Raw genomic sequence first — 57,671 nt, forward strand, 5'->3', positions numbered from 1 at the left:
CCAGGCACACCAGGACCATCGGCGGCTCCAGCGACACCGAGCAGAAGGAACTGGCGGTGAATCCGCGGGGGGTGCCGTCCTGGCACCGGGTGGTCACCACCACGACGCCGGAGGGAAAGCGGGCCATCGCGGTCCGGAACTCCTCGGGCACCACCAGCGCTTCGGCCAGGGCTACGTCGTCCGGTACGGCCATGTCAGCCGGTATGTCTACGTCAGCGGCTATGTCTACGTCAGCCGGTATGTCTACGTCCTGCTGTTCCGTCATGACGGCCGCACCACCTGTTGGCCTCGGCGTGTTTCAAGGTCGACTATGACGCCGCCGCCCCTGCCCAGCAACCGGACGACGTACGTCACACGGGCTTGGTCCGCCCCGCGCCGGACAGCGCCCAGGCGCCGTACGCCGCACCGGTGGACTCGAAGGAGAGCGCCACATGGGAGGCGGCGCTGTTCACGTCCCGCCAGAAGCGCTGCACCGGGTCGGTGGCGGACTGTCCGGACGTCCCGCTGGTGCGGAAGACCCGGCCGACCGCCGAGACCAGCAGCTCCACCGCCAGCGCGAGATCCCTGGCCCCACGGACCGCCGCCTCCCCCTCCGGCGGGGTCTCCGTGCCGTCGGCGACCGCCGCGGTACGCCGGACGAGGAGTTCCGCGGCGTCCACCTCGGCGGCCGAACGGGCCAGGGAGATCTGCGTCGAGGGCATCTCGCTCACGGCCCGGCCCCGCCGGTCGACCCGGGAGGCGGTCCGCTCGACCCAGGCCGTCATCGCGCCCCGCACGGCGCCGACCAGCGGGGCGGCGAACGGCAGCGAGTTCACGGCGTACATCGGCACGATGTGGCAGCGCGCGTCCGACGCGGGCGCCCGCCCGGCATGGACGGCGGACCGTGCCAGGGTGCGGTGCTCGGGCACGTGGACGTCGGAGAGGACCAGGGTGTCGCTGCCGGTCCCGCGCATGCCCACGGAGAACCAGCTGTCGGTGATGGTGAAGTCGGCCTTGGGCACCGCGAAGTACCGCACTTCGGGCCGCCCGTCGACGGACTGCCCGTCGACGGACTGCCCGTCCGGTACGGCCGCGCAGGCCAGCGCCCAGTCGGCGAAGTGCACCCCGCTGATGTACTTCCACTCGCCGCTCAGCCGCCAGCCGCCTGCCACCCGCTCCGCCCTGCCGGACGGCATGAGCGCGGCGGCCACCATGGTGTCCGGGCCGTCCGCCCAGATCTCCGCCTGCCCCTCGGCGGGCAGGAACGCCGCGTAGCGTCCCGCGTAGGCGGACAGCGACGCCGCCCAGGCCGCCGACGTACATCCCTGTCCGACCACGAAGACCGCCGAGGTCAGCTCGGAGAAGCCGCCGGCCGTGCCGCCGTGCGCCACCGGCACGAAGTGCCGCGCGAAACCGGCGTCGCGCACCGCGTGGACCACCTGCGGCGAAAGGCGCCGGGCGGCCTCCGCCTCCTCCGTGTGCCGGGCCGCGATGCCGGCGACCTGGGACGCCCGAGCCACGATCGTCGACATGTTGTCGTACGACATCTTGTCCAACCACCTCCGCCGATATGGCGGCAGTGTTCCGAACGCGGTTCGACGCCGACGGCACCCCGGGCCGTGCCCGGCCCGGCCGTCACCCGACCGGCGTCATATGTGAAGACCGCGGCGAATCCGGGACCGGGCCGGCTCAGACACGGACCGCGGCGGCTCAGATCCGGACCGCGATGGCTCAGATACGGACCGCGATGGCTCAGATACGGACCTCGACCGTGCGTGCCAGCCGGTCGTGCAGTCCGCGTCCGTCGCGGTCCCAGATCAGGGCCGGGACCGCGACACAGAGCAGGGCCGAGCGCAGCAGGGGGCGGAGCGGGCTGGCGGCGCCGGTGTCCAGGTGGACGACGCGCAGGCCGAAGAGGCGCTTGCCGGGCGTGAAGCCGATCGTGCCGACGGTCAGGGCGCTCATGACGAAGAAGACGAGCAGGGCCCAGTTGCTGGTCGCCTGGTCGTAGCCGTCCGTGATGAGACCGTATGCGATCAAGAGGCACAGCGCCCAGTCCACGGCGAGGGCGCCGAGGCGGCGGCCGGGGCGGGCGATCGAACCGGGCCCGTCCTCCGGGAGACCGAGCTGCTCTCCGCGGTATCCAAAGTCGGCCCCGGCGTCTTCCATGGCCGCGCGGGGGCCGGAAAGCCACGATCCGATTGCTTGCCTCTTGTCCACCCGTACACGGTACTGCGCGCCTGTCCGACCAGGGCACGGCGGGGTGTTTCCGGGCTACCGTGGAACCCGAGCCGGTTAACTTGTGCGAAACAAATGGGTCACGCCAGAGAAATCACGCGTCCCTAGGGTCGAGGTCAGCGTGTGCCACCGCACTGGCCGCACGAACGAACTACCACCCCGGCGGGACGGTCGGGAGTAGGAGGAGCTGGATGTTCCAGAACGCCGACGAGGCCAAGAAGTTCATCGCGGACGAGGACGTCAAGTTCATCGACGTCCGCTTCTGCGACCTCCCGGGCGTCATGCAGCACTTCACGGTGCCTGTCGATGCGTTCGACCCGGATGACGAGCTGGCGTTCGACGGCTCCTCGATCCGCGGCTTCCAGGCCATCCACGAGTCCGACATGGCGCTGCGCGCGGACCTGTCGACCGCCCGCGTCGACCCGTTCCGCCGCGACAAGACGCTGAACATCAACTTCTTCATCCACGACCCGATCACCGGCGAGCAGTACAGCCGTGACCCGCGCAACGTGGCGAAGAAGGCCGAGGCGTACCTCGCGTCCACGGGTATCGCCGACACCGCGTACTTCGGCCCCGAGGCCGAGTTCTACGTCTTCGACAGCGTCCGCTTCGCGACCAGCGCGAACGAGTCCTTCTACCACATCGACTCCGAGGCCGGCGCCTGGAACACCGGCGCCATCGAGGACAACCGCGGTTACAAGGTCCGCTACAAGGGCGGCTACTTCCCGGTCCCGCCGGTCGACCACTTCGCCGACCTGCGCGCCGAGATCACCCTGGAGCTGGAGAAGGCCGGCCTGAAGGTCGAGCGCCAGCACCACGAGGTGGGCACCGCCGGCCAGGCGGAGATCAACTACAAGTTCAACACGCTGCTCCACGCCGCCGACGACCTCCAGCTCTTCAAGTACATCGTGAAGAACGTCGCCTGGCGCAACGGCAAGACCGCGACCTTCATGCCGAAGCCGATCTTCGGCGACAACGGCTCGGGCATGCACGTCCACCAGTCCCTGTGGGCCGGCGGCTCCCCGCTCTTCTACGACGAGGCCGGTTACGCGGGCCTGTCGGACACCGCCCGCTACTACATCGGCGGCATCCTCAAGCACGCCCCGTCGCTGCTGGCCTTCACCAACCCGACGGTGAACTCGTACCACCGCCTGGTCCCGGGCTTCGAGGCGCCGGTCAACCTGGTGTACTCGCAGCGCAACCGCTCCGCGGCCATGCGTATCCCGATCACGGGCTCCAACCCGAAGGCCAAGCGCGTCGAGTTCCGCGCGCCCGACTCCTCCGGCAACCCGTACCTGGCCTTCTCGGCCCTGCTCCTCGCGGGCCTGGACGGCATCAAGAACAAGATCGAGCCGGCCGAGCCGATCGACAAGGACCTGTACGAGCTGGCTCCCGAGGAGCACGCGGGCGTCCCGCAGGTCCCGACCTCCCTCCCGGCCGTCCTCGACTCCCTTGAGCGCGACCACGAGTTCCTCCTCCAGGGCGACGTGTTCACCGCCGACCTGATCGAGACGTGGATCGACTTCAAGCGCACGAACGAGATCGCGCCGCTGCAGCTGCGTCCGCACCCGCACGAGTTCGAGCTGTACTTCGACGTGTGATCGGCGTGTGATCGGCGTCTGTGCCTCCGGCGGCGCCCCCGTTCCTGGTTCTCAGGGCGGGGGCGCCGTCGTATCTTGGGGGTACGACTGTTCGAGGAAGGTAACGGGGATGGCCGAACAGCACGACGGGGAGCGGGAGTACGACCTGAGGTGGGCGGACTCGGCCGAGCACAAGGAGCCCTCCGCGCGGGCCCGGATGCTGGCCGCGCGCTGGAAGGAGAATCCCCCCGGTCCCGTGCCGTTCCGTGGTGACGCCGATCCGGTGCGCAGGCGTCGGCGTGGGCGCTCGCCGTGGATATCGACGGCGGTGGTGCTCGGCTGCGTGGCCGCGGTGATCGTCCTCCTGGGCTACGCCGACTTCCGGGCTCCCTGGTAAGGATCTTCGCGGCTCCTGATTCTGCGGGCTTTGCGGCTCCTAGAACTGATCGCGACCGCGTCATGGCGTGGCCGGGTGCACACTGGCAGTGGGGCGAGTGCCTGACTGCCGAGGTGATGCAGATGCAGAGCCGATTCCAGAGCGACCGGCGCCTGACCGTGCGGATGACGGCCACGCTTTTTCTGCTCGGATTGCTGTACGTGGCCTTTGTCGCCGCGCTGATCGCGCTGCTGAAGTCCTGGGTCCTGGTCGTGGTGGTCGCGGCGGCCATTCTGGGGGCTCAGTACTGGTTCTCCGACCGGATCGCGCTGTTCGCGATGCGCGGGCGGGTGGTGGAGCGCGAGGAATACCCGGAGCTGCACGCGGTGATCGACCGGCTGTGCACGCTTGCGGACCTGCCCAAGCCGACGGTCGCCGTATCCGATATGGACATGCCGAACGCGTTCGCCACCGGGCGCAACGCCGACAAGTCCGTGATCTGCGTGACCACCGGTCTGCTACGACGTCTGGAGCCGGCCGAGCTGGAAGGCGTACTGGCGCACGAGCTGTCGCATGTGGCGCACAAGGACGTCGCCGTGATCACGATCGCGTCGTTCCTCGGTGTGATCGCGGGGCTGATCGTGCGGTTCGCGTTCTACTCGCAGCTCTTCGGCGGCGGGCGCCGGGACCAGAACACCGCGGTGGTCTTCATGGCGGTGATGGGTGTCTCCGCGGCCGTCTACGCGATCAGCTTCGTGCTGATCCGGTCCCTGTCCCGGTACCGGGAGCTGGCGGCGGACCGGGCGGCGGCGCTGCTGACCGGCCGCCCCTCGACACTGGCGTCCGCGCTGACCAAGGTGTCGGGCGACATCGCCCGGATCCCGACCAAGGACCTGCGGACGGCGCAGGCCTTCAACGCCTTCTACTTCACCCCGGCCCTGGGCAAGGAGCCCGGCATCGCCCGCTACTTCTCCACCCACCCCAGCCTGGAGCAGCGGATCGACCAACTGGCACGGATCTCCGCCGAGTTGGGTGAGGCGGCGGCTCCCGGAAAGGGGTGAGCATGGGATTGCTGGACATCCTCCTCGGTCGTACGAAGCCGGTCGCGCCCGACCTCGACCAGCTCTTCGCACTGCCGTCGGCGGCGGTGACGCTCCAGGCTGCGGCCTCCTTCACACCGACCGGGCGGGGGGCGGTGTGCTTCGCCACGGTCGAGGGGGCGGCCTTCGAGCAGACGCACCGCGAGGTCCAGGCGCTGCTGGACGCGGACGCCGGCCGCGACGGACTGCCGGTGGAGTTGCGACGCGACAGGTACGGCTACTCCTGGCTGATCTCGCACCGCGCCCCCGACGAGCTGCCGCTCCTGGTCAACGACCTGCATGCGGTGAACACCTCGATGGAGGTCAACGGCTTCGGGCCGCAGCTGCTGTGCTCCCTGGCCAGCTTCCGCCACACGGCCGACGACCGGCCGCTGGCGCTGGTCTACCTCTACAAGCGTGGCACCTTCTACCCACTGTGTATGCTCCCTGGCCAGCACAGACGCGACAACGCACTGGAACTGCAGGTAGCCCCACTGCTGAAGAACGACTTGCGCATCGAGGAGGACAAGGCGCGCTGGTTCCCGCTCTGGGACGCACCGGGGCTGATCGACTGAACCTTCACCCGAGGGTGTCTACAGATACAAAGAGGAGCTTCCCCCTTGTCCCTCGCGCCTTTCGTCGACGAGTACGACGGTGAACTTCTCAGAGGGATCTACGGCGGTGACGGCGACGGTGGCCCGGACGAGCGGGCCACCGTCGTTCTGCTGCACGGCGCGGGCGTACTCGGCAGCAAGGAGCGACTGCTCCCGCTGCTGGGCGAGTTCGTCGCCCGGGGCTGCCACGGCATCGCCTTCGACTTCTCGGGGCACGGCGAAAGCACGGGCGAGCTGCGGGAGTTGAGCCTGCGCCGGCGCTTCGAGCAGGCCGTGTCCGTGATCGACACGCGCGCGGGCGGCCCGCTGGTGCTGGTCGGGTTCAGCATGAGCGGCCAGACGGTGGCCGACCTCGCCCGGCACTACGGCGACCGGGTCGTGACCCTCGGCCTGTGCGCACCCGCCGTATACGCGGCCGCGGCATGGGACGTTCCGTTCGGAGTCGGCGACGGCCCCTTCAGCACGATCATCCGTACGCCCGACAGCTGGTGTGCCTCCCCCGCGCTGGATGCCCTTCGTGCGTACGAGGGCCGGGCGGTGCTGGCGGTTCCTGGCACGGACGCGGTCATCCCGCCCGCCGTGACGGAGGCGGTCCAGGATGCGCTGGCCACGCGCGCGCAGTTCACACGCTTCGACCTGCCCGACGCGGACCACATGCTGGGCCAGTGGTTCCGCGAACACGCCGACGACCGGGGGAGGTTCGTGGACGCGGTGCTGACGCCGCCCCCGATTGTCAGTGGCGTCCGCGATGATGCGTTCACGGACGTGAGGTGACGGGTGGAGGCCGGATGGGTGAGGGGCGGCGGTACGTCGATGCGGTGCAGCGGCGAGCGCGGGTGGGGCTGCGGCATCGGCTGGCGGGTGCGGCGCGGGCGGTGACGCCGGAGGAGATCGCCCGGTCGCTGGTCGCGCTGCACGGCACCGACCCGGCGACGGTGTATCTGGCGGTGGGCGCACGGCTCCGGGAGCCGGCGATGACGGTGCCCGAGACCGAGCGGGCCCTCTACACGGACCGCGCACTGGTCCGGATGCACGGCATGCGGCACACCGTCTTCGTGTTCCCGTCCGACCTGACCGCGATCGTGCACGCCTCCACGGGCATCGCCGTCGCCGCCCGTGAGCGCGCCAACCTGCTCAAGCAGATGGCGGCGGGCGGGGCGCCGGACGCGGCCTGGCTCAAGGAGGTCGAGGAGTCCACGCTGGCCGTGCTGGCGCGTCGCGGGCAGGCGACGGCGGCCGAACTGGCGCAGGAGGAGCCGCGGTTGAGAGAGCGGTTCCTGTACGGCGCCGGGAAGAGCTACGAGGGGGTGCACACCGTCTCGACCCGGCTGCTGCGGCTGCTGGGTCAGGAGGGGAGGGTCGTACGCGGGCGGCCGCTCGGGTCCTGGACGTCGTCCCAGTTCCGCTGGGCTCCGGCGCCCACGCATCCCGAACTGGACGTCGCCGAGGCCCAGGCCGCCCTGCTCGGCCGCTGGCTGACAGCGTGCGGCCCGGCCACCGAGGCCGACCTCAAGTGGTGGACCGGCTGGAAGGTGACCGAGGTACGCCGCGCCCTCAAGGCGATCGGCGCGGAGGAGGTGCGGCTCGACGAGGGCACGGGCCACGTCGCCGCCGGTGACACCGACCCCGTGGCCGGGCCCGCCGAACCGTGGGCCGCGCTGCTGCCCGCCCTCGACCCGACGGCGATGGGCTGGCAGCACCGCGACTGGTACCTCTCCCCCGCCCTGCGCCCCAGCCTCTTCGACCGCAGCGGCAACATAGGGCCGACGGTGTGGTGGAACGGGCGGGTGATCGGGGGCTGGGCCCAGCGGGCCGACGGCGAGGTCGTGTGGCGCGTGCTGGACGGGGAGGGCGTCGGCAGCGAGGCGGAGGCGGCGATCGCGGCGGAGGCGGAGCGGGTGCGGGGGTGGGTGGGGACGACTCGGGTCACGCCGCGGTTCCGGACGCCGCTGGAGAGGGAGTTGGCGGCGTAGCAAGGAGAACGCAGAGAGACGGCATGTCAGTGCCGGGCGCCGCGCGAACACACGGCACCCGGCCCCGACCTCACCGGTTGTAACGCATGAACGCCCGGACCATGTGGCACGTCGTGTCCGACGGCGGGTGGACGCCGATGAGTGCCGCGGTGCTCCGTATCGTCTCGTTGCGGGCCTGGTTGGGCAGGTACACGCCCGAGTCGAGCAGGGCGATGGCGAGGCGCATGGCCTTGAGGCGGCGGTTGTGGGTGACGTACCACTCGCGAGGGCGGCCCGGCGGCAAGGGGCGCTTCTCCACGGGTTCGTACGGCAGATCGAGCAGGACGGGGCGCTTCGCGGTGGACTGGGTCGGCTTCGGCTTCAGTGCGGCAGCGGGCACAGGCATCCTCCTGTCGCGGTCAGGGCCTCGCCCGGGGACTTCGGCGGCCCCGGGCGGCACCCTCGAACACCGTTCTATTCTACCGCCCGCCACTGACAAAAGGCCCTGGCCACAAGGCTGTTCGGGGGTGCAACACACAGGCGGCACAGCAGTGGCCGGGCGCACCAAACCCTGTGACGCACGCCACTTCAGGTGACTCCTGTAACCGCTGAGTAACATCGTTCGGTATCTCGTACATAACGGCGTACGCTCCCCGACCTCTTCAGGAGGCGCGCATGTCGCGCAGGAGATCCCTCAGTACCAGGAAGAAGCTCGCCCTGCTGGTGAGCGCGGCGGCCGTGGCGGGTGGCGGGGCCTTCGTCATGGCGAGCACCTCGAACGCCGCGCAGACCGCCGCCGAGTCGAGTGTCTGCCAGGGCCTCGCCACCGCCCTCGGCAACAACGAACGGTTCATCGCGGGGCAGCAGGCCGCCCCGGACGCGCAGTCCGAGGCCCGGATCGCCAACCGCGAGGCGGTCGTCGCACAGATCAAGGTGCAGCAGGAGGCGTCCGGTTGCGTCGTCGGGGAGTCGGCTCAGGGCTCCCAGGCGACGCAGCCGGCGCAGAACGGCCAGCAGGCCGCACAGCCCGCACAGACGGCGACCGCCCCCGCATCCGGTGAGCAGGTGTGCAACGGCTCCACCGTCACCCTCTCCGGCGAGGCCGGCGCCCCGGCCGCGTCCAGCAACCAGTTCCCGGCGGGAACGAAGCTGAAGGTCACCAACCTGGACAACAACAAGTCCACGACGGTGGAGGTCACTTCGGCCTCCGGCAGCTGCGTGCTGCTGAACGACGCGGCGTTCGAGCAGGTCCGTGAGCCCGGCAAGTTCCTGATCCGCCGGGCCGTGATCGAGAGGGTGGGGTGATGCTCAGGAGCGCAGGAATTCAGTGAGGCGGCGGATCAGTTCGACGGGTGCCGCCTGCGGCAGCGCAGATGCGGCAGCAGCGCAACCGCCCGCTCCGCCACCTCGTACGTGTCATGGGTCCTGCTGCTCCCGGCCAGGAGCAGCAGGACCGGCATGTTCGGGCCGCCCGTCGTGGCACCCGTCGTGGCGCCGCTCAACCCCATCGCATACGAGCCCGGCCCGCCGTCCCCTTCCGCGCCGCGGGCGCCCTCACACCGTGAGTCGCACCACAGTGCGACCAGGTAACACGGGGTTCACATTCGAGCAATGATCGGGAAATCGCCTGTTGACAGGCTCGCGGGCAACAGGAGCGGCGCCCCAGTGCCGCAGCGCCGCAGCACCCGCAAGTGCGCCTAGAGACCCACCCCGAAGGATGTGGCCCGTGAGCTTCAAGGCTGAGTACATCTGGATCGACGGCACCGAGCCGACGGCCAAGCTGCGTTCGAAGACCAAGATCATGGCCGACGACGCCAAGGGTGCCGAGCTGCCGATCTGGGGCTTCGACGGGTCCTCCACGAACCAGGCCGAGGGCCACGCCTCGGACTGTGTGCTCAAGCCGGTCTTCTCCTGCCCGGACCCGATCCGCGGCGGCGACGACATCCTGGTCATGTGCGAGGTCCTGAACATCGACTTCACCCCGCACGCCTCCAACACCCGTGCCGCGCTGGTCGAGGTCGCCGAGAAGTTCGCCGCTCAGGAGCCGATCTTCGGCATCGAGCAGGAGTACACCTTCTTCAAGGACGGCTACCCGCTCGGCTTCCCGAAGGGCGGCTTCCCGGCCCCGCAGGGCGGCTACTACTGCGGTGTCGGCGCGGACGAGATCTTCGGCCGCGACGTCGTCGAGGCGCACCTGGAGAACTGCCTGAAGGCCGGTCTCGCGATCTCCGGCATCAACGCCGAGGTCATGCCCGGCCAGTGGGAGTTCCAGGTCGGCCCGGTCTCCCCGCTGGAGGTCTCCGACCACCTGTGGGTGGCCCGCTGGCTGCTCTACCGCACCGCCGAGGACTTCGGCGTCGCCGCCACCCTCGACCCGAAGCCGGTCAAGGGCGACTGGAACGGCGCCGGCGCGCACACCAACTTCTCCACCAAGGCGATGCGCGAGGGTTACGACGCGATCATCACCGCGTGCGAGTCGCTCGGTGAGGGCTCCAAGCCGCTCGACCACGTCAAGAACTACGGCGCCGGCATCGACGACCGTCTGACCGGCCTGCACGAGACCGCCCCGTGGGACAAGTACTCCTACGGCGTCTCCAACCGCGGCGCCTCGGTCCGTATCCCGTGGCAGGTCGAGAAGGACGGCAAGGGCTACATCGAGGACCGCCGCCCGAACGCCAACGTCGACCCGTACGTGGTGACCCGCCTGCTCGTCGACACGTGCTGCTCCGCGCTGGAGAAGGCCGGCCAGGTCTGATCCGCCCAGCAGTTCCCGAGGGGGCGCCCACCGTCAGGCACGGTGGGCGCCCCCTCGCGTTGCGAAGACCCTCGGCGGCCCGCAGCCACGCAGGTGTACCTGGCACCACCTCCTGGTCCGGGCCTTTACCCCAGTGACCGGCCCATCCCGCTCGGCCAGACTGACAGGCATGGACATGGACACGAGCACGAAGAACGGTGCCGTGCGCTCTCGGGCGCGGGGCATGGGACTGGCCGCGATACGGGGGCTCGGGCTCTGCCTGGTGGTGCTACCGGGAGCGGTCCTCTGCTTCGTACTCGCCGCGGTGTCCATCGCGCTCATCCCGATCGGCGTCGGCATCGTCACCACGCCCTGGGCGCTCACCGCGGTGCGGGCCTTCGCGGACTGGCGGCGCGTCCTCGCGGCCAAGTGGTGCGGGGTGCGGATTCCGTCGGCGTACCGGCCGATCCCGAAGGACGCCAATCCGTGGGCGCGCACCTTCGGGATGCTGCGGGACCCGGCGACCTGGCGGGATCTGCGGTGGCTGCCGGTGGACATGACGGCCGGGTTCGTCACGGCGCTGCTGCCCGCGGTGCTCGTGCTGTATCCGCTGGAGGGGTTCGCGCTGGCGGCGGGGCTGTGGCGGGTTTTCCCCGACGGGTACTGGTACGGGTTCGTGCCGGTCACCGGGCAGGCCTCGGCGCTCGGTGCCGCCGTCCTGGCCGCCGTGTTCCTGCTGCTCGCGCACCTCTACAGCACTCGGCTGCTGCACGCCCACTTCACGCTCACCCGGGCCGTCCTCGCCTCCAACCAGGACGAACTCGCCGAACGGGTCCGGGTCCTGACCGAGACCCGCCGGAACGCCGTCGACACCTCCGCCGCCGAGCTGCGCCGCATCGAACGCGACCTGCACGACGGGGCGCAGGCCCGGCTGGTCGCCATGGGCATGGACCTGGGCACGATCGAGATGCTGCTCGACAAGGACCCCGAGCACGCCAGGCAGCTTCTCGCGCAGACCCGCAAGTCCTCCGTCGAGGCCCTCGCCGAACTGCGCGACCTGGTCCGCGGCATCCATCCGCCGGTGCTGGCCGAGCGTGGCCTGGGCGACGCCGTACGGGCGCTGGCGCTGCGGCTGCCCGTGCCGGCCGAGGTGACGGTGGAGCTGCCCGGGCGGGCGGACGAACCCGTCGAGTCGGCGGCCTACTTCGCGATCAGCGAGGTGCTCACCAACGCGGTCAAGCACGCCGGCGCCGACCGGATCCAGGTCGACCTCCACCACGCCGACGGCATGCTGCGGATCTCGGTCACCGACGACGGCAAGGGCGGCGCGGCGATCGGCGCCGGTTCCGGTCTGGCCGGAGTGGAGCGCCGACTGGGTACATTCGACGGCGTCCTGGCCGTCAGCAGCCCCGCGGGCGGTCCCACCATGGTCACCATGGAGATCCCTTGCGTGTTGTCCTAGCCGAAGACCTGTTCCTGCTGCGCGACGGACTGGTCCGGCTGTTGCAGGCCTACGACTTCGAGATCGCCGCGGCCGTCGAGACGGGCCCCGAGCTGGCCCGCGCGCTGGCCGAACTGGAACCGGACGTCGCCGTCGTCGACGTACGCCTGCCCCCGACGCACACCGACGAGGGCCTGCAGTGCGCCCTGAAGGCCCGGCGGGACAGACCCGGGCTGCCGGTACTGGTGCTCTCCCAGCACGTGGAGCAGCTGTACGCGCGTGAACTGCTCGCCGACGGCACCGGCGGAGTGGGCTATCTGCTGAAGGACCGGGTGTTCGACGCGGGGCAGTTCGTGGACGCCGTACGCCGGGTCGCGGCGGGCGGTACGGCGATGGACCCGCAGGTGATCCAGCAGCTGCTGGCACGGCGGGAGGCCGACGACCGGCCACTGGGGCGGCTCACCGCCCGGGAGCGGGAGGTGCTGGAGCTGATGGCGCAGGGCCGCTCGAACGCGGCGATCGCGGCACAGCTCGTGGTGACGGAGCGGGCGATCGCCAAACACACCTCAAATATCTTCGCGAAGCTGGGACTTGAGGTTTCGGACGACGACAACCGCCGTGTCCTGGCGGTTCTCGCCTATCTGGACCACGGCAACTGATCCTGGGTGATCACAACTCCCATGCATTGTGGGGGAGTTGAGGACGAATTGTCTCACCAGGCTCTCATCAATTTCTGAGACGGCTGAACACTCCTGGGACCTCCTGCGTATGGAAAGGCGCCGCTTCACTCCTGTCGGGCGTCTCGCTGCCCCGCAAGGAAGTCAGAGGAGTTCCATGGGACGCAACACACGAAAACGCCGTACGCCGCTGGCCACCAAGGCCATAGCCGCATCGGCGGCCCTAGCGCTCGGTGGGGGCGGGCTGATCTGGGCAAACTTCTACGCATCCGCGGATGAGGAGAGCTCATACGGAAACCAGACCAGGTCAGCCGGCGCCGCCCAGGTCGCGACGATCAACTGTCCTGACGTCGGTCAGCAGCTGACGAACGTGCCGAGGAGCGCCCGCCGAGGTGTCGCCAGAGAGCTGGCGCTGCTCGACCGGCAGATCACGGATGCCTACACGCGTCTCGCCTCGACGCGCCAGGCCCAGGCGGGGGACGCGAGCTACGTCAACAACGCGATCCTCGGCCCGCTGAAGTCCAAGCGGACGGCCACCCTCGACCGGATCGGCATCAACATCAACCGCGCGGGCGGTAAGGCTCCGCAGATGGGCGATCTCGCCGAGTGCGAGGGTGTCCCCGCCGAGCAGCCGGACACCAATGTCGGCGAGGGCGATGACCAGAACAACGACGGTCAGGACCAGGGCCAGGACGGCGGTCAGGACCAGGGTGACGGTCAGGACCAGGGCCAGGACGGCGGTCAGGACCAGGGCAACGGCGGTCAGGCCGGCAACGGCCCGGTGGCCGACGACTTCGTCAACATCGAAAACGTCCAGCCCAACTCCCGCAACCTGCCGAACGGCCTCGCCGCCAACGGCGACACCGGCTCCACCGGCAGCTTCACCACCAACTGCGGCACCAACGAGAACGAGAACCGCAACTCGGACAACGTGATCGTCGCTCCGGGTGTCAGCAACGGTGCGCAGCACCAGCACGACTACGTCGGCAACCAGAACAACAACGCCTTCGCCAGCGACCAGGACCTGGCCAACGGCCAGACCACCTGCCAGAACCAGGGTGACAGGTCGTCCTACTTCTGGCCGGTTCTGCGCGTGCAGGACGGCCAGAACGACATCGACGCGAACGCGCCCGGTGGCGGTCAGGACAGCAACGTCGGCACGATCCAGCAGGCCAGCGAGGCTCAGCTGACGTTCGTCGGCAACCGGACGAGCGAGGTCGTCGCGATGCCGTCGGCCCTGCGCATCATCACCGGTGACGCCAAGGCCTTCACCAACGGTCTGGCGAACGCCAACACGTCCTGGAGCTGCACCGGCTTCGAGGACCGGCAGGTGACGGACAAGTACCCGATCTGCCCCCAGGGCAGCTCCGTGGTGCGTACGTCCAACTTCCAGAGCTGCTGGGACGGCCAGAACACCGACAGCGCCAACCACCGTACGCACGTGGCCTTCGTCCAGGCCGACGGTAGCTGTGCCAACGGTTTCCAGGCCATCCCCCAGCTGCAGGTCCGTCTCGTCTACGACGTCCAGGCTCCGCAGATCGAGAACGGGCAGGTGACCAACGCGTTCGCGGTGGACTCCTTCCCGGAGCAGCTGCACAAGCCGATCACCGACCACAACGACTTCATCAACTTCTTCGACGAGAACACGATGAACCAGATGGTCGACTGCATCAACACCGGCCAGGACTGCCAGTAGTCCGGACCCGGCAACAGTAGAAAGCCGGCGGTGGGATTTCCCACCGCCGGCTTTCGCTTGCCCGCGTATTCTGCCGCGCGGTCAGCCGTCGTGACCGGAGGAGTGGGTGGAGGAGTGGGTGGAGGAGTCGGTGGACTCGCTGCCCCCGCCGTGGTTGTTCATGTGCGCGGATCCCTCCTCCATGGTCCCGCCGAGCGTGGTCTGCAGCGCGGTGACCGTCTGCTGCTCGCCGACGGCGACCCACTTGCGGCCGACGAGGTAGTAGCCGCCGTAGTCCTTCGCCCCGTTGATCCACTCGCGCTGGCCGCGGTCGGTGGCGAACGTGGCGAGGACGTACTGCTCCTTGCCGTTCTTGCAGAGGGCCTGGCGGATTTCGTCCGCGTCGGTCTGCATGTCCGGCTTGCACTTCGCCTCGGCGGCCAGGTGCTCCAGGCTCCCGGTCGCCGTCTCCGGTACGGCCGCCTGGTCGTCACCGGAGCCGCAGCCCGCCAGCGCCAGTGCCGCCGCCGCGCCGACGAGCGCGAGCATCGGTCGGGTCAACCTCATCTGTTCCTCCGGTCCGGGCATAGGTAGGGCACATGCCGAAGTCGGATACGGCTCCCGCGCGCGAAGCACTCAAAAATACCGGTGTCGCACCGGACACACCCGTGCGAAGGTATGCCGGTGAACGAGGACTGGGAAGAACGTGTGGCCGCCGCGTGGGCCGGCTTCGACGACCACACCGAAGACCGGGCCGCCGATTTCCGGTCCCTGATCGACGCGCTCGTCGCCGAGCTGCCCCCCGGCAGTCCGCTGGGCCCCTTCGAGCGGGCCTGCGCCTGGGACTCAACCGGCCACCCGGACCGGGCGGTGCCGCTGTACCGGGAGGCGCTGGCCCTCGGGCTCAGCGGCTACAAGAGCCGTCGCGCGAAGATCCAGCTGTCCAGTTCGCTGCGGAACACCGGACAGGCGGAGGAGGGCGTCAAGCTGCTGACGCCGGAACTGGACGCCGAATCGGACGAGTTGGACGACGCCGTACGAGCGACCCTGGCACTGTGCCTGTCCAGTCTCGGCCGGGACCGGGAGGGGCTGTCCCTCGTCCTCGGCGCCCTGGCACCGCACCTGCCGCGGTACCAACGGTCGATGGCGAACTATGCGGCGGCACTCCGCTAGGGGTGCGGTGACGCACCTGCGGGACGGAGTCCACCACGATTCGGCAGCGCCCTTCAGGGGCGCCGGGAACTGCGCGACCGGCCCCCACGGCGCCGCACCGGAACGACAACCGATCGCGGCACCCCCGGCGGAGCGCTGCGCTCCGTGGTAACCAGGCGCCGATTCGCTCGTTTTGCTGAACGTGCAGTCACAGGATGTCGCCCCGCGCCCCACCCCCTCCGGCTCGTCCGACGGGCCCGTCGTCGATGTCGAGCAGGCCGAGGCCGCGCTCGTCGAGCACTATCCGCGGCTGGTCCGCCTCGCCTACCTGGTGCTGCCGCCGAGCCTCGGCCGCAACCGGCGCGTCCTGACCGCCCACGCCCTCACCCAGCGGGCCCTGCCCCGGGGCCGCGCCTCGGCGTCCGTGATCCCGGCCCAGTCGACCGGACGGGACGGCGACCCCGGCTATGCCTACGTCCGCCTCCAGGTGCTGCGCACGGCGCTGGAGGCGGGCCTGCCGCTCACCTTCAAGGCGTGGCCCAAGCGCTCCCAGCTGCCCCCGCTGCTCCCCCAGGTGTGGGGCCTGCGCCTGTTCCCCCGCTCGGGCGGCGCCGATGAACTCGCCCTGGACCAGCGGCTGTCCGCCCTGTCCGCCCCGGCCCGTGCCGCGTACGTACTGCGCGGCCTGGAACGGCTCGCGGACGGCGACGTACACCAGGTGCTGACCGCGTCGGGTGTCACCGATCCGGACGCCGCGCTGAGCGAGGCCGACGAGGTGCGGGCGCAGAACGCGCTGCTGGACTCCCCCGAGTTCGACCCCTGCTCGCTCCAGGCCCGGCCCACCGATCTGATGCGGCGCAGACAGCACACCAAGGCCGCGCTCGTCGCCGCGGCGGCGTTCGCGGTGTGCGGGGCGCTGCTCGGGCTGCCCGGCGACGGCTGGGCCCCCGACGGCGCCGCCGCACCCGTGTACGCGCAGAACCCGTCCGCGCAGGCCGCACTCGACCCGGCCAAGCTGACGAAGGCCGATCCGGTCGCCTGGCAGTCCTCGGCACGCACCGACTTCTCCGTCTGGCCCGCACGCGGCGACCGCACCGACGACAGCGCGCTGCTGCGCCGTGCCCTCGCCGTCTGGGCCCGCCCCGGCGAGCGGGTCCGCGTCTCGGCCACCCCCGCCACCCCGACCGGCGGCCCCGCCGGGCCGCCCCAGCTGCTCTACGCCGGAACCGTCGACGGTGCGCACGTGGTGCTCCTCTACGACGGTCTGCGCGTCGTCCGGTACGCCGAGCCGAAGGACGGCACGAGCGGCGCCGTCCTCGACTTCGGGCGGGCCGACGGCGCGACCCGCGCGGAGGCGGGCGCGGTGGTGCTCGCGCGGACCGACGGCAACATCCGCTATCTGACGGCTCCCTGGGTGACCGAGGCAGCCGAGCGGGACCTGATGCAGCCGCGCTCGGGGGTGATGGACCTCGGTCTGACCGACGGTGTGACCGCGCCGCTGGCGAGCCCGGGCGGGCAGAACGGCGCGTGCACCTCGTGGAACGTGCTGCAGGTGACGGACGGTTCGGGCACCCGGCTGATGACCGACCTCGGCGAGCTGGTCCCGGCCCGTCTGACCACCGGGAAGCCCGGGTACACGAAGGAGGCGTCCACCGCGCAGGCACTGCGCGCCTGGTCGCCGATGGCCTGCTCGCTGCAGGCGGTGCGGTCGCAGGGCGTGCGGTCGGTGAACGCCTGGGAGTACGCGCGGCAGTCGCTGCCGGATGCGAGCGGATCCGCCGCGTGGGTGTGCACGCGGGCCGAGACCTGGCGGGGCGGCGGGGCCAGGGTGCTCGCGCAGTTCCACACCCCGGGCGGGAGGTACGGGGCGGTGGCGGCGAAGGCCGAGAACTCTCCGGCGTGCGGCCCGCGTGACCCTCATGTGCTGGCCGGGGTGTTGTGGCGGTCGCAGGCGGGAGCCTGGTACCTGCTGGCCGCGGGGAGCAGGGACACCGCTTCCATCGAGGTGACCGGCGGGGTGAGCGGGTCCGCGAAGGGCTATCTGCTGGCGACGGAGGCGAAACAGGGGGCACAGGCCAGGCTGAAGGGGACGCTGCACGACGGAAGGACGGTCGACGGCCTGCACTGAGCGCTCCGCCGGACACGGCCGGCCGGTGTTTGACATGTGACGGGTGGTTCTTGTGAACTCCGCGGTCGATCCGGTCCGTTCCGGGCCGGATCCGATCGGTAGGGTGTTCGCATGAGTACCGGGGTGCGCCGAAGAATGGGCGTCGAGGAGCGACGGCAGCAGCTGATCGGGGTCGCTCTCGAACTCTTCAGCAGCCGCTCGCCCGACGAGGTGTCCATCGACGACATAGCGTCGGCCGCGGGCATCTCACGACCGCTGGTCTACCACTACTTTCCCGGCAAACTCAGCCTGTACGAAGCCGCGTTGAGGCGGGCGGCGGACGACCTGTCGGCCCGTTTCATCGAACCGCACGAGGGTCCGCTGGGGAACCGGCTGCTGCGGGTGATGCGCCGGTTCTTCGACTTCGTGGAGGACCACGGGCCCGGTTTCTCGGCGTTGATGCGGGGCGGCCCGGCGGTCGGCTCATCGACGACGAACGCGCTCATCGACTCCGTACGGCAGGCCGCGTACGTCCAGATCCTTTCGCATCTGCGCGTCGAGGATCCGCCCGCGCGGCTGGAACTGGTCGTCCGCTCCTGGATCTCGCTCGCCGAGTCGACGGCCCTGATCTGGCTGGACGGCCGGCGCATTGCGCGGGCCGAGCTGGAGGCGCAGCTCGTGCACGACTTCGCCGCGCTGGCCGCCGTGAGCGCCGCCTACGACGAGGAGATGGGCACACTGCTGCGCCGCATGCTCAAGGACGAGCCGACCGACGGCCCCTTCAGCGACCTGGTCGCCCGGCTCATCGCCCTGGCGTCCTAACTCTCGAACTTCCGGTAGGACGGGTCGAGGTCACGCACCTCCGCGGAGGCGTGCAGCGCCAGACCCTCCGCGGGCTTCACATACTGCTTCAGCAACTCCAGGACCGCTTCGGTGAGTTGGGCCTTCGTGACCTCCGTGCGCCCGGCGAGCAGACCGAGGGTGACATGGACGACGGCGTGCCCGTCGCTGTCGGGACCGACCACGGTGTCCTCGGTGCGGCGGAACTGCGTCTTGCACGCCGGCGGCTTCGCGGCCGCGATCTCGACCACGGCGGTGTGCAGCGCCTGAGCGAAACCGGGGCGGTCGAAGCCGTCCGCCAGCTGCTCCGAGTAGTCGACGGTGATCTGCGGCATGGGCACTCCTGTTCTGGATCGGCAGGGCTCAGCCTAGCCGCAGCGCCAGCATCGCGATGTCGTCCTCGCGATCGTGGCCGAAGCAGGCCAGGAGGGTGTCGCACAGGGCGTCCAGGCCGGGCGGGGCCCCCGCGGCGGCCGCGCGGAGCTGTTCCATCGAGGCCTCCAGGTCGATTCCCCGGGTCTCGATCAGGCCGTCGGTGACCATGAGCAGCCGGTCGTCGGGGTCGAGGATCAGCTCGGTCGGCGGCGGGTGGTGCAGCCCTACGCCGAGCAGCGGCCCGGACGCCTTCGCGTAGTCGGCGCTGTCGTTGTCCCGGATGAGCAGCGGCGGGATGTGGCCGGCGTTGGCGATCCGGGTGCGCCCGGTGCCCGGGTCGATCAGGACCAGGCAGACGGTGGCCGTGACCTCGGGGTGGTAGTGCTGGAGCATCCGGTCGAGGCGCTGGGCGAGCACGGCCGGGTCGCTCTCCTCGACGCAGTGGGCGCGCAGCGCGTGCCGGATCTCGACCATGACGGTGGCGGCTTCCAGCGAGTGACCGACGACATCTCCGACGGCGGCGAGCACGCCCTCCTGGGTGCGCAGCGCGGCGTAGAAGTCGCCGCCGATCTCGGTCTGCCGGGACGCGGGCACGTAGCGGACCTCGACGTCGATGCCGGGCAGCTCGGGCAGCCGGTGCGGCTGGGGCAGGAAGCTGTGCTGGAGGGTGAGGGCGACATGCCGCTCGACCTGGTACATGAGCAGCGGTTCGGCGGCCAGCGCGGTGGCCTGGGCGAGCCGCGCCACCAGGGTCTCGTCTGCCGGGTTCACCCTTTTCATCCCGCGGGTGGGCATGGCCAGGCACACCGCGGCCTTGCCGTCCTGGGTGCGGATCAGCGCCAGCCGGGCGTCGTGCTGCACACCGGGCCGGAAGAACCCGGCGGGCCACAGCGGCGCGGGCACGGTGGTGATCCGTACCCCGTCCTGCCCCCGGGTGAGCCGCCGCAGCAGGGTGCCCACGGTCCGGTGGGCGCTTTCGTCCGGCAGCGCGAGGGAGGTGCGGTCCCGGGAGGTGGCGCGGTACAGCTCGTCGTCCGGGCCGAGGACGAAGACGGCGGCCGGCGAGCCGGTGAACCGCGCGGTGCCGTCGGCGGCGGCGTCGGCGAGTTCCTGCAGGGAGCGGGCCGCCTGGATGGTGACGATCGTCTCCGACAGCATCATCAGCCGCCGGGCCTGTGCCTGGTCGCCGGCCCGCAGCCGGGCCGCGTGCACCGCGGCCCGGAGCACCGCGTCGATCTCCTCGGGCGCGGCGGGCACCGTCAGATACGCCTCCCCGCCCACTTCGAGACCCCGGCGGCGGTCCTCCATGGCGGCGGCGGCCGAGAAGTGCACCACGGGCAGGCCCGCCATGTGCGCCCGGGCCTTGATCCGGCGGCACAGCTCGAAGCCGCTCATGTCCGGCAGGTCCACGTCGATCAGGGCCACATCGGGCAGCATCCCCTTGCGCAGCCGTACGTCCAGTTCGACGAGCGCCGCGTGGCCGGTGGCGACCGGGACGACCTGGTGACCGGCGCGGCGCAGCATGGCGCCCAGGGCGTACCGGCTGGCCGCCACGTCGTCGACGACCAGCACGGTGGTGTCGCTTCGCTTGCCCATGACGTCCATGTGGTCAGCCCTTGGGACAGCACCGGTGGGGCAGACCAGCATGCACGGTCTGCCCCACCAAGGTAATGCTCTTGTCAGGAAGTCCGGGTAAATACCGCCACGGTCCGCCCCGGAACGGCGAAGCTGCCCGATGCCCGTTCGAAGGAAGCCGACTTGACGACAGGGTCAGCTCCCGACGCCTGCACCGGATGCAGCCGGTAGCCGGTCCCGGCCGAGGACTCGATCCGCTGCGTCTGCTCCTCGGGCGTCGCGTTGAACACGACGACAAGGTCACCGAGCGCCATGGTGATCACTCCGGGCGTCTCGTCCTTGCCGGACAGCGGGAAGGAGAGCGCCGACTGCACCTGCCCGGCGGTGTCGAGGGAGAAGACCTGCTCGGTGGTACGGATCTTCAGCAGGTCCTGGTACGCCGCCGAGGCGCCCTCGATCTGCTCGCAGCCGACCTGCACCGTCCCCAGCAGAGGCTGGGCGTAAGGCCACTTGGACGCGTTGTCGGCCGCCATCGGCAGCCCGCGCCCGAAGCCGTTGCCGTCCGCGCAGTTCCAGTGGACGGCGTTGAACCAGTCGCCGCTGTCGTAGGAGTTGCGGTCCAGGGACTTGGAGCGCAGCAGGTCGGTGCCCGCCTGGGAGAGCGCCGGGCCCTGCGAGAGGGTGGCCGTGGCCATGCCGAGGACCTGCATCCGGGCGCGGTCGGCCGCGCTGGTCGTGGCGGGCAGCTTGTAGGCCAGCGCGTCGAACAGGGACTCGTTGTCGTGCGCGTCGGCGTAGGCGAGGGCGTCGCCGGGCGCGGCAGCGTAGCCCGCCGGTGAGCCGTTGTAGTCGACGTCGGCGCCCGTCACCGTACGCCCTGCCGTGTCGACGAAGCGGTACGACGCCAGGTTGCCGGACAGCCCCACCTTGATCAGGTCCTGGTAGTGCAGCAGACGTGCCTTCTGCTCCTCCGTACTCCCGTTGCTCGTCGACGAGTTGGGGTCGGTGTACAGCCCGGACGCGAAGCCCTGGACGCCCGGGTCCTCGTCGAAGGGCCCGCCGCCGCGTACGGCGTCCCGCGCCCGGTCGGAGAAGGTGGCGACGCCGGTGCCCGCCATGTTCGCCTGCGTGGCCTGCACGAAGCGGGCGTCGTCGGCGACCTCGCCGAAGTTCCAGCCCTCGCCGTAGAGGATGATCTTCTTGCCGTCGACGCCGTCCTTCTCCAGGGTCAGCTCGTCGAGGGCCTTGCGGACCGCCAGGATGTTCTCCTTCGGGTGGTGGCCCATGAGGTCGAAGCGGAAGCCGTCGACCTTGTACTCCTTGGCCCAGGTGACGACCGAGTCGACGACGAGCTTGCCCATCATGGCGTTCTCGGTGGCCGTGTTGGCACAGCAGGTGCTGTTGGCCACCGAACCGTCTTCGAGCAGCCGCTGGTAGTAGCCGGGCACGATCCGGTCGAGGACGCTCGTCTCCGCCTGACCGCTCGCGGCCGTGTGGTTGTAGACGACGTCCATGACGACCCGCAGGCCGTCCTCGTTCAGCGCCTTGACCATCTGCCGGAACTCGACGGTACGGCCGGTGCCGTCCGGGTCGGTGGCGTACGAGCCCTCGGGGACCGTGTAGTGGTAGGGGTCGTAGCCCCAGTTGTAGGCGTCGTTCGCGGCGATCTGCCCGACGCACTCCTGCTGCCGGCCGGAGTCGGCCGGGTAGGAGGCGAGGTCGCAGTCGGTGGTCGCCTGGTCGGACCGCTTCTCCGGGATGGTGGCGATGTCGAAGGCGGGCAGCAGGTGGACGTACGACGTGCCCGCCTCGGCCAGCTGTCGCAGGTGCCGGGAGCCGTCGCTCGCCCGGTCGGTGAAGGCGAGGTAGGTGCCGGGGTGCTCGGCCGTCCTGTCCTCCACCGAGAAGTCGCGGATGTGCAGCTCCTGGATCTGGGCGTCCTTGAGCGGCACGGCCTCCGGCTTCTTCAGTGACGTCCAGCCGCTGGGGGCGAGGGCCTTGTCGGCGAGGTCGACGACGAGGCTGCGCTCGGAGTCGGCGGTGAGGGCGAGCGAGTAGGGGTCGGTGACCCTGTTGGTGACGATCTGCCCGACGCTGGGCGCCCAGACCTTCACGACGTACCGATAGGGCTTGTTCTTCCAGGACTTGGGGCCGGTGACGGACCAGACGCCGGTGGTGTCGTCGCGGCGCATCGGCTTGAGCGCGCCGTCCAGTTCGAGGGCGACCGACTGGGCCGTCGGCGCCCAGACGGCCAGCGTGGGACGGCCCCGGTCGAAGGTCGGGCCGAGGTCGGCCGTCGTGGCGGCGGAGTAGAGGTCGTCGAGCGCTCCGGCGATCTGGACACCGGTCGCCGTGAGCACGGCACCGTTCGCCGCCCGCTGGGAGGCGACGACCTGGCCGCGCAGCGCCTCGCGCACCCGGTCGCGGTCGCGGGGGTCGACGGACCAGGCGGTGTAGTCCTTGAGGTGCGGGAACTCGGCCTTCTGGGCGTCGGTGAGGGTGGTCCTGGAGAGGCGGAGCCACTTCTGGTCGTCGCCGGTCAGGGTGCCGTCCTCGACGGTGATCGAGCCGGTGCGGGAGTACAGCAGCTGGGTGGAGGCGGCCGCGTCGGAGCCGTGCCAGGCGACCGTGTCCCGGTCGATCCAGACCGCGTTGGAGGCGGTCAGGTCGAGTGCGGCGGCAGAGCCGGCGGGCTGCGGGAGCAGGTACTTCTCCTGGCCGTTCAACAGCCACACCTCATGGCCGTTCGCCGTGAGGTCCAGCGACTGGTCGGCGGCGAGGTCCTTCTCGTCGCCCTTGTGGATGATGTAGCTGAGGCTGGTGGCACCCTCGGTGAGCGGTACCTCGAAGACCGCGCCATAGGAATCAGTCTTCACCGGCTTCAGGGGGTTCGACCACTCGGTGGGGTTCGCGGCACCCGTCCAGGTGTGCAGGCCCCAGCCGTCGTAGTTCCCGTCGGCGCGCTGGTAGTGCAGGACGGCCTTGGTCTCGTCCTGCGCCGGATACTCGGGCCGCTCGGTCTGTACGGCCTCCTTGCCCTGCTCGATCCAGACCTCGCCGGTCCGGGTGACGTCGATGGTGCGGTCGGCGGAGACGTCCTTGTCGCCGTCCTCGTCGATCACCAGGAAGCCGACGTCGGAGGCGCCCGGCTTCAGCTTGACGTAGGCGAAGGCGCCGTATGCGTCCCGGCCGGTGAAGGGGTGGCTGTCCGGCCAGGTCGTCGCCTCACCGTCGGCGAGGTCGCCCCAGGCGTACAGGCCCCAGTTGTCGTAGTCGCCGTCGGTGCGCTTGTAGTGGACGATCGCGTAGTCGCGGGAGGACGCGGTCGGGGTCTCGGGGGCGGGCGGGGTGCCGGTGGTGGAGGCCGCTGTCGCGCCGGCCGTACGGCCCGCCGAGTCGACCACAACCGCCTTGTAGCGCACGGCGGTTCCGGCTGGTACGTCCTTGCCGATGGTCTGGGTGACCTGGTACGGCGCGTGGTCGGCGGAGCCGAGCGTCTGCCACTTCCCGCCGCCGACCTGCGCGGCGAAGACGACGCGGTTGAGCTGTCCGCCGTCGACATCGGCGCCGATCTCGACCGTGCCGGTGGCGCCGGCGGCCGGGGCGTCGAGGGTGATGACCGGCTTCGAGGCGGGCTCGGCGAGAGGGCCGGCTGCCTTGAGGACGACGGTGGAACCGGCCGGGACGGTGACGGTGAGCTTCTTGTCGGCGTCGCTGGTCGCGGAGCCGTCGCTGCCGTAGATCCCCTGGAACGCCATGCCGGCCGAACCGGTCGCGAAGGTCGCGGTCTTCGTCGTGTCGGCGTTGTTGAAGGCGACGACGTACTCGGTGCCGGTCTTGCCGTCCGTACGGGAGAAGGCGTAGACGCCGGCGCCCTCAGCCGCGTACCGCTCGGTCTGGACGCCGTCCGTGAGGGCGGGGTTGGCCTTGCGGAGCTCGGCGAGCGTGCTGATCTGCCGGTAGAGCGGGGCGCTGGTGTCGTAGGCGTCGCTCGCGTGGGTGCGGTCGGTGCCGAGCTGGTCGTCGTCGAGGTAGTCGGCCGTGGCGGACGCGAACATCGTCTGGCGGGCGTCCTTGTCGCCGCCGGAGCCGGTGAAGCCCTGCTCGTCGCCGTAGTAGACGACCGGGTTGCCGCGGCTGAGGAACATCAGCTCGTTGGCGAGTCTGTCCTTGGCGAGCAGTTCGGCCTCGGTGGCGTTCGGGTTGTCCTGGTTCACGAAGTACCCGATGCGGCCCATGTCGTGGTTGCCGAGGAAGGTGACCTGCTCGTACGCGTTGGCCTTGTCGGTCGTGTACTTGTAGTCGTCGCCGAAGACCCTGGAGAGGGTCTGCGCGCTGCCGCCCTGGGAGGCGTACTGGCGGGCGGCCTCCTGGAAGGGGAAGTCGAGCGTGGAGTCTAGACGGCCCTCGGTGACGTACGGCGATGTGATGTCCGTGTCCGCCGAGTAGACCTCGCCGAACATGAAGAAGTCGTCGCGGCCCTGCTTGGCGGCGTAGGAGTCGAGGGCCGTGGCCCACTGGGTCCAGAACTCCGTGTTGACGTGCTTCACGGTGTCGATGCGGAAGCCGTCGATGTCGAAGTCCCTGACCCAGCGCTGGTAGATCTTCTCCATGCCGCTGACCACCTCGGGACGCTCGGTCCACAGGTCGTCGAGGCCGGAGAAGTCACCCTCGGTCGAGCTCTCGCCGGCGAAGGTCGAGTCGCCGCGGTTGTGGTACATCGTCGGGTCGTTGAGCCAGGAGGGGACCTTGGTGTTCTCCGCGACCTCCGGGGTGCGCGGGAAGGAGTCCCGGTCGACGGCCGGGAAGTCCTGGGTGCCGTCCGCGTAGTCGGCGTCGTCGAAGGGTTCGCCGTCCTTCGTCAGGTACGGGAAGGCGCCCTTGGAGAGGTAGTCGTAGGACTCCTCCTCGTAGTCGACGACGTCCGCCGTGTGGTTGGTGATGACGTCGAAGAAGACCTTCATGCCCTTGGCGTGGGCCTTGGAGATGAGGGTTTCCAGGTCCTTGTTGGTGCCGAAGTGCGGGTCGACCTGGGTGAAGTCGGTGATCCAGTAACCGTGGTAGCCGGCCGAGGCGTTGCTGCCGGTGCCCTGTACGGGCTGGTTCTTGAAGATCGGGGCCATCCAGATGGCGGTGGTGCCCAGGCCCTTGATGTAGTCGAGCTGCTTCGTCAGGCCCTTGAGGTCGCCGCCCTGGTAGAAGCCCTTGTCGGTGGGGTCGTAGCCGGTGGAGAGCCGGGAACCGGTCAGCCCGCCCTTGTCGTTGCCGGTGTCGCCGTTGGCGAAGCGGTCCGGGAGGACGAAGTAGAACTGCTCGCGGGTGAGGTCGTGGCGGGCCGGGGTTTTCGCCAGCGCCGCGTCCGACGGCGGCGGAGGCGGGGTGTCGGCACGGGCGGCGAGGGGCTGGACGAGCGCTGCGGCCAGCGCGGCAACAGTGACCGCAGCGGCCCGTCGGGTGTGCGCGGTGCGGCGCCTGAACGGCACCGGCCATCTTGGTATCAAGACGTGGACTCCTTGCGATGACGGCTCTCATGGGTCCGACCCCGCGCGACCGTATCGCCGCCGTAAGGTTTGCAGCAAGAGTCCTGAAACTACTGGAAAGAACTTTCAGCAGTCGGAGTTGGTCTGGGTCAGCAGACCGAGCCTCCAGGGCAGGGTGTTGTACGGGCCCCCGGAGGCGGCCGGGTCCAGGCCCTGGTACAGGTACTGCATGCGGCACGGGTTGACGGTGAGGGTCTGGTCGACGCCGGCCCGGACCATCTCGCCGTGGCTGATGTCCTGGGTCCAGGCGGTGCCGTCGAAGGTGACATTGGTGGACCGCGCGAAGGGGTTGGCCTCGGTGTCGGCGAGCGGGGTCCAGGTGCCGGTGATGCTGTTCGACGTCCAGGACCGGAAGTACCGCTTGCCGTTGCCGCCGATCGCCTCGACGAGCATGAGGTAGGTGTTGGAGCCGCTGAGCTTGTAGACGTTGGCGGCTTCCCACAGGCGGTACTTGTTGGAGTCCTGCATCACCATGACCGTGTTGGTGAAGCCGTTGGGGAAGTTCGCGAGGCTGGTCTGCGAGCGGTAGAGGTGACCGTTGTCGTCGGAGGAGAACAGATAGCAGTTGGCCGCGTCACAGACGTTCCAGAAGTCGACCCAGTAGCCGCTGCCGATGTTGTCCCTGATGATCTGCGGCATGCCGTTCGCGTAGAACCTCCTCGGGGCGCTCCACGACGAGGGGTTGGAGATGTCCGTGGTCGTCGAGTACGCCGCGTTGTCCCCGGTCTGGTACACGAGGTACCACAGGCCCTGCGGCGCGAAGTAGAACACCTGCGGCGCCGCCTTGTACCCGGTGCCGATCGCCGTCCGGTCCAGGTAGTGGTGCTGGGCGCTCGCGGCCTGCGACCAGTCGGTGAAGTTCATGTACACCATGCTGTACGCGCCGCTGGTGCTCGCGGTGGACCCGAACACATGCCAACGCCCGTTGTGGTACACGACCGACGGGTCCTTGACCGCGGCGATGCTGTGGGTGGCGTCCGACTTCGGGGAGATCAGCACCCCGCTCGACCTCCACTGGAAGCTGCCGGGTAAGGCGGCCGACGGCGAGGCCATCACGCCGATCAAGAGGCCGAGCCCGGCGGCCAGAACACCGAGCATTCTTGTCACGCGCATCATGACTCCTGTCGCTTGGCGGTGTGGGTGACGAGGGAGTGGGCCGGCCCGGGCGGGCCGTGATCCGCCCGTCATGGGAGCGCTCCCACCCCCGAAGCGGAACGTAAAGCCATGTCCGGAACACGTCAACCCCCCCTCCGCGATCCGACCTCACATCACAATCCGGATAGGACCACCAGGCAGCAGCCGCAAAGCAGAATCTGAACAGCGCGATTTCCATTGCGCCGAACAGGTTGATGGTTCAAGGGCGGCACTGCAATACTCCGGTTCCCCGCGACCCACGGTCCGTGACCGAAACGTCCCCCAGGGTTATCCCCGCGGCATATTTCCGCAGCTCAGGGCGGTCGAGCAGGCGCCCGACACAACGCAGCGAAGAAGGTGCGTCATGTCACCACAACTACCGCCGAACCAAGGTTTTTACCCGTCCCATCCAGCAGGAGTTGAACCCATAGGTCCGGAGTCGATACACCTCTCCCCTGAATTCCGTTCAATGCGCAGCGCGTACCGCTCCTTCAGCACTATGGCGACGCTTGTCTCGGTGGGCGGATTCCTCACGTACGTCCTGTTGTCGAGTTTCGCCGCCGGTCTGATGAACCAGGCGCTGATCGGCCGGCTGACGATCGGGCTGGCTCTGGGTCTTGGCCAGTTCGTCCTCATGGGCGTGACGATCTGGCTCTACGTCCGGCACATGCGTCGGCGCGTCGACCCGGTCACTCACCGTCTGCGGGCCCAACTGCGCGAGAACAGGACAAGGGCACAGGCGCAGGTACAGGCACAGGCGCGGGCACAGGCTGGGCCGCGCCACGCCCCCTCCGGAAGGCGGCCCCGCACGTGGTGACGCATACAGCCGGTCAACTGGTGAATCACGCAGCGGGCGTCACCGACGAGGCCACTCAGCAGCTGACGCTCGTCCTGTTCATGTCTGTCGCCGTGATCACCCTTTTCACGGTGCTGCTCACGGCCCCGCAGCGGGACGAGATCGGCGAGTTCTACCTCGGCAACCGTGACATGTCGCCGCTGCGCAACGGGCTCGCCATGTGTGGTGACTACCTGTCGGCCGCGACACTGCTGGGCAGTACGGGAGTCGTCGCGCTGACCGGCTACGACGGTCTGCTCTATCTGGGCGGCACGGTGGTCGCCTGGATGATGGCACTGCTGATGATCGCGGAACCCCTGCGCAACTCCGGCAAGTTCACGCTGGGCGACAACCTGGCGCTGCGGCTGTCGCAGGGACAGCGGTCGGTCCGCCTGGCGCTCGTTTTGTGCACACTGGCCGTTTGCCTTCTGTACCTGGTAGCCCAACTCGTCGGCAGCATAGCCCTGTTGGCGCAGTTCACCGGCGCCCCCAGCGGGACGGTCCGGACGATGTGCGTGGTGGTCATCGGTTCCATGGTGGTGGTGTACGCGGCGATCGGCGGTATGCCGGGTGCCACGGTCATCCAGGTGGTCAAGGCCGTGATGCTGGTCGCCGGGGTGGGGGGCACCGCCATCCTGGTCCTGCACCACTTCAGCTGGAACATCGACAACCTGCTGTCGTCCGCCGCCGGCAACAGCGCCCTGGGCGACCGCTTCCTCGGCCCCGGGCTGCGATACGGCGGGACCACCACCAACAAGCTGGACTTCTTCAGCCTGCAACTGGCCATCGTGCTCGGTCTCGCCGCGCTGCCGCACATCATGATGCGGCTGCTCGCCCCGCGCAAAACGCGTGTCCTGCGCAGCTCGGTGGTATGGGCCGTGGGACTGATCGGCTTCGTCTGTCTGATGGCGGGCGTGCTGGGCCTGGGCGCCACGGCGGTCGTGGGCCGGGGGGAGATCGTGGACGTCGACCCCAAGGGCGACGCGGCGGTGCTGCTGCTCGGGTACGAACTCGGCGGCCCCGTACTCGCGGCACTCCTGTCCAGCCTGGCCTTCGTCACGCTGCTCGGAGTGGCCGGCGGACTCACACTCGCCGGGGCCTCCTCCATCGCCCACGACCTCTACGGCGCGGTGATCCGCAAGGGGAAGGCGACGGAGCGGGAGGAGGTGACCGTTGCCCGGCTCGCAGCGGCCGCCATCGGCATCATGGGCATGATGCTGGCCCTGCTGTCCTGGGGCACGAGCACCGCCACGCTGGCGTTCCTGGCCTTCGCGATCGCGGCGTCCGCCATCCTGCCGACGATCGTCTACAGCCTGTTCTGGAAGGGCTTCACCGCACGCGGCGCGCTGCTGAGCCTGTATGGCGGATTGAGCTGCTCGGTGCTCCTCGTGGTGTTCTCGCCGGTCATCTCCTCCACCCCCAGCTCGGTCTACCCGGATTCCGACTTCGCCTGGTTCCCGCTGCAGAACCCCGGCATCGTGTCGATCCCGGCGGGCTTCCTGCTGGGCTGGCTCGGGTCCGTGCTGAGCAGACCCCAGGAACCGCAGGTGTACCAGGAGTTCGAGGTCCGTGCGCTGGTCGGCGCCGACGAGCGGTGATTCGGTCCGGAGGCCCCTGACGGCCTCCGGACCCGCACCCTGTCCTGCGGTGGTCAGCAGCTCGACTTGCCCGCGTAGATCGCCAGGGCGGTGTTGGAGCCCAGGGTGGCGGTGAACTGGCCGCTGGAGTTCACGGTCACCGTCGTGTCGCTCTGCACATCGCAGTACGTCCCGGCCGGCAGCGACGTCTGGTACGTCCGGCTCAGGCTGCCCGACTCGTGGTTGATGGCGACGTACCCCTTGGCGCCCCGCCCGAAGGCGATCGCGTCGGCGCCGTTGTCCCACCAGCCGGTGACGGCCTCGCCGCGGGTGGCGTTGCGGAAGGCGACCATGCTCATGATCTCCGGCCAGGCGTGCTGGCACTTCCAGCCGTCCTGCCAGCAGGCGTTCACGGAACCGCCGTTGGGCGGGCCCGCGTCGGTGTCCGACCACTCGTAGCCGGAGTTGATGTCCGGGGCGCCGTAGGGGTAGGCGAGCATGAATACGTTGGCCAGCGTGTAGTTCGCGTTGTCCTTGTAGCTGAGGGTGGAGCCGTTGCGCTCGGTGTCGTGGTTGTCGACGAAGACACCGGAGACACCGCTGCTCATGTAGCCCCAGCCCTCGCCGTAGTTCTTCAGGTAGGCGAGGTTCTCGTTGTTGAAGACGCGCTTGAGGTCGTAGGCGTAGCGGAACTCCTGGACGTCGCCGTTGCCCGTGTACTCGGTGGGCTGGACGGCCTCCCCGCTGCCGTAGATGGCCTCCTGCTTCCAGTACACCGACGGATCGCTCAGCCGTGACTTGATGTTGGCGAGGTCGGCGGCGTCGATGTGCTTGGCCGCGTCGATGCGGAAGCCGTCGACGCCGAGCGAGAGCAGGTCGTTCATGTAGCCGGCGATGGCGCCGCGGACGTAGTCCTCACTCGTGTCGAGGTCGGCGAGGCCCACCAGCTCGCAGTGCTGGACGTTCCAGCGGTCCTGGTAGTTGGAGACCTGGGAGGTGCAGTCGTCGAAGTCGGGTGAGGAGTACAGGCCCGGGTAGTCGTACTTCGTGTACGACGAGCCGCCGGTGCCCGTGCCGCTCCCCGCCGACATGTGGTTGATCACCGTGTCGACGACGACGTTCACTCCCGCCGCGTGGCAGGTGTCGACCATGTTCTGGAAGGCGGCGCGGTCACCCAGCCGTCCCGCGATCCGGTAGCTCACCGGCTGGTACGACGTCCACCACTGCGAACCCTGTATGTGCTCGGCGGGCGGGGAGACCTGGACGTAGCCGTAACCGGCGGGGCCGAGGGTGTTGGTGCACTCCCGGGCCACCGAGGCGAAGTTCCACTCGAACATCACCGCGGTGACGTCCTTGGTGCCGGGCGGGGAGGCGTACGCGGTGCCGGGGGTCGCCATGACGGCGGCTGCGGCGGCGAGCGCGAGCGCGCCTGAAAGTGTTCTGCTCTTTGCCATGTGGGGGTCCTTCTCCGTTGAAGGAAGTTGCTGAATCTTTCAGCAACTTGCGGGTGACGGAGATGTTAAAGGCCCGCTGCCTGAAATGGCAGCGGGCCGTGTGAAGTTGATGCAAGAACTTTCAGCGCAGTCGGACGGCAGCCGTCAGGCGGTGGTCCACCAGACGGTCGTGTCCCCCGGCACCTTCGCCTCGCCGTCCGTCTCCGTCACCTCACCGCTGGCGAGCAGCACGCGACCGTGCGCGGGCACCGTCACCGACTCACCGCCGGTGTTGGCCACGCACACGAACTCCCCGCGCCGGAAGGCCAGGACGCCCTCGGGCGCGCGCAGCCACTCCACCGCGTCGCCCGCGCCCAGGTCGGGCTGTTCGCGGCGGGCGGCGAGGGCGGCGCGGTACAGCTCCAGGGTCGAGCCGGCGACGCCCGTCTGGGCCTCGATGCTCAACTCCCCCCATCCGTCGGGCTGGGGCAGCCAGCTGCCGCCCGCGCCGAAGCCGTACGACGGTCCCGTACGCGTCCACGGGATCGGCACCCGGCAGCCGTCACGGAAGCCGTCCTGGCCGGCGCCGCGGAAGTAGGCGGGATCCTGGCGGACCTCGTCGGGCAGGTCGACGACGTCCGGGAGTCCCAGCTCCTCGCCCTGGTAGACGTACGCCGAACCGGGCAGCGCCAGCATGAGCAGGGTGGCGGCGCGGGCGCGGCGAAGACCCAGTTCGCGGTCGCCCGCCGAGCGGATCTGGGTGCCGAGACCCGGGGGGTTGGCGAAGCGGGTCGCATGGCGGGTGACGTCGTGGTTGGACAGGACCCAGGTGGCGGGGGCGCCCACCGGACGCATGGCCTGAAGGGTGCGGTCGATGACCGTGCGCAGTTCCTCCGCGTCCCAACCCGTGCTCAGGTACTGGAAGTTGAAGGCCTGGTGCAGCTCGTCCGGGCGGACGTAGTTCGCCGTGCGCTCGACGGTCGGCGTCCAGGCTTCGGCGACGAAGATCCTGTCCCCCGCGTACTCGTCCAGGATCGTCCGCCACTGGCGGTAGATCACATGCACGCCGTCCTGGTCGAAGAACGGCATGACATCGTTGCCCAGCAGCTTCACTTGGTCGTGGGCACCAAGGTCCGGCAGTCCGTCCGCCTTCACCAGCCCGTGCGCCACGTCGACACGGAAGCCGTCGACGCCCATGTCCAGCCAGAAGCGCAGGATCGAGCGGAACTCGTCCCCGACGGCCGGGTGTTCCCAGTTGAAGTCGGGCTGCTCCGGCGCGAAGAGATGCAGGTACCACTCACCGTCGGGCACCCGGGTCCACGCGGGCCCGCCGAAGATCGACTCCCAGTCGTTGGGCGGGAGTTCTCCGTTCTCCCCCTTGCCCGGGCGGAAGTGGTACCGGTCCCGCAGCGGGGAACCCGGCCCCTCCGCGACCGCCCGCCTGAACCACTCGTACTGGTCGGAGGAGTGGTTGGGCACCAGGTCGACGATGATCCTGACTCCCAGCTCATGGGCGTCGCGGATCAGGGCGTCGGCGTCGAGGAGATTGCCGAACATCGGGTCCACGGCCCGGTAGTCGGCGACGTCGTAACCGGCGTCGGCCTGCGGGGAGGCGTAGAAGGGGCTCAACCACACGGCGTCGATGCCGAGATCGCGCAGATACGGCAGCCGGGATCGTACGCCCTCCAGGTCCCCCATGCCGTCGCCGTTGCTGTCGGCGAAGCTGCGCGGATAGACCTGGTAGATCACCGCGTCCCGCCACCAGTCGCTGCGCTGGGCGACGGTGGCGAGGGCGGAGTTGTCGGCCGGGTCGGCGGAGTACTGGCTCATGGCGTCCTTGATCGATAACGGGGTCATCGGGCGTGTATGACGAGACGGCCGCGGTGCCGGCGGGGTCGGAAGGACACCGCGGCCGCCTCGGGTTTCCGGGTGGTGCAACGCGCCCCAAAGGGGCGCGGGGCTGTACCGATATGCGGCTCCGCCGCGTGGGCGCGACCAGCCGCAACGGCGCCGCGGCCACACGACGGCAGGGCTCACCCCTTCGTGCCACCGGCGGTAAGCCCGGTCACCAGGTGCTTCTGCACGAGATAGAAGAACGCAGCTGCGGGTATCGCGATCAGCACAGCCGTCGCAGCCATCAGGTTCCGCTGCGCGTCGTGCTCGCTGACGAAGCTCTGCAACCCGACCGCCAGCGTGTACTTCGTGTCGGTCAGCATGAACGTCGAAGCGAACGCGACCTCGCCGAACGCGGTGATGAAGCTGTAGAACGCGGCCACGGCCAGCCCCGGCCTGGCGAGCGGCAGGATCAGCCGCGCGAACGTGCCGAAGGGGGTCAGCCCGTCGACGCGTCCGGCCTCGTCGATCTCGAACGGGATGGTGTCGAAGTAGCCCTTGAGCAGCCAGGCGCAGTACGGCACCGTCGTCGTCAAATAGACGAGGACGAGGCCGCCGTAGCTGTCGATGAGCTTCAGCTCCGACAGGATCTGGTACATCGGCACCATGAGCACGGCCACCGGGAACATCTGGGTGACCAGGAGCACCCACATGAACTTCTTGTAGCCGGGGAAGCGCATCCGGGAGACGGCGTACCCGGTGGTGGCGGCGAGGAGCACACCGATCACCGTGGCGCCCAGCGAGACGATCAGCGAACTGCGCAGCCAGTCGAAGAAGTTCGTGTCCGACAGGACGAACGAGTAGTTGTCGAACGTCATCTTCCCCCAGATCTCCCCGGGGTGCAGATAGTCGTCCTTGTCCGGGCCGAGGGAGAGGAAGACCAGCCAGGCGATCGGGAAGAGCGCGATCAGGCTCGCGACGATCAGGATGCCGTGGGACGCGAGGGACGCGCCGCGACCGCGCTCGCCGCGCCGGCGCACCGAGCGGGGTGTGCCGGACGTGGGGGGCTGATCGGCCGGAGCGGACGTCTTGACGGTCGTAGTGCTCATGAGGGCTCCCGCCTCAGATCGCGAGCTGCTGGTCGTTGCGGTTCAGCCAGCGGCGGTAGAAGGAGGTGAAGACGATCAGGATGGCAAGCAGCAGCATGCCGTAGGCCGCCGACTGCGCGAAGTCGCGCGGCTGCTGTCCGAAGCCGAGGTAGTAGGCCCAGGTGACGAGGATCTGGGCGTCCGGGGCGGTGTCGCCGAACAGCAGGAAGATGATCGCGAACTGGTTGAAGGTCCAGATGATGCCGAGCAGTACGACGGTGGAGCTGACGGACCTCAGGCCGGGCAGGGTGACGTACCGGAACCGCTGCCAGGCGCTCGCGCCGTCCATCTCCGCGGCCTCGTACAGCGTCGAGTCGATGGACTGCAGTCCGCCGAGCAGCGAGACCATCATGAACGGCACACCGCACCACGTGTTGACCATGATCGCGGCGAACCGCTGCCAGAAGGTGTCCTCCAGCCACAGCGGCGTCGGCAGATGGAGCGTCTCCAGCGCGGAGTTGATGATGCCGCCGTCCGCGAGCATGAACCGCCAGCCGAAGACGGTGACGAAGGTCGGCACGGCCCACGGCAGGATCAGGATCAGCCGGTAGAAGGTGCGGCCGCGCAGCTTCTGGTTGAGCAGCAGCGCCAGGCCGAGGCCGACGCTGTAGTGCAGGGCGACGCAGGCCGCCGTCCAGAAGACCGTCCAGATGAAGTGCGACCAGAAGCGGTCGTAGGCGGTCTCGCCCCACAGGATGTCGGCGTAGTTGTCGAAGCCGATGAACTTGTAGGTGGCCTCGATCTCGTTGACGCCGATCGTGCGCCCGGTGTTGAGGCTGTTGGCGTCGGTGAGCGTCAGGTAGAAACCGTACGCGAGCGGATACAGCACGAGGACGCCGAGCACGATCACCACGGGGGCGATCATGGCGTAGGCGTACCAGTACTTCTGGTAGCTGTGCTTCAGGCGCTGGACGGCGACTGTCATGTTCGGCACTTTCTGGAAGCTCGAAGGTTACGACGCACAGGCCGGTGGCCGTCGGATCCGTCCCCCGCGTCAGGCGGATCCGACGGCCACCCGGGGTCACTTGCTGAAGTCGGGCACCAGCTTGGCGATCGCGGTCTCGGCCGTGCTCAGGCCCTCGTCCAGGGACTCCTTGCCACTGGCGATCTTGGGCAGCTCGGTGTCCAGCGGGCCCCAGAGGGAGCTGTACTCGGGCAGCGCGGGGCGCGGCTGGGCGGCGGGGAGGACGCTCTGGTAGCCGGCGATGCCCGGGTCGGCCTTGACCTCGGCGGTGTAGGCGTCGTCGCGGGTCGGCAGGGTGGAGTTCGCCAGGGCGACGGTCTCCTGGGACTTCGCCGAGGTCATGAAGTTCACGAACTTCAGCGCGGCCTGCTGCTTCGACTCGCTGGAGCCGGCGTACACGGAGAGGTTGTGGCCGCCGGTCGGGGCGCCCGCCTTGCCGGTCGAGCCGGCCGGGACGGTGGCGATGCCCAGGTTCTCCTTGTCCTTGAACGCGGAGCCCTTGTAGAAGTTCGTGATCTCCCACGGGCCCTGGAGGATCGAGGCGACCTCGCCGTTGACGAACGCGTCCTGGATGTGGGCGTAGGCGTCGGCGGTGGTGTCGGCCTTGTGCAGGCCCTTGCCGTCGAAGAGGCCCAGCCAGGTGCCGTACGCCTGCTGCGCCTCCGGCGAGTCGACGGTGATCTTCTCGGCCTCGGCGTCGACCGTGTCGGTGCCCTCACCGTAGAGGAACGACTGGGCGTAGTAGGCCTGGGTGGAGCCCCAGTAGCCGTCGACGCCGGTCTTGTCCTTGATCGTGGCGGCGGACGTCTTCAGCTCGTCCCAGGTCTTCGGCGGCTCGACGCCCGCCTTCTCGTAGAGCTCCTTGTTGTAGACCAGCGCGAGGGTGTCGGTGACGATCGGCACGCCGTACGTCTGGCCCTCGTACTTGGCCTGCTCGATCAGGCTGGGCTGGAACGCGCTCTCGTCGGCGAGGGCCTCGGTGCCGTCCAGCGGCAGGAGGTAGCCGTTCTTGGCGAAGGCGGGCGTCCAGCCGACCTCGGAGCGCAGCACGTCCGGGGCGCCGCTGGCACCGGCGGCGGTGTCGAACTTGTTCTGCGCCTGGTCGAAGGGGACGTTGACGTAGTTGACCTTGATGTCCTTGTTGGCGGCCTCGAACTCCTTGACCAAGGCCTGGTACGCCGGCGCCTCATTGGTGGCGTTGGAGGTGTCCCACCAGGTGATGGTGACCGGACCGTCGGCCTCGTCGCCGCTGTCGCTGTCTCCGCCGCAGGCCGTCGCCGCGAGGGCGAAAGACGCCACCAGCGCGGTGGCCGCTATGCCACGCCGCATGAGTTCTCCTTGAGGGTTGAGCCCGAGTGGGTCGACGGGGCCGCAGGGGCGGTCCCGTCTGCCGCTCCTGCCGACTTGCCGACTTGCCGAGCCGACTTGCCGACTGCGCCGTCGCGGCGGCCGGGCGTCGAGAACGTAACAGCGATGTAAGCGCGGCGAAAGGTCTTGCAGCAAAAAAGTGCAAGACATCTCCGCAGTTACCCGGATGTGACCTGCCGTCGACCGCTGCGAGACCGTTGTGAGACTGTTGTTCTGCGGGGTTGAGCGGGCACGCACAGTGTTGTGCAAGACTCTGCAAGCTCTTGCCGTTCGTTTCCCGAGAGGACGCCATGTCGCAGCAACCCGCACCGCGCCGGTCAACCGTCCGCGCCCGGCGCCTGATTGGTGCGCAAGGCGAGGGGCGGCCGGTACAGTCCACTCCCGTGACCACACGGCTTGCCGACATCGCCGCTCAGGCGGGGGTGAGCGAGGCGACCGTCAGCCGCGTCCTCAACGGCAAGCCGGGCGTCGCCGCCACCACCCGCCAGTCCGTGCTGGCCGCACTGGACGTACTCGGCTACGAGCGTCCCGTGCGGCTGCGGCAGCGCAGCGAGGGCCTGGTGGGCCTGATCACCCCGGAGCTGGAGAACCCGATATTCCCGGCCCTGGCCCAGGTGATCGGCCAGGCGCTGACGCGGCAGGGCTACACACCGGTCCTGGCCACCCAGACCCCGGGGGGTTCGACGGAGGACGAGCTGACCGAGATGCTCGTCGACCGGGGCGTCGCCGGGATCATCTACGTCTCCGGACTGCACGCGGACACCAACGCCGACATGCAGCGCTACGAGCAGCTGCGCGCGCAGGGCGTGCCGTTCGTGCTCGTCGACGGCTTCTCCCCCAAGGTGCAGGCACCGTTCATCTCGCCGGACGACCGCGCGGCGATGACCCTGGCGGTCACGCATCTGGTGTCGCTGGGCCACACCCGGATCGGTCTCGCGCTCGGCCCCAAGCGGTTCGTGCCGGTCCAGCGGAAGATCGAAGGCTTCGTCCGCGCGATGCAGGACCAGCTCGGGCTGGCCGCGGACACGATCGAGTCGGAGCTGATCCAGCACTCCCTCTACACGCTGGAGGGCGGCCAGGCGGCGGCCACCGCGCTGATCGGGCGCGGCTGTACGGCGGTGGTGTGCGCCAGCGACATGATGGCGCTGGGCGCGATACGGGCGGCACGGCAGCACGGCCTGGAAGTCCCCCGGGACATCTCGGTGGTGGGCTTCGACGACTCCCCGCTGATCGCGTTCACCGACCCGCCCCTGACAACGGTCCGCAAGCCGGTCCCGGCGATGGGGCAGGCTGCGGTGCGGACGTTGCTGGAGGAGATCGGGGGGACGCCCGCGCCGCACAGTGAGTTCGTGTTCATGCCGGAGCTGGTGGTGCGCGGTTCCACGGCTTCGGCGCCTGGGGAGAGGACCGGGGACCGGAATCGTCCCTGAGTCGGAGAACTGCCTTCAGTGGCAGTGCGCTGGTAGGAGAGAGCGGCCTACGGTCGTCGTAGAACGTGCGGATTGAACCCGACCGGGGGATGATCGGACGGGGGTGGCTTTTCTGGCAGACTTTGTGCCCATGGGTGACACGACCGTGACGACCGCAGAGGAAGGCCGCGAGGAGGCCGTTCCGCACCCTGTCACGGTCGAAACGAGGCCCGGGCGGCTGAGCGGCCTGCGCGTTCCGCGTCAGCCCCGGCTGTGGTTCGAGATCCTTCTGATCGCGGTGAGTTACTGGACGTACTCACTGATCCGCAACGCCGTCCCGGAACAAAGGGGACAGGCTCTGAGCAACGCCGACTGGCTCTGGCGGCTGGAGGAAAACCTCGGCATCGCCGTCGAAGAATCGGTCAACCACACCGTGAATTCGGTGACTTGGCTCATCGTCGGCATGAACTACTACTACGCGACACTGCACTTCGTGGTCACTCTGGGTGTCCTCGTGTGGCTGTTCCGCAGTCATCCCGGCCGCTATGCGGCGACCCGGATGGTGCTCTTCGCGACGACGGGCGTGGCCCTCGTCGGTTACTACCTGTATCCGCTCGCCCCGCCGCGGCTCATGAACGGCCAGAGCTTCATCGACACGGTGATGGTCCACGACACCTGGGGTTCGATGGCCTCCGGCGACCTGAAGAACGTGTCGAACCAGTACGCCGCGATGCCGTCGATGCACATCGGCTGGTCGGTCTGGTGCGGCCTGACGATCTTCGCGCTGGCCTCGGTCCCGTGGGTCCGGGTCCTGGGCCTGCTCTACCCGATGGCCACCCTCGTCGTGATCGTCGCCACCGCCAACCACTTCTGGCTGGACGCCGTCGGCGGCCTGATGTGCCTCGCCTTCGGCTACACGGTGGCACGGGTCTGGTACGGCACGTTGCCGTACTCCCTGCCGCGGCTGGTGCCGCCGCGCCGGGCACTGCTGCCCGGCAAGGTGTAGCGGCACCCGCCTGTCCGCCAGGCGTTCCGCTGGAAGTGCCGCGCTATGCCGTCGTGCGTCTGCGGGCCCGTCGTCGCTGGTCGCGCAGTTCCCCGCGCCCCTTGGGCGTTGCCGAACCGCAGTTCCACTTCACCAAGTCCGCTCAGGCCCGGTACATGACGTGACCGCCGGTCACCGTCAGTCGTACGGGAGCCTGAGCCACTTCGTCCGCGGGAGCGGTCGCCGGGTCCACGCCGCTGCCGTACGGCGGCCGGCGGCCGCGGCCGGACCCGGCCAGAACGCCGTCCTGCCGTCCCCTGCCCGTGCCAGTCCGCGCGCTCCAGCCACGCCTTGCCGCCCTCGACGGTCCCGAACTGGAGTACCTGACCCGGCCGACCCACCCGTGCCGCCGGCCAGGCCCTGCACGGCGACCAGCCCGGCACCAGGCCGTCGGCGTCCGCTCCCGCATGCGCCAGGGCGCGAAACACGGTGCCGGCAGGCAGCCGCCGCCCCCACAGCCTCAGGACGCGAAACGCAGCCACACCGGTCAGCGCGGTCGCCGTGGCCGCCACCCCAGCCCGGCGTCCCCGCCGTGGGCTACGGGCCGGTCACGCCCCGTAGAACAGCTCCTCCACCACGCTCCGCGCCCGCCTCGCCGTACGCCGGTACGCGTCGAGCATGTCGCCGACGTGTCCGGGCCCATACCCCAGGTAGCGCCCCACCGCCGCCAGTTCCCGCCCGTGCGACGGGAACGTGTCGCCCGCTCGCCCGCGCACCAGCATCACCGCGTTCCGCACCCGTGTCGCCAGCACCCACGCCTCGTCCAGGGTGGCCGCGTCCTCGCCGGAGACGAGTCCGGCGGCGCAGGCGGCGGCGAGGGCCTCGCGGGTGCGGGTGGTGCGCAGGCCCGGCTCGGCCCAGCCGTGCCGCAGCTGGAAGAGCTGGACGGTCCATTCGACGTCGGAGAGGCCGCCGGGCCCGAGCTTGGTGTGCAGCTTCGGGTCGGCTCCGCGCGGCATCCGCTCGGACTCCATACGGGCCTTCAGGCGCCGGATCTCACGGACGGCGTCGTCGCCGAGTCCCTCCGCCGGGTACCGCAGCGGGTCGATCAGCTCGATGAAGCGCCGCCCCAGGTCCTGGTCACCGGCGACGACTTCGGCCCGCAGCAGCGCCTGCGACTCCCAGACCAGGGACCAGCGGCGGTAGTAGGCCTCGTACGACTTCAACGTCCGTACGAGCGGCCCGGACTTGCCCTCCGGTCGCAGGTCGGCGTCGATCAGCAGCGGCGGATCGGCGCTCGGGATCTGGAGCAGTCGCCGCATCTCGGAGACGACCTTGTTCGCGGCGTCCGCGGCCTCCCGCTCCTCGACGCCCGCGCGGGGCTCGTGCACGAACAGGACGTCCGCGTCGGAGCCGTAGCCGAGTTCGTGCCCGCCGAAGCGGCCCATGCCGATGACCGCGAACCGGGTGGGCAGTTCGTCGCCCCAGCCCTCGCGGACGACGGCCCGCAGAGTGCCGGCGAGGGTCGCGGCCGTGAGGTCGGAGATCGCGCCGCCGACCCGGTCCACCAGGGCGCCCTGATCGGCCTCGGCGGGCTGGGCCTCGGTGCCGTACGAGCCCACGATGTCGGCGGCGGCCGTACGGAACAGCTCGCGGCGGCGGACGCCGCGGGCGGCCGTGACCCCCTGGACGGCGCCGTCGGCACGGCCCACCGCGGCGAGGATCTCCTGTTCCAGGTGGGCGTGGGAGCGGGGGTCGAGGCCACCGCCGTCACCGTCGCCGAGCAGCGCCACCGCTTCCGGCGCACGCATCAGCAGGTCGGGCGCGAGGCGGCCGGCGGACAGCACACGGGCGAGATTCTCGGCGGCGGCGCCTTCATCGCGCAGCAGCCTCAGATACCAGGGCGTCTTGCCCAACGCGTCCGACACGTTGCGGAAGTTGAGCAGTCCCGCGTCCGGGTCGGCGGAGTCGGCGAACCAGCCGAGCAGCACCGGCAGCAGGGTGCGCTGGATCGCGGCCTTGCGGGTGACGCCGGAGGCCAGCGCCTCCAGATGGCGCAGGGCGGCGGCCGGGTCGGCGTAGCCGAGGGCGACCAGCCGTTCGCGGGCCGCCTCGGGGCTCAACCGTGCTTCGCCGGGGGCGAGTTGGGCGACGGCGTCGAGCAGCGGCCGGTAGAAGAGCTTCTCGTGCAGCCGTCGTACGACACTCCCGTGCCGCTTCCACTCGCGGTTCAGCTCGGCGACCGGATCGGTGCGCAGGCCCAGCGAGCGGCCGATGCGGCGCTGGTCGGCCTCGTCGTCGGGGACGAGGTGGGTGCGGCGCAGCCGGTAGAGCTGGATGCGGTGCTCCATGGAGCGCAGGAAGCGGTAGGCGCTGTCGAGCTGGACGGCGTCCGCGCGGCCGACGTACCCGCCGGCGGCGAGCGCCTGGAGCGCGTCCAGGGTGGTGCCGCTGCGCAGGGACGCGTCGGCCCGGCCGTGCACCAACTGCAGCAGCTGTACGGCGAATTCGACGTCGCGCAGCCCGCCCGGACCGAGTTTCAGCTCCCGCTCGACCTCGGCGACCGGGATGTTCTCGACGACCCGGCGGCGCATCTTCTGCACGTCGGCGACGAAGTTCTCGCGCTCGGCGGCCTTCCAGACGAGCGGTTCGAGGGCGGCGACGTACTCCTCGCCGAGTTCGATGTCCCCGGCCACCGGGCGGGCCTTGAGCAGCGCCTGGAACTCCCAGGTCTTGGCCCAGCGCTGGTAGTAGGCGAGATGGCTGCTCAGCGTGCGCACCAGGGGACCGTTTCTGCCCTCGGGCCGCAGATTGGCGTCCACGGGCCAGATCGAGCCCTCGACGGTGGTCTCGGAGCAGATCCGCATCATGTGCGAGGCGAGCTTGGTGGCGGAGCGCAGCGCCTTGCCCTCGTCGGCGCCGTCGACGGCTTCGCCCACGAAGATCACGTCGACGTCGGACACGTAGTTCAGCTCATGGCCGCCGCACTTGCCCATCGCGATCACCGCGAGCCGGCACGCGGCGGCGTCGTCGGGCGCGGCGGCTCGGGCGATGGCGAGGGCGGCGCGCAGGGTCGCGGTGGCCAGGTCGGCCAGCTCGGCGGCGGTCTCGGCGACATCGGTGGTGCCGCACACGTCGCGGGCCGCGATGGACAGCAGACAGCGCCGGTAGGCGACGCGCAGGGCGACCGGGTCGCCGGCCTCGGCGAGACCGCGCTCGAACTCCGCCACCCCGGGGTGGAGGTCGCGCGGCTCGTACATGACGAGCGCCTGCCAGTCCCTGGGATGCCGGGCGAGGTGGTCGGCGAGCGCGGCGGAGGCCCCGAGCACACCGAGCAGCCGGTCCCGCAGCGGCTTCGCCGCTATCACCGTGTCGAGCAGCTCCTGCCGTGCCAGGGGCCCTGGCTGCACCTCGACGAGCCGGACCAGACCGTGCAGCGCGAGATCCGGGTCGGCGGTCGCGCCGAGCGCCTCCAGCAGCACCGGGTCGCTGCGCAGGGACGCGAGCTCCACGCTGTCCAGAAGCCGCTCTGCGGCCGACGGATCGGTGAAACCGTGCCGCAGCAGCCGAGTGAAGGTGCTGCTCCTGCGCCCCGGCGCCGTCATGCCCCGCCTCCTGTCGGATCAAGGTCGTTCCCGCCTGAGCCTAACCGCAGAGCCGCGGAGAAGCGCCGATGAGTTCTGCCGCCGCCTGGGGTCTGCCCTGCAGAGGTTCGGACATCCGGCGGCTGGAGGAAGCTCATGCCCCACACAGACACCGACACCGACACCGGTACCGACACCGGTACCGACATCGGTACCGGCCCGCAGACCCGACTGGACACCCGCTACAGCGACGAGACGGCCACCGCGGTCCCCTGGCCGGAGGCCGACAAGCAGCTCACCGAGGCCGAGCTGTTCTGGATCTCGACCGTACGACCGGACGGGCGCCCGCATTCCCCCATAGCCTTAAGGGCATGGGGGACCCCCATCCCCGCTCCCCGCGGTCCGGGCACACGGCGCACTGCACTTCTGCACCGGCCCCGAGGAGCGCAAGGCCCGCAACCTGGCGGAGAACCCGCAGGTCGTCCTCACCACGGGCACGAACACCTGGAACAAGGGCTACGACCTGGTGGTCGAGGGCGTGGCGCGGCGCGTCACGGACGACGCGGCGCTGCGCGAACTCGCGGCCCGCTGGGAGACGAAATACGGCTCCTTCTGGCACTTCGAGGTACGGAACGGCTGCTTCGACCACAAGCCGGGGCACGCGTACGTCTTCTCGGTGGCGCCGGTCACTGTTTTCGGCTTCGGTAAAGGGGAGCCGTTCGGCCAGACCCGCTGGCGGTTCGGCGGTGACGAGGAGGCGTAGCCATGGACTTCACGCTCGAAGTGATCCCGCTGCCCGTGAGCGACATCGACCGCGCCCGCGACTTCTACCGCGACCAGGTCGGCTTCCACGTCGACATCGACCAGGAGGTCATGCCGGGCATGCGCATCGTCCAGCTCACCCCGCCGGGCTCCGGCTGTTCCATCGCCCTCGGCGACAGCATCTGGGACCTCACCAAGGGCGGGACCAGACCCGAACCCGGCTCCTACCAGGGCCTCCAGCTGTGCGTCGCCGACATCAAGGCCGCCCACGCCGAGCTGCGCGAACGCGGCCTGGAGGTCTCCGAGCCGACCCAGTACTCCCCCGACGACGGCGCGACCTTCATGTACTTCACGGATCCGGACGGCAACGGCTGGTCGATCCAGGAGTACCGGCGCAGGGCCACGGAGCCGTTGCACAAGGCCCTGGCAGATCTGGCCGGCGGACGCCAGTAGGCGGTGCGGGTCGCCGGCTGAACCACGCCGGCTGACAAGAAGCACAGCCGGAGTGCGAGGGCGTCGGCACCCTTGCCGTCCAGCCCTCCGAAGCCCTCCGCGATACGGCCTTCGACCGTCAGGACGCGTCCACGTGCCGTCACACTCATGGCCAGCGCTTTGTGCAGCCGGTCCCACCAGGCCGCTGCCTCGCAGAAGCTCCTGCTTGCGCTCGGAGAGGCGCTCGGAGAGGCGGTCGGACAGCGATGGAGTTGGCGCACAGTACGGCCCTCCACCGCTGCCTGCGCCCGATGTGATCGCGGTCGACGCCCTGTGATCAACCGCCCCGCCGCCGACGGCCGCCATCAGCGCCGGGCGGCACCCTCAGCGCCGGGGGAAACGGCGTCCTCAACACCTCCTACAGAACCGGCAGAGACTTCCGCAGCTCGAAGGCGGTCACCTCGGAGCGGTACTCCTCCCACTCCTGGCGCTTGTTGCGCAGGAAGAAGTCGAAGACGTGCTCGCCCAGCGTCTCGGCGACCAGATCGCTGCGCTCCATCAGCGTCAGGGCCTCGCCCAGGTTCTGCGGCAACGGCTCGATGCCCATCGCGCGGCGCTCGGCGTCGGAGAGGGCCCAGACGTCGTCCTCGGCGCCCGGCGGCAGTTCGTAGCCCTCCTCGATGCCCTTGAGGCCGGCGGCGAGAAGGACGGCGTAGGCGAGGTACGGGTTCGCGCCGGAGTCCAGTGAGCGGACCTCGACGCGCGCGGAGCCGGTCTTGCCGGGCTTGTACATCGGGACGCGGACGAGGGCCGAGCGGTTGTTGTGGCCCCAGCAGATGTACGACGGCGCCTCGCCGCCCGCGCCGGCCGTGCGCTCGGAGCCGCCCCAGATGCGCTTGTAGGAGTTGACCCACTGGTTGGTGACCGCGGAGATCTCCGCCGCGTGCCGCAGCAGGCCCGCGATGAAGGAGCGGCCGACCTTGGAGAGCTGGTACTCCGAGCCCGACTCGTAGAACGCGTTGCGGTCGCCCTCGAAGAGCGAGAGGTGCGTGTGCATGCCACTGCCGGGGTGCTCGGAGAACGGCTTCGGCATGAAGGTCGCCTGGACCCCCTGCTCCAGCGCCACCTGCTTCATGACCAGGCGGAACGTCATGATGTTGTCGGCCGTGGACAGCGCGTCGGCGTACCGGAGGTCGATCTCCTGCTGGCCCGGGGCGCCCTCGTGGTGGGAGAACTCGACCGAGATGCCCATCGACTCCAGCATCGTGATCGCCTGGCGGCGGAAGTCCTGGCCGACGTGGGTGGGGGTGTGGTCGAAGTAGCCCGAGTTGTCGGCGGGAGTGGGGCGGGAGCCGTCCAGCGGGCGGTCCTTCAGCAGGAAGAACTCGATCTCCGGGTGGGTGTAGAAGGTGAAGCCCAGGTCGGAGGTCTTGGACAACGCGCGCTTGAGGACGTAGCGCGGGTCGGCGAAGGACGGGGAGCCGTCCGGCATGAGGATGTCGCAGAACATGCGGGCGGTGCCGGGGGCCTCCGCGCGCCAGGGCAGGACCTGGAAGGTCGACGGGTCCGGCTTGGCGATCATGTCGGACTCGTATACACGGGCGAAGCCCTCGATCGCGGAGCCGTCGAAGCCGATCCCCTCGTCGAAGGCCTGCTCAAGCTCGGCCGGGGCGACGGCCACGGACTTGAGGAAGCCCAGCACGTCCGTGAACCACAGCCGTACGAACCGGATGTCGCGCTCCTCCAACGTCCGGAGCACGAACTCCTGCTGCTTGTCCATCTTCCGCTTCCCCATCCTTGCTGGTCAGGCCGCCTGCCCCGGAAACCGTGCGAGGCGGTCGGGCACCTGAGCATCACACCACAACAGCGTTTCGTGCGCGTTGCGGACCATGATCACCCGGCCGGCCTCGGCGTGAACGCCTCCGGTACGGCAGGTGTACTGCTCAGTGCCCATACTGCCTGCTGCCACCGACATCCGTAATTCCTGCGACCTCTCCACGAGAGGTCACCGCTCCCCATTACGATCAGTAGAACCGATTTACGATCAGCAGACCCGACCATTCCCTTGCCTAGAAGGACACACCCCATGGGCTCCGCCAAGAAGAGCAGCTCCGCAGAGCGCAAGGCGCGAATAGAGGAGATGCGGCGCGCTGAGCGTGCCCGCGAGCGCCGTAACCGCATCCTCACCATCGCCGCGAGCGTAGTGGTCGTCACCGGTCTCGTCGTCGGCGGTGTCGTGCTGGTGCAGTCGCAGTCCGACGACGACTCCACGGCGAGCGACTCCAAGGGTACGGGCAAGTTCGTCACGGGCTCGGACGGCGTGAAGACCTGGGACGCGGAGCTGAGCCGCACCCACGTCACCGAGAACGTGGACTACCCGATGGAGCCCCCGGTCGGCGGCGACCACGACCAGGCGTGGATGAACTGCAACGGCGACGTCTACACCGAGGAACTCACCAACGTGAACGCCGTGCACTCGCTGGAGCACGGCGCGGTCTGGGTGACGTACACCAGCAAGGCGGCCAAGGAGGACGTGGACGCGCTGACGGAGAAGGTGAAGCAGACGCCGTACACGCTGATGAGCCCGTACGAGAACCAGAAGGACCCGATCATGCTCTCGGCGTGGGGCGTCCAGCGCACGGTGACGAGCGCGGACGACCCGAATGTCGACAAGTTCTTCGAGAAGTACGTCCAGGGTGAGCAGACGCCCGAGCCGGGCGCCGCCTGCACGGGTGGGCTGGCAGAGTGAGGCGGGCGCAGCTCGGCTGGATCGCGGGGGCCGCGGCAGGCGTGCTCGTCGCGGCCGGCGCGATCACCTACGCGGTGGCCGGGGACGGCAACTCCGGTGTCGAGCCGCCCGCCGCCGACTCGGCGGACGCCGGTTTCGCGCGCGACATGGCCGTACATCATCAGCAGGCCGTGGAGATGTCGTACATCGTGCGCGATCGCACCGACGATCCGGATGTGCGGCGACTGGCGTATGACATAGCACAGACGCAGGCCAACCAGCGCGGCATGCTGCTGGGCTGGCTGACCCTGTGGAATCTGCCGAAGGTGTCGTCGGACCCGCCGATGACCTGGATGGACATGGGCGGCATGGCCTCCGGCGAGGACGGCGCGCTGATGCCCGGCATGGCGACCGACACGGAGCTGGAGCGGCTGGGCAAGCTCAACGGCAAGCAGGCCGAGATCTTCTTCCTGCAGCTGATGACGGACCATCACCAGGGCGGTGTCCACATGGCCGAGGGGTGCGTGGAGCGCTGCGCGGTCGGGGCGGAGAAGGATCTCGCCCAGGGCATGGTGGACGCGCAGGAGTCGGAGATCCAGCTCATGGCGGATCTGCTCAAGGAGCGTGGCGCCCAGGCGCGTTGACCTCCGCCGAGGGGACGTGTGCCGGGGGGACGTGTGCCGGGGGGACGTATGCCGCAAATCCCTTGCGTATACGGTTCCTTGGGTGCTTCTTGGACCAGCCATTCCCCCCGGATTCCCCTGGCATGAACGGTTCACCGCGAGAGTGGCCACCGTCGAGTGATCACTCGCGACGAACCGCATCCAGGGGGTTCCATGAGATCCAACCGCGCCAGGGCACGCGCCGTGGCGGGCATCGCGGCGACACTGCCGATGCTCGCCGGGGCGCTGGCCTTCGGCATACCCGCGGCGCACGCCGCGGACAACCCGGGCCGGGACCTGCTCGCGGGCACCAAGCCCTCGTGGGCCACGACCAAGGCCGACAAGGGGGCCGCGCCGGACAGCTCCGCGGTCTCCGCCCGGGTCTACCTCGCCGGCCGCGACGCCGCCGGCCTTGCCGCGTACGCCAAGGCCGTGTCCGACCCGCACTCGGCCTCGTACGGCACATACCTGAGCGCTGATCAGGCGCAGGCCCGCTTCGGTGCGACCGCGGAGCAGACCGCCGCCGTCAAGGCGTGGCTGACGTCCGCGGGACTGAAGGTCACCGGTGTCACACAGCACTACGTCTCCGTGACCGGTGACGTGGCCGCCGCCGAGAAGGCGTTCGGCACCCAGCTGCGCACCTATGCCAAGGGCGCGAAGACCTACCGCGCGCCCGCGAAGGCCGCGTCCGTGCCCGGCAGTCTGAACGGCGCCGTCCTGACCGTCACCGGCCTGGACGACGCCCCGCACCGGGCGAGCCACCACGACCAGCTGCCCGGGCCGTCCACGGTGTTCAAGAACGCCGGGCCGTTCTCCTCGTACTACGGCTCGAACCTCGCGAGCACACTGCCGGACGCGTACGGCACCAAGATCCCGTACGCCGTCCAGGGCTACACCGGCAAGCAGTTGCGGGCCGCGTACGGCGCGGGCTCGCACACGGGCAAGGGGGTGCGGGTCGCCATCACCGACGCGTACGCCTCGCCGACCATCGCGCAGGACGCGTCGACCTACGCGAAGAAGCACGGCGACGCCGCCTGGAAGGCCGGCCGGCTGAGCCAGGTGCTGCCCGAGAAGTACACGCACACCGGCGCCGACGAGTGCGACGCCGCCGGCTGGTACGGCGAGGAGACCCTCGACGTCGAGGCCGTGCACGCGGTCGCGCCGGACGCGGACGTCACGTACGTGGGCGCCGCGTCCTGCCAGGACGACGACCTGCTCGACTCGCTCAGCAAGATCGTCGACAACCACCTCGCCGACATCGTCTCCAACTCCTGGGGCGAGACCGAGGCCAGTCAGACGCCGGACCTCGCGGCCGCCTACGACCAGGTCTTCCAGCTCGGCGCGGTCGAGGGCATCGGCTTCTACTTCTCCTCCGGCGACAACGGCGACGAGGTCGCCGCGACCGGTACGAAGCAGGTCGACACCCCGGCAGACTCGGCGTGGGTGACGGCGGTCGGCGGTACGTCGCTGGCGGTCGGCAAGGGCGACACGTATCTGTGGGAGACCGGCTGGGGCACCCAGCGGGCTGCGCTGTCGGACGACGGCACCAGCTGGGCGGGCTTCCCGGGCGCGTTCACCTCGGGCGCGGGCGGCGGCACCAGCAGGACGGTCGCCGAGCCCTTCTACCAGCAGGGTGCCGTGCCGTCCTCGCTGGCGCAGGCGAACAGCTCCGCCGGCAACCGCGTCGTCCCGGACATCGCGGCCATCGCCGACCCGAACACCGGGTTCCTCGTCGGCCAGACGCAGACCTTCCCGGACGGATCGCAGCAGTACAGCGAGTACCGCATCGGCGGCACCTCGCTCGCCGCGCCGGTCATCGCTGCGGTGCAGGCGCTGGCGCAGGAGGCGCGCGGCGGTGCGGCGATCGGGTTCGCCAACCCGGCGATCTACGCCAGGTACGGCTCGACGGCGTACCACGACGTCACGGACGCCCCCACCGGCTCCGGACTCGCCGTGGCCCGCGTCGACTTCGTCAACGGCTACGACGCGAGCGGCGGCCTGACCACGTCCGTGCGCACCCTCGGCGCGGACAGCTCGCTGAAGGCGGTCAAGGGGTACGACGACGTGACGGGCGTGGGGACGCCCGCGGGCGGCTATGTGGAGTCGTACCGCCGACGGTGACCGATGGACCGATCGGCGGTGACCGGTTGGTCGATCGGCGGTGACCGGTTGGTCGATCGGCGGTGACTGACGGATGAGGTGGGGTGGCGTGGGGTGGCGTGGGGTGCGCCACAACCCGCGCCACCCCATCGCGTCGCTCTGACGATTACACTGGGCGCGTGCCTCAACTTCGTCTCGCTCTGAACCAGATCGACTCACGCGTCGGTGACCTCGCCGGGAACGCCGAGACGGTCGTCCGCTGGACCCGGCACTCCGCCGAGCAGGGGGCGCATCTCGTGGCGTTCCCGGAGATGGTGCTGACCGGCTATCCAGTCGAGGACCTGGCCCTGCGACCGTCCTTCGTCGAGGCCTCCCGCGCCGCCCTGCGCGACCTGGCCGCGCGCCTCGCCGACGAGGGCTTCGGGGAGCTGCCGGTGATCGTCGGCTATCTCGACCGTTCGGAGGCCGCCCGGCCGAAGTTCGGCCAGCCGGCCGGGGCCCCGCGCAACGCGGGGGCGGTGCTGCACCGCGGCGAGGTCGTGCTGACGTATGCCAAGCACCACCTCCCCAACTACGGCGTCTTCGACGAGTTCCGCTACTTCGTGCCCGGCGACACCATGCCGGTCGTGCGGGTGCACGGGGTGGATGTGGCCCTCGCCATCTGCGAGGACCTCTGGCAGGACGGCGGCCGGGTGCCGGCGGCGCGTTCGGCCGAGGCGGGCCTGCTGCTGTCGATCAACGCCTCGCCGTACGAGCGCGACAAGGACGACACCCGCCTCGAACTGGTCCGCAAGCGCGCCCAGGAGGCGGGCTGCACCACGGCGTATCTGGCCATGATCGGCGGGCAGGACGAGCTGGTCTTCGACGGCGACTCGATCGTGGTCGACCGCGACGGAGAGGTGATCGCACGGGCGCCGCAGTTCGCGGAGGGCTGTGTGGTCCTGGACCTGGACCTGCCGGCGGCGTCGGCCCAGGCACCCACCGGCGTGGTCGACGACGGCCTGCGCATCGACCGGCTGGTGCTGTCCGAGGAGCCCCTCGCCCCGTACGAGCCGGAACTGACCGGCGGCTACGCGGACCGGCTGGACGACGACGAGGAGGTGTACTCGGCGCTGGTGGTGGGCCTGCGGGCCTACGCCGCGAAGAACGGCTTCACGTCGGTCCTGATCGGTCTCTCCGGTGGCATCGACTCGGCCCTCGTGGCGGCGATCGCCTGCGACGCCCTCGGCGCGCAGAACGTGTACGGCGTCTCCATGCCGTCCAAGTACTCCTCCGACCATTCCAGGGGCGACGCGGCGGAGCTGGCGCGGCGGACGGGGCTGAACTTCCGTACCGTGCCGATCGAGCCGATGTTCGACGCGTACATGGGCTCGCTGGGCCTGTCCGGCCTGGCCGAGGAGAACCTCCAGTCCCGGCTGCGCGGCACCATGCTGATGGCGATCTCCAACCAGGAGGGCCACATCGTTCTCGCCCCCGGCAACAAGTCGGAACTGGCGGTGGGCTATTCGACGCTGTACGGCGACTCGGTCGGCGCGTACGGCCCCATCAAGGACGTCTACAAGACGTCGATCTTCCGCCTCGCCGAGTGGCGCAACCGGGCTGCCGCCGAGCGCGGGCAGACGCCGCCGATCCCGGAGAACTCGATCACCAAGCCGCCGAGCGCGGAACTCCGCCCCGGACAGGTCGACACGGACTCCCTGCCGGACTACCCCGTCCTCGACGCGATCCTGGAACGCTACGTCGACCGCGACGAGGGCGCCGACACCATCGTCGCCGCCGGGTTCGACCGGGCGCTGGTCACCAGGACACTGCGCATGGTCGACACCGCGGAGTACAAGCGGCGGCAGTATCCGCCGGGGACGAAGATCTCCCCGAAGGGCTTCGGGAAGGACCGGCGGCTGCCGATCACGAACGGGTGGCGGGAGACGGCGTAGGCGAGCCGACGGCGGAACGCGGCCAGGCCAGCGTGATCGGGTCACGGAAGGCGGCGACATCCGGGTGGGCGTTGAGGTGCGGGTTCACCGGTGGTGTCACCGGCGGGGCCTGACCAACGGAACTCGGGCACACACCCCGGAATGGCTTTCAGCACGCGACCACAGGTGCTGCGTAGCCGCTTCGTGTGCCGGTCCGGGACCGGTCCCGAGTCGTGGGGACTAGCTTGCGCACCTGGGGCGATGGGCAAGTGCGAATGGAGGCGTGTTCAAGGACTCTCCGTGTGCGCGGCCGCCCGCTGCACGGGTCGGCTGGGTGACCGTCGAGTGCATGAGTTGTCGTCAGGTGATCGGCCGGGTGGCGGGAATGCTGGAGCCGGTTCGGTGAGTGTCGATTGCAGCGCGTGCTGGTTCGGTGCAGCCGTATCCGCTCAGGACGAGTGTTCGATGGCACCGGCTGAGCTGGTGCACTTCCCGTCGCGCCCATCCGGTGCCGAGATCGCTGAGGTGGGCGTCGGTGAGCTCCAGGTGAAGCGGGGCCTCATCGGACGGGCCGCTGTCGTCGGTCTGCCATTCAGGGGCCTCGTTGTGACCGTGCTCGGAGCCGACGCGAACGAGTGCGTAGAACACCCCCGTCGGCCTCAGCCACCGGCCCACGTCCGTGAGGAGCCGGCCCGGTTCCAGGTACGGGAGGCCGTAGCGGCAGGTCACGACATCGAGAGTCCCGGGAACAAGCTCGGCGGGGATGGGATCGGCGACGATGTCCCAGAGCGCGTACGACAGTCGGCCGCACGGCCCTGCGGTTTCGGCTTGCCGCAGTGCCTCGTCAGAGAAGTCGTAGCCGGTCACCGTCATGCCCCAGTCGGCAAGTTGCCGTGTCCATGCGCCCGTTCCGCACGCGAGATCAATGGCGGTCATGCCGGTGCGCGCGGCGACAGCCTCCTGGAAGTGCTCGGTCTCGGCGGGACTGACGGAGGTCGGCGGGCCTGCTGCAGTCCACAGGTTCCAGTCAGCGGCCGACAACCGGCAGCTTCTCCGGGCGGCAGTGGTCATGGTGTGACCTCCGGTGGTTCGTCGGTGCAGCCGATCAGGCGCAGCCGCTTCAGTTCGAAGCAGCGACTGACGACCCCGTCCTCAGGCCCACCGAACAGGTTCACCGGCGAGCGTTCATCCGGCAGTTGCGGATCCATGGCGGACAGGGCAGCCTGCGGTTCACGCGTGGGGAGGCGCTTCCTCGGCTGGGCGGGCTGGCTCGGTCATGGGCGCACTCGTCGCCGAGACTGCGCGCGCCACTGGCAACACGGACGTTCGGGGCTGCCGCCGTGCGTACGGGTGTGCGTCGACGGACTGCTCATAAGCACATCCTTCCTGCGGAATGGCGCGGTGGGAGCGAGCGCAGGCAGGTCCGCTCACGCCGCCGGATCTCTGCCTGCGGCGCCTGGGCTGGTGCCGCATGACCCGCTGCCCTTGTTCGGTGATATTGCTACGCGCAAACACCACGTGTCAACGATCGTTTTAGAGTTCAGAACTATCGTTCATAAATGCGAGCAGGCGAGGCGTTTCCGCCCGGCACTTGCCGGGGCGAAAGGCCTGTCCCTTTCTTGGGTGAACGTGCCGGAATGCTAACGATCGCTTAAGGTCAGTAAACGATCGTTGTGGAGTGGGCGGGGTTGCGCGTACGCTGCCACGTACACGCAGGAGAGCCGCCCCCCGGGCCTTCAGGGAGACCGTCGTTGGAGCCATACACGTCACTGACCGAGACGCTTCAGCGCCTCGATGAGCTCATCCGCGAGCGCGGCTTGAATCGATCGGACATCCTCAGCCCGCAGGCACTGGCAGTCGGGACGGCACTGCCGGAAAGTACTGTCCGCCGCCTGCTCAAAGGCCACCCGGCACCGGCCGACACGGTCAGTGAGCGAGTCTGCGCCCGCATGAAGGCGGTCAGCGACGCCCATCTGGCCCGCACCGGTAGGCGCATGTCGGACCTGGCCGCCGACATCTCCAAACGCCTGGGAATCTCCGATGTCTGGGCACGCTCGGTCTGCGACGGCAAGAAGACACCCAACATCGAACTCCTGCACCATCTGGTGGGGTACTTCGGCATCAAGGGCGGCGAGTCGTTCTTCACGGCGTCGGCCGACGAAGCACTCAACCACGTGTTGCTGCCCATTCTGCGGCGGCTCGATAACCCCGAGCCGGACCCCGTAGCGGCGTTGCTGGACCGCTACGGCGTGAAAAGCGCGGATCTGCGGCTGCACGGCTCCATGCCACGTCAACAACTGGAGAGGATCCTGGAGAGTGTGCTGCGGTCGGTGCTGCCCGAGGAGGGAGACACCAAGCGATGAGCACGAAGGCGATGAAGTCCCTGCTGAGCGACCTGGGCAAGGAAGCATCGAAGTCGCTCCAGCGGCCTGCCGCCCCCCGGGACGTCATGGAGGAGTTCTGCCGGGCAATGAGCGTCCGCAAAGGCCGGCCCATCACACTCGCATTCCGCGCCTTCCCGCCGGACATCGCGGTGTCGGGCATGCGCCTGGACCTCGGGGACCGTTCCATCATCGTCGTCGAGGACCGCACTGTGCCCGAGGCCCAGCTGGTCATTCTCGGCCACGAGCTGTGGCACGAAGAGGAAGAGGACCGGGGTCATCACGTGGCCGGGCTGCCGGCAGCCGCCCGCACGCTCACCGCGGCCCAGCCTCCGGAAGCCGTTCGCCGGGCCGTCGAGCAGATACTCGACGAACACGAAGTGCCCCGCGAGGCCATCCTCACCGTGGCGCCCCGGGCGGAATCCGCCGCCGATCACGAGGTCGACGCGGAGACCTTCGGCCTGCTCTTCGGCCGTGAAGTACGCCCCTGGATGAAGGGACGGTACGCGGAAGGACCGGTCAGCGCCGCGACCGTCGAGGGACGCATCAACCTCTCCCTCCTCAACCGCAGCGGACGCATCCTGTGAACCCCTACTTCCACATTCCCTACGCCATCCCCACCCTGCTGCTGGCCTTAGCTCTCCTGCTCAAATTCCCCACTCTCGTTCGGGCCTGGCGCGACCCCGACGTCCGCGCCACCACGCTCCTGCTGACCTTCGCCACAGCCGTACTCGTCGTCATCACACCCGTCAACATCGAACTCCTCAACGAGCTGACCGGCATCCCGAACATCGCATCGCCTTGGGCCTACTCGTTCCTGACCGCGTTCTGCGCAACCGGCCTCACTATGATCATGCGGTGGCGGGAGGAACCCTCCGAGCGCCGCCGACGCCGGATACGCCGCGTCTACTGGATCTACGCCGGCATCATCGCGGCGCTGTGGGTGACGTTCGTACTGGCCGACGTGCCCGAACCGCGGATCTACGACCTTGACACCTACTACGCCAGCACACCCTGGATGCGCGAGCACATCCTGCTGTATCTGCTGGCCCACATGGTGTCCTCCCTGGTCGCCACCTACATGCTGTGGAAGTGGTTCCCCGAAGTCGCAAACCGCTGGCTGAAATCGGGCGTGGTCTGCCTGCAGCTCGGCTTCGCCTCCGGCCTCATCTTCGACGCGGCGAAACTGACCGCGCTCGGCGCCCACTGGTCCGGCCACGACCTCGATGTCCTCAGCACCCAAGCAGCGCCGCCATTCGCTCTTCTGGAAGCCATCCTCGTCGCCATCGGGTTCATCGTCCCCCAAGCAGGGCCACTCCTGCAGAAGTGGCTCCGTGACCAGCGCGAGTACTGGCGGCTGCGCCCTCTGTGGTCGGCCGTCCGCGACGTCACCCCCGCCGCAGCTCCGGCCCGGCTCGGCCTATGGGTCCCCCTGGACCTCCGCCTGGTGCAGCGCCAGCAACGCATCCACGACTCCCTACGCGTGCTTGCCCCGTACCTCGACCGGGACCTGTACGACACGGCGCGACGCGCGGTTCCGGCAGGCTGCACCGAGCAGGGAACACGCGGCATCGCTGGTGCCGTCACCATTCGCGCGGCCATCGACGCCCACCGCGGCGCAATGCCCGGCCCTACAAGCCTCGCAGCACAGCAACTCGCCACGGACATCCACGAGCACATCGACGCCATCTCCAAGGCCCTGCACCGTCCCCGCCTCGTCGACAGCATCCGCCAGCGGGTGACCAGCACAGAAAGCGTCAACACACATGCCTCGTAGTGCTACCACCCGTCGGCCCAACGTCGTCATCATCGGCGCGAGCGCGACCGGCCTTTTCGCCGCCGCCGCACTCACGGAATTCGCCGACGTCACCATCGTCGAACGCGACCACTTGCCCGACGGCCCCACAGCCCGCCGCGGCGTCCCGCAAGCCCGGCACGCGCACCTCGTGTGGAGCGGTGGCGTACATGCCTTCAACGAACTCCTGCCCGGCATCGTCGACGATGTCATAGCCCGCGGCGGACGCCTCGTCCACATCATGGGCGACATGGTCTCCCGGGCCCCCAACGAGGTCTGGTTCCGCCGGTTCCTGTCCACGCACCATCGCAACCTCGTCTGCTCCCGCAATCTGCTGGACGCCGTCCTGCGCGAACGCCTCCGTGCAGTCGAGCACCTCGCCTTGCGTCAGGGCACCACTGCACAGGGGCTGGAGGGCGACGCCACCCGCATCACGGGAGTCCGTGTCCGCAGCAACGACACCAGCGGCAGCAACGACGTCGTATTGAAAGCCGACCTTGTCATCGACGCCTCCGGCCGCGGCTCCCGCACCCCCCAGTGGCTGGAAGGCCTCGGACTGCCCGAAGTCACCGAACGCCAGGTCGACGCCGGACTCGTCTACGCCACCCGTCTGTTCCGCGCCCCTCACAGCTCTGCCGGCACCGACTTCCCGCTCATCAATGTCCAGGCCAACCCCGCCAAGGCCCCCGGCCAAGGCGGCATCATCCTGCCCATCGAAGACGGCCAGTGGATCGTCACCCTCTGCGGCACCCGCGGCGGCGAGCCCACCAAAGATGCCCGCGCCTTCATCGACTTCGCACTTGGCCTCGGCGACCCCATCATCGGCGAACTCCTCAAAGACGCCGAGCCACTCAGCGACGTCGAAACAACCCGCTCCACCGCCAACCACCGCCGCTACTACGAAAAGGCCAAACGCTGGCCCGAAGGATTCGTCGCCCTGGGTGACGCCGTCGCCAGCTACAACCCCGTCTACGGCCACGGGCTCACCGTCGCTGCGCAGTGCGCCCTCGCCGTCCGCGACGTCATGCACACCACGCACCTCACCGCCCCCGGCACCGCCCAGCGCCTCCAGCGAGCTGCGGCCCGCCCCGTCAGCGCCGCCTGGGACCTGGCCGTCGGACAGGACGCCTTCTACCCCGGCGCCACCGACACCCCACCCACCGCCATGGAGCGCTTCCTCGCCCGGTTCGTCGACCGCGCCGTGGAAACCGGTGCAACCAACCCCCGCGCCCTGGGCGCCCTGCTGGACGTCATGAGCCTGGAGAAGCCCCCAACCCGGCTGTTCTCGCCCGACATGCTCATCCCGATGCTCATCGGCCCGAGAAAGCCCCAACTGCAAGGACCGCCGCTGAACCAGTCCGAGCGCAAGACCGCCATCTCCTGACTGGTGCCGCGTCAGGCAACGTTCGCCCTGTTCCCCGTCAAGTCCTTGCGTTCAGCTCAGCGGGGTCTCCTGCGAAGGAGAAGAGTCTGCTGCCGACTCCGTGGTCTCCTCGGGCGCGGACGACTTCGGTGCGGCCGTTGCTGAGCCTCGCAGACCGCTGAGGGCCAGGACCGTCATCACCGCCGCGGCCGCTGCCGCCACCCCGAAACCGCCGTGCGCACCGCCCGCGTCCACCACCTGCCCCGCGACCGCCGCGGCGCCTGCTATTCCTGCCGCGCTTGCGGAGCTGCCCCAGGTAAAGGCCTGAGTGAGGACGGCGCGCGGAACCGCCGACTCGGTGAGAACGGAGGTGAGGATCAGGAGGACCGGCACGGCGAGTCCGGTCAGGGCGAGGGTGGCGCCGACCGCGAGGGGCGCGTCGAGGAATGTCAGCGGGAGGCTCGCGAGGGTGAGGGAGGCGGCGACTGTGGCCTGGTGGCGTCGGAGTGAGCCGCCGTGACGCCATGCTCCGTAGGCCCAGCCACCCTGAACCGCCCCGGGTCAGGTAGAGACTCAATTCCGTGAAAGGATTGAGTCATGGCACGACCCGACAGCATCTTGTTCGCGAGCTGCACGACGTGGAAGTGGTCGACCACGACGGTGGCGTGGGGCAGGCCGGTGCGCAGGGCGGCGCGGTAGGTGGCCGACATTTCGATGGCGACGTGCCGGATGTTCTTGCGCCAGGTCAGGGGTGTGGTGGCGAGCCAGGCCAGCACGTCGGCGACGGTGCGGCCCTCGACCTGGCCGAGCAGGCCACCGGCACCGAGCGCGTCGACGAACCCGGTGTGCCACCGGTCTCTGGTCAGCTGCCACTTGCCGCTGTCCGGATCCTGTTCCCAGCGAGGCCGTCCACGCCGGGCCTCGTCAATGCCCAGCACTTCGACCTCGGGCAGCGGTGCTTCGGCGACCTGCCGGGCGGCGGCCTTGAAAGCGTCCATCACGGTCGGCCAGGACAGGTGCAGATCGCGGGCGGCCTGGATGACCGTGGAGTCGGCGTCCCGTATCCGGCGCCCGGCCGCACTGCGCAGCCTCCCGGTGATCCGGGCGCCGGCCGGGATCTGCGGGATCTGCTCGGTGAACGACTTGCGGGGACAGGCCGGCTCACGGCACCACCAGCGCCGCTTGTGCCACACGAACTCCAGCCCGCGCTCGCCGTAAGGGAGATCACGGGGCCGGGTGGTCGCGGAGCCTTTCACCCGGGACGCGAAGACCCCGCAAGCCGGGCAGGCCCGGGCCGAGGCATCCGCCGTGGCCAGGTGGACCCGGCGGCC

The 57,671-nt window shown here is 69.6% G+C and carries 46 protein-coding genes and 3 pseudogenes (2 of these 49 only partly in view); 28 read left to right on the top strand and 21 right to left on the bottom strand.

All coding sequences use genetic code 11. From position 1 onward, the window contains the following. From GFH49_RS07620 to GFH49_RS07630, 3 genes are all read right to left on the bottom strand, one after another. On the bottom strand, positions 1 to 193 hold the 5' end (the start) of the coding sequence (locus GFH49_RS07620) for a flavin reductase family protein (RefSeq protein WP_155055111.1). It extends 314 nt beyond the left edge of the window; the window shows 193 of its 507 coding nt (coding positions 1-193); the start codon lies at positions 191 to 193; the stop codon falls past the left edge of the window. A 157-nt stretch (positions 194 to 350) separates the two neighbouring features. Continuing rightward, positions 351 to 1,526, bottom strand: a complete 1,176-nt coding sequence (locus GFH49_RS07625; RefSeq protein ID WP_155055019.1) for an acyl-CoA dehydrogenase family protein — start codon at positions 1,524 to 1,526, stop codon at positions 351 to 353. A gap of 205 nt (positions 1,527 to 1,731) precedes the next feature. Continuing rightward, positions 1,732 to 2,199 carry an RDD family protein gene (locus GFH49_RS07630; protein ID WP_155055020.1) on the bottom strand — a complete coding sequence of 156 codons (468 nt, stop codon included), beginning with the start codon at positions 2,197 to 2,199 and terminating at the stop codon, positions 1,732 to 1,734. 209 nt (positions 2,200 to 2,408) lie between these two features. On the opposite strand from GFH49_RS07630, the gene glnA reads away from it, so the two are divergent. From glnA to GFH49_RS07660, 6 genes are all read left to right on the top strand, one after another. Further along, positions 2,409 to 3,818, top strand: coding sequence for a type I glutamate--ammonia ligase (gene glnA, locus GFH49_RS07635; RefSeq protein ID WP_155055021.1), 1,410 nt, complete (start codon positions 2,409 to 2,411; stop codon positions 3,816 to 3,818). Between the two features lie 109 nt (positions 3,819 to 3,927). Next, the gene (locus GFH49_RS07640; RefSeq protein ID WP_155055022.1) at positions 3,928 to 4,194 is read left to right on the top strand and encodes an SCO2583/SCO2584 N-terminal domain-containing protein; all 267 of its coding nucleotides are present in this window, start codon (positions 3,928 to 3,930) and stop codon (positions 4,192 to 4,194) included. Positions 4,195 to 4,316: 122 nt separating this feature from the next. Next, the gene (gene htpX / locus GFH49_RS07645) at positions 4,317 to 5,234 is read left to right on the top strand and encodes a zinc metalloprotease HtpX (RefSeq protein WP_155055023.1); all 918 of its coding nucleotides are present in this window, start codon (positions 4,317 to 4,319) and stop codon (positions 5,232 to 5,234) included. A gap of 2 nt (positions 5,235 to 5,236) precedes the next feature. Continuing rightward, complete coding sequence (gene pspAB, locus GFH49_RS07650) at positions 5,237 to 5,827, top strand: PspA-associated protein PspAB (protein ID WP_155055024.1); 591 nt, start codon at positions 5,237 to 5,239, stop codon at positions 5,825 to 5,827. Between the two features lie 45 nt (positions 5,828 to 5,872). After that, positions 5,873 to 6,640, top strand: a complete 768-nt coding sequence (locus tag GFH49_RS07655; protein ID WP_155055025.1) for an alpha/beta fold hydrolase — start codon at positions 5,873 to 5,875, stop codon at positions 6,638 to 6,640. A 14-nt stretch (positions 6,641 to 6,654) separates the two neighbouring features. Beyond that, on the top strand, positions 6,655 to 7,839 hold the full coding sequence (locus GFH49_RS07660; RefSeq protein WP_155055026.1) for a winged helix DNA-binding domain-containing protein: 1,185 nt from the start codon (positions 6,655 to 6,657) through the stop codon (positions 7,837 to 7,839). 70 nt (positions 7,840 to 7,909) lie between these two features. On the opposite strand, the gene GFH49_RS07665 is transcribed toward GFH49_RS07660, so the two are convergent. Further along, positions 7,910 to 8,218 (bottom strand): hypothetical protein, encoded by a 309-nt coding sequence (locus GFH49_RS07665; protein ID WP_155055027.1) that lies wholly within the window; start codon positions 8,216 to 8,218, stop codon positions 7,910 to 7,912. 275 nt (positions 8,219 to 8,493) lie between these two features. Between GFH49_RS07665 and GFH49_RS07670 the strand changes: the two genes are divergently transcribed. Then, positions 8,494 to 9,123 carry an SCO2207 family protein gene (locus tag GFH49_RS07670; protein WP_155055028.1) on the top strand — a complete coding sequence of 210 codons (630 nt, stop codon included), beginning with the start codon at positions 8,494 to 8,496 and terminating at the stop codon, positions 9,121 to 9,123. A 35-nt stretch (positions 9,124 to 9,158) separates the two neighbouring features. Here GFH49_RS07670 and GFH49_RS07675 read toward each other — a convergent pair whose 3' ends face one another. Next, on the bottom strand, positions 9,159 to 9,320 hold the full coding sequence (locus GFH49_RS07675) for a hypothetical protein (RefSeq protein ID WP_408055887.1): 162 nt from the start codon (positions 9,318 to 9,320) through the stop codon (positions 9,159 to 9,161). Positions 9,321 to 9,544: 224 nt separating this feature from the next. On the opposite strand from GFH49_RS07675, the gene glnII reads away from it, so the two are divergent. From glnII to GFH49_RS07695, 4 genes are all read left to right on the top strand, one after another. Continuing rightward, positions 9,545 to 10,573, top strand: coding sequence for a glutamine synthetase (glnII, locus tag GFH49_RS07680; RefSeq protein ID WP_155055029.1), 1,029 nt, complete (start codon positions 9,545 to 9,547; stop codon positions 10,571 to 10,573). A 175-nt stretch (positions 10,574 to 10,748) separates the two neighbouring features. Then, complete coding sequence (locus GFH49_RS07685; RefSeq protein ID WP_155055112.1) at positions 10,749 to 12,014, top strand: sensor histidine kinase; 1,266 nt, start codon at positions 10,749 to 10,751, stop codon at positions 12,012 to 12,014. Then, positions 11,999 to 12,652 carry a LuxR C-terminal-related transcriptional regulator gene (locus tag GFH49_RS07690; protein WP_155055030.1) on the top strand — a complete coding sequence of 218 codons (654 nt, stop codon included), beginning with the start codon at positions 11,999 to 12,001 and terminating at the stop codon, positions 12,650 to 12,652. The genes GFH49_RS07685 and GFH49_RS07690 overlap by 16 nt, the downstream gene beginning before the upstream one ends. 175 nt (positions 12,653 to 12,827) lie before the next feature. After that, positions 12,828 to 14,366 carry a DUF1996 domain-containing protein gene (locus tag GFH49_RS07695; protein WP_155055031.1) on the top strand — a complete coding sequence of 513 codons (1,539 nt, stop codon included), beginning with the start codon at positions 12,828 to 12,830 and terminating at the stop codon, positions 14,364 to 14,366. An 81-nt stretch (positions 14,367 to 14,447) separates the two neighbouring features. On the opposite strand, the gene GFH49_RS07700 is transcribed toward GFH49_RS07695, so the two are convergent. After that, the gene (locus GFH49_RS07700; RefSeq protein WP_155055032.1) at positions 14,448 to 14,912 is read right to left on the bottom strand and encodes a hypothetical protein; all 465 of its coding nucleotides are present in this window, start codon (positions 14,910 to 14,912) and stop codon (positions 14,448 to 14,450) included. 111 nt (positions 14,913 to 15,023) lie between these two features. Here GFH49_RS07700 and GFH49_RS07705 point away from each other — a divergent pair, with 111 nt between their 5' ends. The 3 genes from GFH49_RS07705 (at position 15,024) to GFH49_RS07715 (ending at position 18,426) form a co-directional block, all read left to right on the top strand. Beyond that, positions 15,024 to 15,518 (top strand): tetratricopeptide repeat protein, encoded by a 495-nt coding sequence (locus GFH49_RS07705; RefSeq protein ID WP_155055033.1) that lies wholly within the window; start codon positions 15,024 to 15,026, stop codon positions 15,516 to 15,518. A 181-nt stretch (positions 15,519 to 15,699) separates the two neighbouring features. Then, positions 15,700 to 17,625 carry a hypothetical protein gene (locus tag GFH49_RS07710; RefSeq protein ID WP_155055034.1) on the top strand — a complete coding sequence of 642 codons (1,926 nt, stop codon included), beginning with the start codon at positions 15,700 to 15,702 and terminating at the stop codon, positions 17,623 to 17,625. A gap of 111 nt (positions 17,626 to 17,736) precedes the next feature. Continuing rightward, positions 17,737 to 18,426 (top strand): TetR/AcrR family transcriptional regulator, encoded by a 690-nt coding sequence (locus GFH49_RS07715; protein ID WP_155055035.1) that lies wholly within the window; start codon positions 17,737 to 17,739, stop codon positions 18,424 to 18,426. On the opposite strand, the gene GFH49_RS07720 is transcribed toward GFH49_RS07715, so the two are convergent. From GFH49_RS07720 to GFH49_RS07735, 4 genes and pseudogenes are all read right to left on the bottom strand, one after another. After that, positions 18,423 to 18,779, bottom strand: coding sequence for a 5-carboxymethyl-2-hydroxymuconate Delta-isomerase (locus GFH49_RS07720; protein WP_155055036.1), 357 nt, complete (start codon positions 18,777 to 18,779; stop codon positions 18,423 to 18,425). The genes GFH49_RS07715 and GFH49_RS07720 overlap by 4 nt on opposite strands. Positions 18,780 to 18,807: 28 nt before the next feature. Beyond that, positions 18,808 to 20,424 (bottom strand): fused response regulator/phosphatase, encoded by a 1,617-nt coding sequence (locus GFH49_RS07725; RefSeq protein WP_155055037.1) that lies wholly within the window; start codon positions 20,422 to 20,424, stop codon positions 18,808 to 18,810. A gap of 74 nt (positions 20,425 to 20,498) precedes the next feature. Then, positions 20,499 to 25,895 (bottom strand): pullulanase-type alpha-1,6-glucosidase, encoded by a 5,397-nt coding sequence (pulA, locus tag GFH49_RS07730; RefSeq protein ID WP_155055038.1) that lies wholly within the window; start codon positions 25,893 to 25,895, stop codon positions 20,499 to 20,501. A 105-nt stretch (positions 25,896 to 26,000) separates the two neighbouring features. Then, positions 26,001 to 26,984, bottom strand: a pseudogene (locus GFH49_RS07735) (glycoside hydrolase family 62 protein); the annotation flags it as partial. A gap of 448 nt (positions 26,985 to 27,432) precedes the next feature. Between GFH49_RS07735 and GFH49_RS07740 the strand changes: the two are divergent. Together GFH49_RS07740 and GFH49_RS07745 are read left to right on the top strand one after the other, a co-directional pair. Next, positions 27,433 to 27,885, top strand: coding sequence for a DUF485 domain-containing protein (locus GFH49_RS07740; protein WP_155055040.1), 453 nt, complete (start codon positions 27,433 to 27,435; stop codon positions 27,883 to 27,885). 80 nt (positions 27,886 to 27,965) lie between these two features. Then, complete coding sequence (locus GFH49_RS07745; protein ID WP_155055113.1) at positions 27,966 to 29,501, top strand: solute symporter family protein; 1,536 nt, start codon at positions 27,966 to 27,968, stop codon at positions 29,499 to 29,501. A 53-nt stretch (positions 29,502 to 29,554) separates the two neighbouring features. Here GFH49_RS07745 and GFH49_RS07750 read toward each other — a convergent pair whose 3' ends face one another. From GFH49_RS07750 to GFH49_RS07770, 5 genes and pseudogenes are all read right to left on the bottom strand, one after another. Then, positions 29,555 to 30,934 (bottom strand): alpha-amylase, encoded by a 1,380-nt coding sequence (locus GFH49_RS07750; protein ID WP_155055041.1) that lies wholly within the window; start codon positions 30,932 to 30,934, stop codon positions 29,555 to 29,557. A gap of 144 nt (positions 30,935 to 31,078) precedes the next feature. Next, positions 31,079 to 32,743, bottom strand: a complete 1,665-nt coding sequence (locus GFH49_RS07755) for a glycoside hydrolase family 13 protein (protein ID WP_155055042.1) — start codon at positions 32,741 to 32,743, stop codon at positions 31,079 to 31,081. 203 nt (positions 32,744 to 32,946) lie between these two features. Next, entirely contained in the window at positions 32,947 to 33,855 is a 909-nt protein-coding gene (locus GFH49_RS07760; RefSeq protein ID WP_155055043.1) for a sugar ABC transporter permease, read from the bottom strand. 13 nt (positions 33,856 to 33,868) lie between these two features. Next, positions 33,869 to 34,801, bottom strand: a pseudogene (locus GFH49_RS07765) (carbohydrate ABC transporter permease); the annotation flags it as partial. A 114-nt stretch (positions 34,802 to 34,915) separates the two neighbouring features. After that, positions 34,916 to 36,187, bottom strand: a complete 1,272-nt coding sequence (locus GFH49_RS07770; protein ID WP_155055045.1) for an extracellular solute-binding protein — start codon at positions 36,185 to 36,187, stop codon at positions 34,916 to 34,918. A 422-nt stretch (positions 36,188 to 36,609) separates the two neighbouring features. Here GFH49_RS07770 and GFH49_RS07775 point away from each other — a divergent pair, with 422 nt between their 5' ends. After that, positions 36,610 to 37,656, top strand: a complete 1,047-nt coding sequence (locus GFH49_RS07775) for a LacI family DNA-binding transcriptional regulator (protein WP_268867473.1) — start codon at positions 36,610 to 36,612, stop codon at positions 37,654 to 37,656. A gap of 130 nt (positions 37,657 to 37,786) precedes the next feature. Then, complete coding sequence (locus GFH49_RS07780) at positions 37,787 to 38,641, top strand: phosphatase PAP2 family protein (RefSeq protein WP_155055047.1); 855 nt, start codon at positions 37,787 to 37,789, stop codon at positions 38,639 to 38,641. A gap of 587 nt (positions 38,642 to 39,228) precedes the next feature. Here the strand turns inward: GFH49_RS07780 and GFH49_RS07790 are convergent. After that, entirely contained in the window at positions 39,229 to 42,225 is a 2,997-nt protein-coding gene (locus GFH49_RS07790) for a bifunctional [glutamine synthetase] adenylyltransferase/[glutamine synthetase]-adenylyl-L-tyrosine phosphorylase (protein ID WP_155055049.1), read from the bottom strand. Between the two features lie 135 nt (positions 42,226 to 42,360). Here GFH49_RS07790 and GFH49_RS07795 point away from each other — a divergent pair. Next, positions 42,361 to 42,967 (top strand): annotated as a pseudogene (locus GFH49_RS07795) (pyridoxamine 5'-phosphate oxidase family protein). A gap of 2 nt (positions 42,968 to 42,969) precedes the next feature. Next, positions 42,970 to 43,419, top strand: a complete 450-nt coding sequence (locus GFH49_RS07800; RefSeq protein WP_155055050.1) for a VOC family protein — start codon at positions 42,970 to 42,972, stop codon at positions 43,417 to 43,419. Positions 43,420 to 43,816: 397 nt separating this feature from the next. Here GFH49_RS07800 and glnA2 read toward each other — a convergent pair whose 3' ends face one another. Continuing rightward, on the bottom strand, positions 43,817 to 45,178 hold the full coding sequence (gene glnA2 / locus GFH49_RS07805) for a gamma-glutamylpolyamine synthetase GlnA2 (protein ID WP_155055051.1): 1,362 nt from the start codon (positions 45,176 to 45,178) through the stop codon (positions 43,817 to 43,819). 306 nt (positions 45,179 to 45,484) lie between these two features. Between glnA2 and GFH49_RS07810 the strand changes: the two genes are divergently transcribed. The 4 genes from GFH49_RS07810 to GFH49_RS07825 all read left to right on the top strand — a co-directional run bounded on the left by GFH49_RS07810 (position 45,485) and on the right by GFH49_RS07825 (position 50,822). Continuing rightward, positions 45,485 to 46,147, top strand: coding sequence for a thioredoxin-like domain-containing protein (locus GFH49_RS07810; protein WP_155055052.1), 663 nt, complete (start codon positions 45,485 to 45,487; stop codon positions 46,145 to 46,147). Then, positions 46,144 to 46,770 carry a DUF305 domain-containing protein gene (locus GFH49_RS07815; protein ID WP_155055053.1) on the top strand — a complete coding sequence of 209 codons (627 nt, stop codon included), beginning with the start codon at positions 46,144 to 46,146 and terminating at the stop codon, positions 46,768 to 46,770. The genes GFH49_RS07810 and GFH49_RS07815 overlap by 4 nt, the downstream gene beginning before the upstream one ends. Positions 46,771 to 46,962: 192 nt before the next feature. Beyond that, positions 46,963 to 48,909 (top strand): S53 family peptidase, encoded by a 1,947-nt coding sequence (locus GFH49_RS07820; protein WP_155055054.1) that lies wholly within the window; start codon positions 46,963 to 46,965, stop codon positions 48,907 to 48,909. A gap of 158 nt (positions 48,910 to 49,067) precedes the next feature. Further along, positions 49,068 to 50,822, top strand: coding sequence for an NAD+ synthase (locus GFH49_RS07825; RefSeq protein WP_155055055.1), 1,755 nt, complete (start codon positions 49,068 to 49,070; stop codon positions 50,820 to 50,822). A gap of 339 nt (positions 50,823 to 51,161) precedes the next feature. Here GFH49_RS07825 and GFH49_RS07830 read toward each other — a convergent pair whose 3' ends face one another. After that, complete coding sequence (locus GFH49_RS07830) at positions 51,162 to 51,872, bottom strand: class I SAM-dependent methyltransferase (protein WP_155055056.1); 711 nt, start codon at positions 51,870 to 51,872, stop codon at positions 51,162 to 51,164. Continuing rightward, positions 51,869 to 52,009, bottom strand: coding sequence for a hypothetical protein (locus GFH49_RS07835; protein ID WP_155055057.1), 141 nt, complete (start codon positions 52,007 to 52,009; stop codon positions 51,869 to 51,871). The genes GFH49_RS07830 and GFH49_RS07835 overlap by 4 nt, the downstream gene beginning before the upstream one ends. 543 nt (positions 52,010 to 52,552) lie before the next feature. Between GFH49_RS07835 and GFH49_RS07840 the strand changes: the two genes are divergently transcribed. The 4 genes from GFH49_RS07840 to GFH49_RS07855 are packed head-to-tail and all read left to right on the top strand — an operon-like array spanning position 52,553 to position 56,361. Beyond that, a complete protein-coding gene (locus GFH49_RS07840) occupies positions 52,553 to 53,164 on the top strand; it encodes a hypothetical protein (RefSeq protein ID WP_155055058.1) in 612 nt (203 codons plus the stop codon). Beyond that, the gene (locus GFH49_RS07845; RefSeq protein ID WP_155055059.1) at positions 53,161 to 53,769 is read left to right on the top strand and encodes a toxin; all 609 of its coding nucleotides are present in this window, start codon (positions 53,161 to 53,163) and stop codon (positions 53,767 to 53,769) included. Before GFH49_RS07840 ends, GFH49_RS07845 begins: the two co-directional genes overlap by 4 nt. Next, positions 53,766 to 54,959 carry an MAB_1171c family putative transporter gene (locus GFH49_RS07850; protein ID WP_155055060.1) on the top strand — a complete coding sequence of 398 codons (1,194 nt, stop codon included), beginning with the start codon at positions 53,766 to 53,768 and terminating at the stop codon, positions 54,957 to 54,959. The genes GFH49_RS07845 and GFH49_RS07850 overlap by 4 nt, the downstream gene beginning before the upstream one ends. Beyond that, on the top strand, positions 54,949 to 56,361 hold the full coding sequence (locus GFH49_RS07855) for an FAD-dependent monooxygenase (protein ID WP_155055061.1): 1,413 nt from the start codon (positions 54,949 to 54,951) through the stop codon (positions 56,359 to 56,361). The genes GFH49_RS07850 and GFH49_RS07855 overlap by 11 nt, the downstream gene beginning before the upstream one ends. Positions 56,362 to 56,412: 51 nt before the next feature. Here the strand turns inward: GFH49_RS07855 and GFH49_RS07860 are convergent, their stop codons facing one another. Next, positions 56,413 to 56,733: a hypothetical protein gene (locus GFH49_RS07860; protein ID WP_196217891.1), complete on the bottom strand. Its 321-nt coding sequence runs from the start codon at positions 56,731 to 56,733 to the stop codon at positions 56,413 to 56,415. 56 nt (positions 56,734 to 56,789) lie between these two features. Then, positions 56,790 to 57,671, bottom strand: partial view of a transposase gene (locus GFH49_RS07865; RefSeq protein ID WP_155055062.1) — the 3' portion only. The gene runs 75 nt beyond the window's last position; only the last 882 of its 957 coding nucleotides appear in the window; the start codon falls outside the window, past its right edge; it ends in the stop codon at positions 56,790 to 56,792.

It is taken from the genome of Streptomyces blattellae, from assembly GCF_009709555.1.
Classification (GTDB): Bacteria; Actinomycetota; Actinomycetes; order Streptomycetales; family Streptomycetaceae; genus Streptomyces; species Streptomyces blattellae.

What these genes read in the sequence shown, in the direction of transcription:
- GFH49_RS07845 (WP_155055059.1), top strand. Translation starts at nt 53,161, where the DNA reads ATGAGCACGAAGGCGATGAAGTCCCTGCTGAGCGACCTGGGCAAGGAA.
- GFH49_RS07780 (WP_155055047.1), top strand. Translation starts at nt 37,787, where the DNA reads ATGGGTGACACGACCGTGACGACCGCAGAGGAAGGCCGCGAGGAGGCC.
- GFH49_RS07835 (WP_155055057.1), bottom strand. Translation starts at nt 52,009, where the DNA reads ATGGATCCGCAACTGCCGGATGAACGCTCGCCGGTGAACCTGTTCGGT.
- GFH49_RS07830 (WP_155055056.1), bottom strand. Translation starts at nt 51,872, where the DNA reads ATGACCACTGCCGCCCGGAGAAGCTGCCGGTTGTCGGCCGCTGACTGG.
- GFH49_RS07760 (WP_155055043.1), bottom strand. Translation starts at nt 33,855, where the DNA reads ATGAGCACTACGACCGTCAAGACGTCCGCTCCGGCCGATCAGCCCCCC.
- GFH49_RS07640 (WP_155055022.1), top strand. Translation starts at nt 3,928, where the DNA reads ATGGCCGAACAGCACGACGGGGAGCGGGAGTACGACCTGAGGTGGGCG.
- GFH49_RS07820 (WP_155055054.1), top strand. Translation starts at nt 46,963, where the DNA reads ATGAGATCCAACCGCGCCAGGGCACGCGCCGTGGCGGGCATCGCGGCG.
- GFH49_RS07720 (WP_155055036.1), bottom strand. Translation starts at nt 18,779, where the DNA reads ATGCCGCAGATCACCGTCGACTACTCGGAGCAGCTGGCGGACGGCTTC.
- GFH49_RS07625 (WP_155055019.1), bottom strand. Translation starts at nt 1,526, where the DNA reads ATGTCGTACGACAACATGTCGACGATCGTGGCTCGGGCGTCCCAGGTC.
- GFH49_RS07790 (WP_155055049.1), bottom strand. Translation starts at nt 42,225, where the DNA reads ATGACGGCGCCGGGGCGCAGGAGCAGCACCTTCACTCGGCTGCTGCGG.
- glnA (WP_155055021.1), top strand. Translation starts at nt 2,409, where the DNA reads ATGTTCCAGAACGCCGACGAGGCCAAGAAGTTCATCGCGGACGAGGAC.
- GFH49_RS07755 (WP_155055042.1), bottom strand. Translation starts at nt 32,743, where the DNA reads ATGAGCCAGTACTCCGCCGACCCGGCCGACAACTCCGCCCTCGCCACC.
- GFH49_RS07700 (WP_155055032.1), bottom strand. Translation starts at nt 14,912, where the DNA reads ATGAGGTTGACCCGACCGATGCTCGCGCTCGTCGGCGCGGCGGCGGCA.
- GFH49_RS07810 (WP_155055052.1), top strand. Translation starts at nt 45,485, where the DNA reads ATGGGCTCCGCCAAGAAGAGCAGCTCCGCAGAGCGCAAGGCGCGAATA.
- GFH49_RS07725 (WP_155055037.1), bottom strand. Translation starts at nt 20,424, where the DNA reads ATGGACGTCATGGGCAAGCGAAGCGACACCACCGTGCTGGTCGTCGAC.
- GFH49_RS07745 (WP_155055113.1), top strand. Translation starts at nt 27,966, where the DNA reads ATGTCTGTCGCCGTGATCACCCTTTTCACGGTGCTGCTCACGGCCCCG.
- GFH49_RS07715 (WP_155055035.1), top strand. Translation starts at nt 17,737, where the DNA reads ATGAGTACCGGGGTGCGCCGAAGAATGGGCGTCGAGGAGCGACGGCAG.
- GFH49_RS07670 (WP_155055028.1), top strand. Translation starts at nt 8,494, where the DNA reads ATGTCGCGCAGGAGATCCCTCAGTACCAGGAAGAAGCTCGCCCTGCTG.
- GFH49_RS07685 (WP_155055112.1), top strand. Translation starts at nt 10,749, where the DNA reads ATGGACACGAGCACGAAGAACGGTGCCGTGCGCTCTCGGGCGCGGGGC.
- GFH49_RS07855 (WP_155055061.1), top strand. Translation starts at nt 54,949, where the DNA reads ATGCCTCGTAGTGCTACCACCCGTCGGCCCAACGTCGTCATCATCGGC.
- GFH49_RS07695 (WP_155055031.1), top strand. Translation starts at nt 12,828, where the DNA reads ATGGGACGCAACACACGAAAACGCCGTACGCCGCTGGCCACCAAGGCC.
- glnA2 (WP_155055051.1), bottom strand. Translation starts at nt 45,178, where the DNA reads ATGGACAAGCAGCAGGAGTTCGTGCTCCGGACGTTGGAGGAGCGCGAC.
- GFH49_RS07750 (WP_155055041.1), bottom strand. Translation starts at nt 30,934, where the DNA reads ATGGCAAAGAGCAGAACACTTTCAGGCGCGCTCGCGCTCGCCGCCGCA.
- htpX (WP_155055023.1), top strand. Translation starts at nt 4,317, where the DNA reads ATGCAGAGCCGATTCCAGAGCGACCGGCGCCTGACCGTGCGGATGACG.
- GFH49_RS07770 (WP_155055045.1), bottom strand. Translation starts at nt 36,187, where the DNA reads ATGCGGCGTGGCATAGCGGCCACCGCGCTGGTGGCGTCTTTCGCCCTC.
- pspAB (WP_155055024.1), top strand. Translation starts at nt 5,237, where the DNA reads ATGGGATTGCTGGACATCCTCCTCGGTCGTACGAAGCCGGTCGCGCCC.
- GFH49_RS07740 (WP_155055040.1), top strand. Translation starts at nt 27,433, where the DNA reads ATGTCACCACAACTACCGCCGAACCAAGGTTTTTACCCGTCCCATCCA.
- GFH49_RS07705 (WP_155055033.1), top strand. Translation starts at nt 15,024, where the DNA reads ATGCCGGTGAACGAGGACTGGGAAGAACGTGTGGCCGCCGCGTGGGCC.
- GFH49_RS07660 (WP_155055026.1), top strand. Translation starts at nt 6,655, where the DNA reads ATGGGTGAGGGGCGGCGGTACGTCGATGCGGTGCAGCGGCGAGCGCGG.
- GFH49_RS07800 (WP_155055050.1), top strand. Translation starts at nt 42,970, where the DNA reads ATGGACTTCACGCTCGAAGTGATCCCGCTGCCCGTGAGCGACATCGAC.